The organism is Neptuniibacter sp. (genome assembly GCF_024231755.1).
Classification (GTDB): Bacteria; Pseudomonadota; Gammaproteobacteria; order Pseudomonadales; family Balneatricaceae; genus Neptuniibacter.
Genome location: NZ_JAAEQH010000199.1, coordinates 1 through 47,672, shown reverse-complemented (window position 1 = coordinate 47,672; position 47,672 = coordinate 1). Strand labels below are relative to the sequence as shown.

At 44.0% G+C, this 47,672-nt stretch carries 41 protein-coding genes and 2 other RNA genes; 19 read left to right on the top strand and 24 right to left on the bottom strand.

The genetic code is table 11. The features are described from left to right. Positions 1-10: 10 nt before the first annotated feature. Both GY843_RS10475 and GY843_RS10470 read right to left on the bottom strand, forming a co-directional pair. Positions 11-439, bottom strand: a complete 429-nt coding sequence (locus GY843_RS10475; RefSeq protein ID WP_297309291.1) for a GTP-binding protein — start codon at positions 437-439, stop codon at positions 11-13. Between the two features lie 237 nt (positions 440-676). Further along, positions 677-1,606 carry a LysR family transcriptional regulator gene (locus GY843_RS10470; RefSeq protein WP_297309289.1) on the bottom strand — a complete coding sequence of 310 codons (930 nt, stop codon included), beginning with the start codon at positions 1,604-1,606 and terminating at the stop codon, positions 677-679. Positions 1,607-1,700: 94 nt separating this feature from the next. Here GY843_RS10470 and GY843_RS10465 point away from each other — a divergent pair, with 94 nt between their 5' ends. Beyond that, a complete protein-coding gene (locus GY843_RS10465; RefSeq protein WP_297309287.1) occupies positions 1,701-2,201 on the top strand; it encodes a lactoylglutathione lyase family protein in 501 nt (166 codons plus the stop codon). A gap of 22 nt (positions 2,202-2,223) precedes the next feature. Here GY843_RS10465 and GY843_RS10460 read toward each other — a convergent pair whose 3' ends face one another. After that, the gene (locus GY843_RS10460; protein WP_297309285.1) at positions 2,224-3,000 is read right to left on the bottom strand and encodes an ABC transporter substrate-binding protein; all 777 of its coding nucleotides are present in this window, start codon (positions 2,998-3,000) and stop codon (positions 2,224-2,226) included. Positions 3,001-3,177: 177 nt separating this feature from the next. Here GY843_RS10460 and GY843_RS10455 point away from each other — a divergent pair, with 177 nt between their 5' ends. Beyond that, a complete protein-coding gene (locus GY843_RS10455; RefSeq protein WP_297309283.1) occupies positions 3,178-3,900 on the top strand; it encodes an ABC transporter permease in 723 nt (240 codons plus the stop codon). Between the two features lie 31 nt (positions 3,901-3,931). After that, entirely contained in the window at positions 3,932-4,591 is a 660-nt protein-coding gene (locus GY843_RS10450; RefSeq protein ID WP_297309281.1) for a glutathione S-transferase, read from the top strand. 5 nt (positions 4,592-4,596) lie between these two features. Here the strand turns inward: GY843_RS10450 and GY843_RS10445 are convergent, their stop codons facing one another. Further along, entirely contained in the window at positions 4,597-6,168 is a 1,572-nt protein-coding gene (locus GY843_RS10445; protein WP_297309280.1) for a hypothetical protein, read from the bottom strand. 215 nt (positions 6,169-6,383) lie between these two features. Between GY843_RS10445 and GY843_RS10440 the strand changes: the two genes are divergently transcribed. Continuing rightward, entirely contained in the window at positions 6,384-7,154 is a 771-nt protein-coding gene (locus GY843_RS10440) for a DUF4197 domain-containing protein (RefSeq protein ID WP_297309278.1), read from the top strand. Positions 7,155-7,235: 81 nt separating this feature from the next. Here the strand turns inward: GY843_RS10440 and GY843_RS10435 are convergent, their stop codons facing one another. Then, entirely contained in the window at positions 7,236-7,499 is a 264-nt protein-coding gene (locus GY843_RS10435; protein ID WP_297309276.1) for a DUF3622 domain-containing protein, read from the bottom strand. Between the two features lie 226 nt (positions 7,500-7,725). Here GY843_RS10435 and GY843_RS10430 point away from each other — a divergent pair, with 226 nt between their 5' ends. From GY843_RS10430 to GY843_RS10420, 3 genes are all read left to right on the top strand, one after another. After that, positions 7,726-9,708 (top strand): methyl-accepting chemotaxis protein, encoded by a 1,983-nt coding sequence (locus GY843_RS10430; protein ID WP_297309274.1) that lies wholly within the window; start codon positions 7,726-7,728, stop codon positions 9,706-9,708. A 403-nt stretch (positions 9,709-10,111) separates the two neighbouring features. Then, positions 10,112-10,531, top strand: coding sequence for a DUF2185 domain-containing protein (locus GY843_RS10425; RefSeq protein WP_297309272.1), 420 nt, complete (start codon positions 10,112-10,114; stop codon positions 10,529-10,531). Positions 10,532-10,708: 177 nt separating this feature from the next. Next, positions 10,709-11,128 carry an Hsp20 family protein gene (locus tag GY843_RS10420; protein ID WP_297309270.1) on the top strand — a complete coding sequence of 140 codons (420 nt, stop codon included), beginning with the start codon at positions 10,709-10,711 and terminating at the stop codon, positions 11,126-11,128. Between the two features lie 60 nt (positions 11,129-11,188). Here the strand turns inward: GY843_RS10420 and GY843_RS10415 are convergent, their stop codons facing one another. The 5 genes from GY843_RS10415 to GY843_RS10395 form a co-directional block, all read right to left on the bottom strand. After that, complete coding sequence (locus tag GY843_RS10415) at positions 11,189-12,973, bottom strand: diguanylate cyclase (RefSeq protein ID WP_297309268.1); 1,785 nt, start codon at positions 12,971-12,973, stop codon at positions 11,189-11,191. 69 nt (positions 12,974-13,042) lie between these two features. Then, positions 13,043-13,333 carry a HigA family addiction module antitoxin gene (locus GY843_RS10410; protein ID WP_297309266.1) on the bottom strand — a complete coding sequence of 97 codons (291 nt, stop codon included), beginning with the start codon at positions 13,331-13,333 and terminating at the stop codon, positions 13,043-13,045. An 88-nt stretch (positions 13,334-13,421) separates the two neighbouring features. Further along, positions 13,422-14,165, bottom strand: coding sequence for a Ni/Fe-hydrogenase, b-type cytochrome subunit (gene cybH / locus GY843_RS10405; RefSeq protein WP_297309264.1), 744 nt, complete (start codon positions 14,163-14,165; stop codon positions 13,422-13,424). A gap of 42 nt (positions 14,166-14,207) precedes the next feature. Beyond that, positions 14,208-16,016, bottom strand: coding sequence for a nickel-dependent hydrogenase large subunit (locus GY843_RS10400; RefSeq protein ID WP_297309262.1), 1,809 nt, complete (start codon positions 16,014-16,016; stop codon positions 14,208-14,210). Then, positions 16,016-17,092 carry a hydrogenase small subunit gene (locus tag GY843_RS10395; protein WP_297309260.1) on the bottom strand — a complete coding sequence of 359 codons (1,077 nt, stop codon included), beginning with the start codon at positions 17,090-17,092 and terminating at the stop codon, positions 16,016-16,018. Before GY843_RS10395 ends, GY843_RS10400 begins: the two co-directional genes overlap by 1 nt. A gap of 381 nt (positions 17,093-17,473) precedes the next feature. Between GY843_RS10395 and GY843_RS10390 the strand changes: the two genes are divergently transcribed. Further along, a complete protein-coding gene (locus tag GY843_RS10390; RefSeq protein ID WP_297309258.1) occupies positions 17,474-17,887 on the top strand; it encodes a hemerythrin family protein in 414 nt (137 codons plus the stop codon). 267 nt (positions 17,888-18,154) lie between these two features. Continuing rightward, positions 18,155-19,225 (top strand): histidinol-phosphate transaminase, encoded by a 1,071-nt coding sequence (gene hisC / locus GY843_RS10385; protein WP_297309257.1) that lies wholly within the window; start codon positions 18,155-18,157, stop codon positions 19,223-19,225. 28 nt (positions 19,226-19,253) lie between these two features. Here hisC and GY843_RS10380 read toward each other — a convergent pair whose 3' ends face one another. Next, positions 19,254-20,048 carry a helix-turn-helix transcriptional regulator gene (locus tag GY843_RS10380; RefSeq protein ID WP_297309255.1) on the bottom strand — a complete coding sequence of 265 codons (795 nt, stop codon included), beginning with the start codon at positions 20,046-20,048 and terminating at the stop codon, positions 19,254-19,256. Between the two features lie 101 nt (positions 20,049-20,149). Between GY843_RS10380 and GY843_RS10375 the strand changes: the two genes are divergently transcribed. The 5 genes from GY843_RS10375 (at position 20,150) to GY843_RS10355 (ending at position 25,418) form a co-directional block, all read left to right on the top strand. Continuing rightward, on the top strand, positions 20,150-21,535 hold the full coding sequence (locus GY843_RS10375; protein ID WP_297309253.1) for an SLC13 family permease: 1,386 nt from the start codon (positions 20,150-20,152) through the stop codon (positions 21,533-21,535). A gap of 509 nt (positions 21,536-22,044) precedes the next feature. Beyond that, the gene (locus GY843_RS10370) at positions 22,045-22,851 is read left to right on the top strand and encodes a flagellin (protein ID WP_297309251.1); all 807 of its coding nucleotides are present in this window, start codon (positions 22,045-22,047) and stop codon (positions 22,849-22,851) included. Positions 22,852-22,886: 35 nt separating this feature from the next. Beyond that, a complete protein-coding gene (locus tag GY843_RS10365) occupies positions 22,887-23,507 on the top strand; it encodes a LysE family translocator (RefSeq protein WP_297309249.1) in 621 nt (206 codons plus the stop codon). A gap of 244 nt (positions 23,508-23,751) precedes the next feature. Continuing rightward, complete coding sequence (locus tag GY843_RS10360; RefSeq protein WP_297309247.1) at positions 23,752-24,507, top strand: phytanoyl-CoA dioxygenase family protein; 756 nt, start codon at positions 23,752-23,754, stop codon at positions 24,505-24,507. 152 nt (positions 24,508-24,659) lie between these two features. Next, complete coding sequence (locus tag GY843_RS10355; protein ID WP_297309245.1) at positions 24,660-25,418, top strand: sulfotransferase; 759 nt, start codon at positions 24,660-24,662, stop codon at positions 25,416-25,418. A 268-nt stretch (positions 25,419-25,686) separates the two neighbouring features. Here GY843_RS10355 and ffs (GY843_RS10350) read toward each other — a convergent pair. Then, positions 25,687-25,783: signal recognition particle sRNA small type (gene ffs / locus GY843_RS10350), an RNA gene on the bottom strand. Positions 25,784-26,441: 658 nt separating this feature from the next. Between ffs (GY843_RS10350) and GY843_RS10345 the strand changes: the two genes are divergently transcribed. After that, positions 26,442-31,577, top strand: a complete 5,136-nt coding sequence (locus tag GY843_RS10345; protein ID WP_297309243.1) for a DUF4214 domain-containing protein — start codon at positions 26,442-26,444, stop codon at positions 31,575-31,577. A gap of 218 nt (positions 31,578-31,795) precedes the next feature. Here GY843_RS10345 and GY843_RS10340 read toward each other — a convergent pair whose 3' ends face one another. The 5 genes from GY843_RS10340 to GY843_RS10320 form a co-directional block, all read right to left on the bottom strand. Continuing rightward, positions 31,796-32,440, bottom strand: coding sequence for a recombinase family protein (locus GY843_RS10340; RefSeq protein WP_297309241.1), 645 nt, complete (start codon positions 32,438-32,440; stop codon positions 31,796-31,798). A 988-nt stretch (positions 32,441-33,428) separates the two neighbouring features. Beyond that, positions 33,429-35,069 (bottom strand): DEAD/DEAH box helicase family protein, encoded by a 1,641-nt coding sequence (locus GY843_RS10335; RefSeq protein WP_297309238.1) that lies wholly within the window; start codon positions 35,067-35,069, stop codon positions 33,429-33,431. A gap of 829 nt (positions 35,070-35,898) precedes the next feature. Further along, complete coding sequence (locus GY843_RS10330; protein WP_297309236.1) at positions 35,899-37,203, bottom strand: site-specific integrase; 1,305 nt, start codon at positions 37,201-37,203, stop codon at positions 35,899-35,901. An 81-nt stretch (positions 37,204-37,284) separates the two neighbouring features. Continuing rightward, positions 37,285-37,381, bottom strand: an RNA gene (ffs, locus tag GY843_RS10325) — signal recognition particle sRNA small type. 109 nt (positions 37,382-37,490) lie between these two features. Then, positions 37,491-38,726, bottom strand: a complete 1,236-nt coding sequence (locus GY843_RS10320) for a DUF3422 domain-containing protein (RefSeq protein ID WP_297309234.1) — start codon at positions 38,724-38,726, stop codon at positions 37,491-37,493. A gap of 185 nt (positions 38,727-38,911) precedes the next feature. On the opposite strand from GY843_RS10320, the gene GY843_RS10315 reads away from it, so the two are divergent. Then, positions 38,912-40,135 (top strand): EAL and HDOD domain-containing protein, encoded by a 1,224-nt coding sequence (locus GY843_RS10315; protein ID WP_297309232.1) that lies wholly within the window; start codon positions 38,912-38,914, stop codon positions 40,133-40,135. Between the two features lie 32 nt (positions 40,136-40,167). Here the strand turns inward: GY843_RS10315 and GY843_RS10310 are convergent, their stop codons facing one another. Continuing rightward, positions 40,168-41,082, bottom strand: a complete 915-nt coding sequence (locus tag GY843_RS10310) for a LysR family transcriptional regulator (protein WP_297309230.1) — start codon at positions 41,080-41,082, stop codon at positions 40,168-40,170. Between the two features lie 151 nt (positions 41,083-41,233). Between GY843_RS10310 and GY843_RS10305 the strand changes: the two genes are divergently transcribed. Beyond that, entirely contained in the window at positions 41,234-41,797 is a 564-nt protein-coding gene (locus tag GY843_RS10305) for a cytochrome b (RefSeq protein ID WP_297309228.1), read from the top strand. 2 nt (positions 41,798-41,799) lie between these two features. Beyond that, positions 41,800-42,387 (top strand): YceI family protein, encoded by a 588-nt coding sequence (locus GY843_RS10300; protein WP_297309226.1) that lies wholly within the window; start codon positions 41,800-41,802, stop codon positions 42,385-42,387. A gap of 79 nt (positions 42,388-42,466) precedes the next feature. Here GY843_RS10300 and GY843_RS10295 read toward each other — a convergent pair whose 3' ends face one another. Then, positions 42,467-43,900 carry an aspartate kinase gene (locus GY843_RS10295; RefSeq protein ID WP_297309224.1) on the bottom strand — a complete coding sequence of 478 codons (1,434 nt, stop codon included), beginning with the start codon at positions 43,898-43,900 and terminating at the stop codon, positions 42,467-42,469. Positions 43,901-44,030: 130 nt separating this feature from the next. Beyond that, a complete protein-coding gene (locus GY843_RS10290) occupies positions 44,031-44,384 on the bottom strand; it encodes a VOC family protein (RefSeq protein ID WP_297309222.1) in 354 nt (117 codons plus the stop codon). A 112-nt stretch (positions 44,385-44,496) separates the two neighbouring features. Between GY843_RS10290 and GY843_RS10285 the strand changes: the two genes are divergently transcribed. Further along, a complete protein-coding gene (locus tag GY843_RS10285) occupies positions 44,497-45,249 on the top strand; it encodes a hypothetical protein (RefSeq protein WP_297309220.1) in 753 nt (250 codons plus the stop codon). A gap of 2 nt (positions 45,250-45,251) precedes the next feature. Here GY843_RS10285 and GY843_RS10280 read toward each other — a convergent pair whose 3' ends face one another. From GY843_RS10280 to amrB, 4 genes are all read right to left on the bottom strand, one after another. Next, positions 45,252-45,776 carry an O-acetyl-ADP-ribose deacetylase gene (locus GY843_RS10280; protein ID WP_297309218.1) on the bottom strand — a complete coding sequence of 175 codons (525 nt, stop codon included), beginning with the start codon at positions 45,774-45,776 and terminating at the stop codon, positions 45,252-45,254. 9 nt (positions 45,777-45,785) lie between these two features. After that, positions 45,786-46,109 carry a cupin domain-containing protein gene (locus GY843_RS10275; RefSeq protein WP_297309216.1) on the bottom strand — a complete coding sequence of 108 codons (324 nt, stop codon included), beginning with the start codon at positions 46,107-46,109 and terminating at the stop codon, positions 45,786-45,788. A gap of 163 nt (positions 46,110-46,272) precedes the next feature. Continuing rightward, the gene (amrA, locus tag GY843_RS10270) at positions 46,273-46,818 is read right to left on the bottom strand and encodes an AmmeMemoRadiSam system protein A (RefSeq protein ID WP_297309214.1); all 546 of its coding nucleotides are present in this window, start codon (positions 46,816-46,818) and stop codon (positions 46,273-46,275) included. Continuing rightward, positions 46,805-47,584 carry an AmmeMemoRadiSam system protein B gene (gene amrB / locus GY843_RS10265; protein ID WP_297309212.1) on the bottom strand — a complete coding sequence of 260 codons (780 nt, stop codon included), beginning with the start codon at positions 47,582-47,584 and terminating at the stop codon, positions 46,805-46,807. Before amrB ends, amrA begins: the two co-directional genes overlap by 14 nt. Positions 47,585-47,672 lie beyond the last annotated feature (88 nt).

The window sequence follows — 47,672 nt, the reverse complement described above, 5'->3', positions numbered from 1 at the left end:
GACACCCGCTTCATGCTGCTTGATGGCTTTGATGATTTGCTCTTCCGTGTAACGTTTCTTCATGTCGAGATCCCCATTTAGATCGTAGATTATCTGGAAATCTCATCGTCGTCATGGTGTTAAATTCGGGGGAAAGGTCATCTGCTACACCCGTAGTTTCGATGAGTAGATGGTCTATGCTGTGTTTCTTTTGTAATAGATTGACTAACGATTTGATCAGATCTTCTTTAATTTCGCAGCAGATACAACCATTTGTCATTTCGACAATGTCATCATCTTTACTTGCAATTAGCTCTTGATCGATATTGATACTGCCAAATTCATTCTCAACAATCGCAAACTTTATCCCTTCGTTATTGGATAACACGTGGTTTAAAAAAGTCGTTTTTCCTGAGCCAAGAAAACCTGAAATAATCGTAACTGGAATTTTGTTATTCATATCTTTCCTAAAGACAAAGAACTTTGCTGTCAAAGTCATCTAACAAGCTAACACGACTTATCAAAACCGACAAAAAAGCGTCTAAAAATAGGCTCCCAGTGGGCAGGCCTTTGCTATTGCCATCATATTAAGATGAGCATATTTGCCTTGCGTTTTATATGGCTTTCCAAATTTTTGGACAGTCTACTAATAGCAACAACGTTTTCAAGCCAACATTTATCCATTTTTCTGAAGAATTTAGGATCTATAACCCGTTTCGCCCGTTTCGCCCGTTTCGCCCGTTTCGCCCGTTTCGCCATCAAAGTGCTGTTGTAAAATATCTCTGAGCAATTCATATCGCTTAGGAAGTGGACGATATTTTTTCTGCACTCGATATACTGGCTCTTTTACGACTTCAGCTAAGTCTGCAATTTCGATGGCTTCGTAATAGACAGATCCCACAATCGAGGATTCTGGTAGTACAGTAAACCCCATGCCTTCAGCTACCGGCAGTAATATTTGGCTTAACTGGTTGATGTAACCCGACTGTTTTATCTCCCCCATCCCTCTAAATTTATTGGCAAAATTACTCTCCAATACCTGCACAGCGTAATGGTTGCCATCTGGGTGATTGATAAAACCTAACTCCATTAATCCGTTCCAATCAGCATTACACCCTTTAGGTATAACAAGGCACAATTGATCGTGCCCAAGGAGATTCTGTTCTAATTCAACATCATTGATCAGTTGGGTAACCAAGCCCAGATCGACTCTGTTGTCTTTTATTTGCTTAATAATTTCATGATTGGGAGCTGCTTCCATACTGACGCATAGATCTGGATAGCGCTTCTGCAGTTTAAGTAGATCAGGGTAAAGCTTTGTTACCATCGAACCCGAACAGGCCATTTTGATTTGACCCTTTTCCGCTTGAACGTCAGTTAATCTATCTAAAAGAGCGGACTCTTCCTGAAACTGTTTTTGTGCGAACTTATATAGCTGTTCACCCGCTTCAGTCAGCTCGAACTTTTTACCAAAGCGACTGATAATCTGGCAGTTCAGATGAGTCTCAAGCTTCTTAATATGCTGGCTAACCCCTGGTTGGGTCATATGTAATAACTCAGCCGTTTTCGTGAAGTGTTGCGTATCGACAAGGGTAATAAAGGTTCGGAGATGCTGCGGATTAATCATAACAATAAATTATTATTTTGATTTCAAATGATAATTTTTAATAAGCATAGCCTCTTTATAAACTGCTTCCAATAAATCTTGTTGGAGCATAACGATGAATCAACCTTACCCACGTACTTTCTCTCATATTGGTATCTCTGTACCTGACCTTGAAGCCGCAGTGAAATTCTATACAGAGGTCCTGGGTTGGTATCTGATTATGGAACCGACCGAGATAACTGAAGATGACTCTGCTATAGGCGAGATGTGTACCGACGTGTTCGGCCCTAATTGGGGCTCTTTTAAAATCGCACATCTATCAACAGGCGATCGAATTGGTATAGAGCTGTTCCAGTTCAAAAATCAGGAGAATCCTGAAAACAACTTTGAATACTGGAAAACAGGCATCTTCCACTTCTGCGTTCAGGACCCAGATGTCGAAGGTCTTGCAGAAAAGATCGTTGCTGCCGGTGGTAAAAAGCGTATGGCTAAACCACGCTATTACTACCCAGGTGAAAAGCCTTACCGCATGATTTACATGGAAGATCCGTTTGGCAATATTCTAGAGATCTACAGTCACAGTTACGAACTGCATTATGCAGCGGGGGCTTATTAAAGCTCTGGTAGAAGCTTTAGTCTTAGGGAGCTAGCGGCTTAAGCTCGGGGAGCTCCAAAATACCATGACGTTTATATAACGCCTTTGCGGGGGAACTATTGATAACTTCCCCTGCGACTTTACTTAGGCTATTTGCTAGCTCCTGACTACCGAAAGCGTTATGGGAAATAACAATATGCACATCGGTGTGTTGATAGGAATACGGTAAAACTGAGAATTGATCCACATTGAGCGATTTAGCATCCACGATAACCGCCATTCCGTTGCGGTATTCAGCTAGCACTATATCCACTCTGCCTTTTGCCAACATTTTGAACATGTTCTCGAAAGAGTTTACGACCGAGAGTTTGGGGTGCTTCTGAATGAACTCATCTTTCTGATATCCAGAACCATCCAAAATGCCTAATGCGTAGTTGTTTAGATCAACTAGCTTTTCTACTTGTGGGGTAAAATCTCTTCGATGGAAAACTACAGTTTGCTCTATTAGAAGCGGCGGCTCTATATAGTGCATCCTCGACTTACGTTCTTCTGTTTTGAACATGCAAAGCGAGCCATCTAACTCACCTGTATCGACACCCTGTACTACCCTCTTCCAAGGCATGATCACTACATCAAGGCGCTGATTAGAAGCTGAGATGATAAGTTCACTTAACTCTGCTAAGAAACCCTTACCTGGAAGTTTTTCAGATATATAGGGGGGCCATTGAACACAACCTAATCTTAATGTTCGCTCAAGGGATTCGGCTTGGACAAAGACCGTAAACATCAATCCCAAAACTAATATAAGAGATTTACGCATAACTTATGGCCACCTATTCAATCTAGTGTCATTTCATTGGAAACGACGAAAGAGCTTCTTTAAAGATATCAGAGGACATTAAATCGGCCAGTTCGCAGCACGTTCAACTCCTGCACGAGGGATTAGATCTCTGCTATGCTTCGCCCTAACTAAGCTCTACGTTTTCAAGGATCTATCGTGACAATAATCAGCTGGTTTGACCTGCTTTGGTGCCTGATTCCTATTGTGCTGGTGTGTGGTATCTATATCTCCTGGCAGGGGAAACCCAGTGAAATACTCATAGCCTCTGCACGTATGGGTGTTCAGTTGATCGCAGTGGGTTATGTGCTTGTCAGCATATTTGAGAATCCAAATCCCTGGATTAGCTTACTGATTGTTTCACTTATGATGGTTGTGGCCGCATGGATCGCTATCCGACCGGTCAAGGAGCACTCAGGGATTCTATTACCAGCGATTATCGCGTTAGGTAGTTCTGTTGCTCTGCACCTGTTTATATCCATTATTTTTGTTTTGAACGCGGAAAGCTGGTTTCAGCCACAACTGCTTATTCCATTGGCGGGGATGTATTTTGCGAATACGATGAATGCAATCAGCCTTTCTGCAGAACGCTATCATGCAGAACTAAAGAACCTTAAATCCCCTGAAGAGGCGCGCTTAACTGCATTCCATGCGGCGATGATTCCACAGGTAAACAGTCTGTTGGCAGTAGGTTTAGTCGCACTACCGGGAATGATGACCGGTCAGATCCTGTCAGGCGTTTCTCCACTGGTCGCAGTGCGATATCAAATTATGATTATGACAATGGTATTGGGCACATCCGGTATGGGTGCGGCAATTATGCTATGGCTGGTATCCAGAGCTAAGAAATCTGAAAAAATAACGGATAATAGTACTCCGTAAACATCGTAAATCTGATCGTACACTATTTTAAATGACTCAAGAGCTACCTGTTTTATATTCATTCCGACGCTGCCCTTATGCCATGAGAGCACGATTGGCTATCACTGTGAGTACCACGCAAGTGGAGCTAAGAGAGGTGGTTCTAAAAAACAAACCTGAAGAGATGCTGGTCGCTTCACCGAAGGGAACCGTACCTGTTCTTGTACTTCCCGATGGAAAAGTGATCGATGAAAGTCTGGATATTATGCGTTGGGCACTAGGCAACAGTGACCCGGATAATCTACTCCGTAACGCTAGTCCTGAAAAACAGTTAACAATAGCGGAGCTGATTGAGGAAAATGATCATATATTTAAGCAGCACCTGGACCGCTATAAATACTTTGATCGTTTCCCGGAGCTGCCTCAGAGTTATTACCGGGAACAGGCAGAAGTAACACTACTGAAACTGGAACAACAGCTACAACAACATAACTATCTGGTCGGTTCAGAATGTAGTCTGGCAGATCTCGCAATATTCCCGTTTATCCGTCAATTCGCTCATGTTGATAAGCAGTGGTTTGATACTGCTCCCTATCCCGCTCTGCAAAAGTGGTTAGGATATTTTTTAGAGTCCAAGTTATTTAACTCGATTATGAAAAAGTACCCACAGTGGAATAATGGAGATCAACCTCTGCTGTTTCCTGAGCAGTAATAAAACTAAGTTTTTTGCATATCACGCTGTGTCTGATCGCGTAACATCTCAATCAGCGATCTGAGATGATCATATTGATCCTGTTCTTCAGTAACTTGAGCGACTGTTTTTTCCCGCAAACGCTGTAACGTGTCGATGTAGTGTTCATTGAGGATGAAATAAGATTTTTCAGCTTCAGTCTCACCTTCTGCCGAACTTAACGTACGAGTGGTTTCACTTTCTACTGTCAGACTGTTTTCCAGTTCATGCCGAACACGGATAGCATTAAACTCTATGGCAGCTAAGTCACTTTCCCAAATCGGTAGCATCTCTATACGATTGATGTTTGGGTTTTCTACTTCTTCAGCAGCTAACTGTTCAGCTTTATCATTGGCCTGTCCAACAATGGAGTTAACTTCATCTCGGGAATGCACCGCTATATCCAGTTCCTGAATACTTGCTACCATACCCTCTTCAGTCAGGAACACCCCACTTCGTTTAACCTGCCCGAGCAGATTATTCTCACTGTCAGTCAGATCAAAATTGGTAGAGGTTGAACCCAAATAGATAGCACCCACACCTGCATCTTTGAGACTGATCAGTTGATCATTACCCTGATCATCCCGAGTCCAGACTTTTAATTTGTTAAAGATCTCATCATTTTCATCGATCCACAGATTGCCGTCACCATCATATTTTGCGAGATGACTAAAACCGTTTTGCCCTTGCGTGCCAAACAACTCTGAGCCATCGTTTATCACGCCATCTTCGTTCATATCTAAAGCCAGAAAACCACTGCCCTGGGTAACAAATGAGATCTCTTCTTCCTGCCCGTCAGCATTCAAATCAAAACTAAAGCTACTGCTGGTAAGACCTGCTGCCCCACCATTAAAGTTAATCACCAAAGGGTCAATCAAGGTTCGGCTGGTTTTCTCAAGTTGTAAGTTTTCCTCCAAAGAGAATTCACGCTCCATCTCTAGTTCAAGCATGAAGGTGATCTCCTTACCATCCTCAGTGGTCACGACTCCCTGTGAGGCAAAACGCATCTGTTCATTTTCTTCGTAAAGGCGTTGTTCTTGAATCTCAACACGTGCTTCCTGAACATCGCGCATCAGATCCATTTCAACCGATATCTGATCTATCTGAATCTGTAATTGATCCTGTAGTTCAACGCGATCAGCTCTCTCAAGCCCCTCTACATCCTGTAAGTTGATCTGTTCAATTTCCTGATAAGCCTGTGACTCCAGAGAAACGACAGGAAGAGGAATATTGATCGTCTGAAACTGACCTAAAGGCTGAACTCGCGTTATCTCAAGCTCATGCTGAATAGCAGTCTCGACCAGAGAGCCTATATTCTGTGATTGTTTGAAAAGGATCTCTTCTTCGGCTGATTTAATCCGAGAAGTCGCAGAAACCTCCACTTGCTGTTGATGGCGAAGGTTTGCTTCGTACTGTAGCTCAGTTGAACTACCTAATTCTAATTCCGAATCTTGAACAGAAGCCGTCTGCTGAGACTCAATTCTCTGTTGTTGAATTTGTTCATTCACCAGTTTTTCGTGCTGACTATTAAACAAAATCTGCGCATTATTGATTTTCATAAGGCCTCCGTTCCTGATGGGTCTATTCACCCTTATCGAAGGGTAGTTTTGTTACCTGCAGATAAACTGTATCGGCTCGTCAGCCCAACTATTTAAAATAAAAGTAACCGGTACAGCAGGTACAGATCTCCCCTGTCCCGAAAAAATAATATTCAGGATCAGTTCAAAGTTCTCTGTTATGCTTCAAGTAATTGCGACACAGGGAATTAAGTACAATGAAAAAATCATATCTGATTGCATCAATTCTGGCCGCTTCTATCACCTCAGTTACTGCTTATGCAGGATGGGCTGATAAGTTGAAAGAAGCGGTTAAAGACGAAGAGGTTCAGAAACAGGTACTGGATGCGGTTGGTTCGAGCGGTTCCACTTCAGGTAAAATCGCTAACCTTGATACTGAAACACTGATTAATGGTTTGAAAGAAGCCCTGGAAGTAGGAAGCAAGCGAGCGATTGAAGGGATAAGCCAACCAGGTGGCTATCTGAACAACAAAGATATCCGTATCCCTCTGCCAAAAAGTATCGATAAAGTAGCCTCACTACTGCGCAAATATGGTCTGAGTAGCCAGGTAGATCAGTTTGAAGAAAGTATGAACCGTGCTGCCGAAAACGCGGCTCCTCAGGCGACTGATCTTATTGTTAATGCAGTAAAAGAGATGAGCTTTGAAGACGCCAAGAAGATCTACCAGGGTCCTGAAGATGCAGCGACACAGTACTTCAAAGAGAAAACCAGCGATAAGTTACGCGAACTGTTTCAACCAAGTGTGAAGGAATCTCTGGGTCAGGTAGGCGCTACACGCTACTACGGTGAACTGGCAAGCGAAGCGAAGGATATTCCTTTTGTTGGTGACAAAGTAAACGTCGATCTGGACAGCTACGTAACTGAAGAAGCCCTAAACGGTCTGTTTACGATGATCGCAGCAGAAGAGAAACAGATTCGAGAAAATCCAGCCGCGCGTACAACTGAACTGTTGAAGAAGGTTTTTTAAATAAGAAACTTATTTGATAAATAAAAACAAAAAAGCCGGACACTATATCAATAACGTCCGGCTTTTTAATATGTCCAGAAATCAGAATCCGCTATCACCGCTCACATCGTCAGACTCAGCTCGTAGTTCACGCTTTTCTGCTTTACGCTTGTTGCGTTCTACCTGCTGATCCAGAAACTGCTGTAGTTCCTGTTCCGCCCAAGACTGAGCATCGGCTTCGGTTTTAAAGTCATCCTGACGTTTTGAGATTACGGTTTTCCTGTTACTAACCTGACGAACGATCTCTGCTGACCAGCTACCATCATTCTCAGCAACCTGATAACTGTATTTTTTACCTTTGGACATGATTGTTCCCGAAGAGTGATTAAATGTCTTACCTATATAGAGCGCGGCATTCTACCGACTTCAGCGCATATGGGAAGCATACTCATAGATTAATATTTAATCACTAATTTGACGGAACGGATATTTACTTAACATGTTAAATGATATTTAATACCAAAGTATCAATACCATGGGATTATTCCCTGAAAAATATAAAAATAAAACAACGGTTAGGTGCAAGTATCCAATGAGCATTTCAATAGGTGCCCGCGTCGGCATCGGATTCATCACGATGGTTATCCTCCTTATCACCTGCGGTGCTGCAGGTATCATGGGAGTCAATAAAGTCTCTGAATCCCTGTTATTTGTAACTGGTGATGCCAGAAAAACAGCGGATGGTGGGGTTCAAGTTGTAATCAACATTCAAAAGGAACTTCTACTAACAGAACGTATCCTTAAGAACGAAGTATCCGTCTCTGACTCGCGTAAGCAGATGTCAGAATACCGAAAAGCGTCTAAGGCACAGTTAAAGGCGATCAAAGAAAGTAATCTGATCGGTGAAAAGCTGCTGAAGAAGGTAGATAGCTCTATCAGAAGATTCCGTGGTGCTCGTCTCTCTATTCTTTCCAGTCACGAAGATCTGCAAGGTCAGAAAGATAACCTGAAACGTTATACCCAAGAGCTGATCGAAAACATTAATAAAAGCCAGACAGGTATCCAAGACCTTATCTTTGACAGCCTTGAAGATGATCGATATATCGCTCAGATGGAAGGGATTGAAAACCAACTCGATCAAATTAAGTCTCACGTCATCCTGACCAACTTTTCCATGCAGGATCTGTTCACTACCAGCGAGTTAAACACTCTCCTTAGCCAAGTCAAAGATGACCGGGATAATCTGGCCGGTGCCGTAGAAAGAGCCAGACAAGTGATGTCTCATCCCGATCTGGAAAAACTGTTCTCAGGAATAGGTGTTGGTTACGCACGCCTTGATCAGCAGATGAGTCAATTGATCGTGGATTACATGACCTTCCGCGATGACAGAGAATCCCTAAACAACATTGTCGCTCGTTTGATGACAAACCTAACCGAAATGGAACAACAAAGTGGGGCCCAGGTTGAAAGTGAAGTGGCAACTGTTGATGAACTGGTCACAACCTCCTCAACACTGATTCTTGTCACTGCAGCCGCAGGTGTTGTCGTAGCGCTGATTGCCTTAGGGGTTATTATCTTTACTGTGGTCTACCCCATCCGTAATGTCGCACAGAGCCTACAACAGATCGGTCAGGGTGAAGGTGATCTGAACGTTGCCCTGAAGGAATCCGGAGCTTCTGAGCTGGTAACTCTAGCTCAGGGTTTTAATGGTTTTGTAGAAAAGATTCGCAACACGGTTACAGGGGTGACTGACTCTATCTCAGATCTAAGTAATGCATCTGAACGTCTTCGCTCTGTGAGTAATAGTGCTGCTCACGCAATTGAACAACAGTCCGTTGAAACTGAAAGGGCCGCTGCCGCAGTCAGCGAGATGAGTTCGTCTGCAAACAATGTGGCCCACCATGCCAAAGAAGCGGCCAACGCTGCGTCTTCAGCAGATACTTCTGCTGCCAAAGGGAATCAGGAAGTTACCCGAACAATCGAAACCATCAACCGCCAAATGAGTGAACTGGATGTTGCATCAAATGTTGTAGAGCAGTTGGCTAACGACAGCGACAGCATCGGCAGTGTTTTGAATGTCATTAACGATATCGCTGAACAGACCAACCTGCTGGCACTTAATGCAGCCATTGAAGCTGCCCGTGCTGGTGATGCAGGACGTGGGTTTGCGGTTGTGGCAGATGAGGTTCGCCAGTTAGCCAGCCGTACCCAGACAGCCACTACAGAGATTAAGGACGTAGTTTCCAAACTGCATGATGCTGCAGGCAAAGCTGTAACCGCGATGCAAAACAGTCATACCGCCGCTCAACAAAGTGCAAAACAGGCTGAGCAATCCGGTCAATCCCTGATCGAAATTACCAATGAGTCCAATACTATCAGCGAGATGAACCTACAGATCGCTAGCGCAGCAGAACAACAGGCACTAGTAGCAGAAACCATTAATCAGAACGTGATCGCTATCTCAGATCAGGCCAAGGATACTCAAACAGCCTCCTACGAGATCCAGAATGCGACTATGCAACTGACTACACTGGCAGAACGACTCCAGTTACTTGTTTCCGATTTTAAACACTGATCCATACTTCAAGCGGCTGGCTTAACTAAGGAACCTACGAATAAGTCCCTGCGGTTTCTGCAAGAGCCCTCCGTGTGCAAATTCTAGGCGCAATCTGCCGCTAATGGCCGTAGTCCTTAGCAAAGATTGCAACAACGAAGTTGCGTGCGGAAGGCCTTGCCCTACGGGGCTTTCAGTTTGATGCGTACTCTGCGTTTTCGCTTTTTGTAAGGTCCAGACATTACTGCAAAGCGCAGCCTTGATTACACATCAAACTGAAAGCCAGAAGTTAGCAAGGACTTTTTCGTAGGTTCCGTAAGCCTGCCGCTGCTCTTTCTCTTATAGCATCCATTTGCCTTATAGCCTGTAACCTTCACTCGATATAAAATAGGCACTTCTTTTTTATTGCTAGTTAAGAATCCGTATGAAATCCGTCGACGTCGATACACCCAAAACAAAAGATGATGAAACTAACCAAACCAAGAACGGTTTCCTGGCTCTGGTTTCTAAGCTGTGTTTTGACGATAAGCTTCCGATCCGCTTTATGTACAAAACCGTACCAGAGCATTTGAATGACACTGGCTGGCGTATGTTCACCGGTTATGAAACGGAAGAGTACCTGGAAGATGAACTATCCAATCTGGTACCTGTTCCGGTAGAAAAGATGTGCCGTCTGGATGAGTCTCTGACTGATCTGGTTACATACAATGCTGGTACAGTATGGGAACGCGCACCAGGCAGTGAAGGCTGGGAACGTGTGCATGACTACCGTATCCCAACCAATAGTGTTGATGTAGATATCACCAACAACGTTGACCGCTTCAACGTAGAGCACGACGCATAATTTTTTGCGCGGGTATTGAAAACTCATCAAGCAGACTTATATATCTAGTTAACCGGTGCTCAAGAGAGGCTGGTTAAGTGCTGAGATCGCGGAAGATCGCTGCACATTGAGACCCAACAGGCTCGCTCAAAAGAGGAGCCGAACATTTAGATATATTGCTTGATGAGGATATACACCATGCGTGAATTTGATCTTTCCCCACTATACCGTTCTGCTATTGGCTTCGACCGTCTGGCTAACATGCTGGATAACGCAAACCGAAACGACAACCAACCGTCCTTCCCTCCCTATAACATCGAACTTCTGGGAGAGAACGAATACCGAATTACTATGGCCGTAGCAGGCTTTGAAAATGATGAACTGAATATCCAGAGTGAGAATGGTTCACTACTGGTAACTGGTCAGAAGAAAGAACAGCCACAGGAACGCCATTATCTGTATCAAGGTATCGCAGCGCGTAACTTCGAACGTCGCTTTCAGCTGGCTGATCATGTGAAGGTAGTAAAAGCTAATATGGAAAACGGTCTGTTACATATCGACCTGGTCCGTGAAATTCCTGAAGCGATGAAACCTCGCCAAATCCAGATAGAGCACTAATGCTTTGCATCTATAGATAAGGAGGCCCAGGCCTCCTTTTTTATTTCCAGCCTATGAGCTTCAGTTTGTAATCTGTTCTTTTATTGATTTATCTTTTGCAGCTTTTAGAGGTACAGACTGGTAGCAGACCCGATTACGACCACTCTCTTTTGCCTTATAAAGGTAGTGATCTGCTTCATTCAAAAGGTTATTAAAATTGCGTATCTTGTCTGACAATTCTGCTATGCCAATACTCACTGTGTACTGGGTACTGTATTTAGGTCCACTTACTTCCTGATGAGCAATAATATTGACTAACCGCTCAGCTAAAACTACCGCCTCATAGTGATCAGTTTCAGGTAGAAGTAGAACAAACTCCTCCCCTCCCCAACGCGCTACGATATCTCCGTGGCGTAGTTCCCTAAGAAGAAGGTTAGAAAGGTTCTTCAGCACCAGATCACCATGGTTATGTCCCAGGCTATCATTGATTTTTTTGAAGTGATCAATGTCCATCACCATCAAACATAAGTTCCGCTGATTGCGACAGGCATTACTAAAAATAGGCTCCATCACTTTGTCGAAACCACGTCGGTTGTAAAGACCTGTCAGTTGATCCCGGTCAGCCAGCCTTTCCGCCCTAGTTTTTTCCTCCTGATTAAGACGGAACTGATACGCCAAAGCCAGGGCAAATAAGACCGCCTCCAACAACATGCCATATTCAACAGCATGAAACCCCATGGGGCTGTAACCCACAGCTCCAGAAACAGTGAGCGCCGAAATCACTGCACTGATAGTGGCAAAAACAGCAGCACATAGAAAATAGCGGGCTTCTTTGGCACCGTTAAAACAAGCAACAGCGCCAGCAGTTATCATCAAGAGAGCAAATGGAACAATTCCGATAAAAACGGTGTACAACATCCACAAATGTAAGCCTGTCGAAGTAAAAACAACAGTTAAGCCAGAAACCACAACACCATAGCCAATCAAGACTTTGTGTATTCCGGGTAATTTATTACGCGACTCAAGAAATAGCACAGCGAAGAGCAATCCTGATATGACATACAAGGACATCAGGACAGGTATAATTTTATTTTGCAGTACAGGGGAATTTGGCCAGAACCAACGATAACCATGCCCTGTATATGCAATGTTCAGAAGAATGAACATAGCCAGATAAAGGGAATAAAAAAGATAACGCCGGCTCTTCAGGCTAAAGGACAGCATTGCATTGTAAATCATCAAGGCAATGAGAAAACCATAGATGGTTCCGTAGATATAACCCGACTCATACTTCCGCTGTTCATAATCCCTCTGCGAATAGAGATAGATCGGCAACGCTAAGGGATCGATACTTTCGACACGAATAAGTATTGTGCTTTTGCCCTGGGGGAAAGAATGTTTAAAAGTGAAAAAACGATTTTCCAGTTCCCGTTCATGGTAAGGGTAATGATCTCCAGCTTTACCCTGTTTCAACAACTCTCGATCATGAAGAAAATAAACTTCAAGTTTATCCAACCAGGTAGTTTCAATCTGAAGGTACCGTACCTGAGCCTCACTGGCATTAGCTACTTCGAAGCTCAGCCATACAGGGTCAGAGCCCAGACCAAAATTAAGAAATAAGCTCTCTGCTTTCATCCCTCTATTTGAAATTTCGATAAGGGCTTCCTGATAAGAAAGAGGGGTATCCGTTTTCTCTTTTATATAGTTAATTTTAGTCCCACCAATCATGATAGAACCATCTTCAAACTCTTGATTAGCGTAGGACAAAGATGAGGCAAGAAAGAGCATCAGCAAACAGCTGAACTGAAAGGTTCTTCCTTTAATGTGGAGAAGGTCAGTCAGCCTAGAACCGAAATGCTCTGACACAGATTTCCTTTCCTGATTATTTACTATTGAAAGTAATAATAGCACTTACTCAATAACTTCAAAGGGCACTTACTGCCGGCTTGCTTCGTAGAGCTCCCATAACTGCTGTTTTTCCAACCAGAACATGGGGGTGGTTTCAAAGAATTCAGCCAGCAGCAACGCCGTATCGGCACTGATTGCCCGCTGCCCATTTACAATTTCATTGATACGACGGCGAGATATCCCAAGCTGTCTGGCTAACTGGGATTGAGATATGGAAAGAGGGTGCAGATAACACCTCTCAAGAAATGCACCTGGGTGCTCCGGTTTACGGCTGGCGTAGCGCCAACGTTGTGTATGAGGTTTGGTTTGTTCCTGCATATTCCCCTCACTTTCTCCTCATTAAGAAAAAGAGGGGTATCAGTTGATACCCCTAAACTAAAACACAACGAAGATAGCTTTCCTAAACTTAATCGGGACGATCATCCTTGAACATGCGCCAGCCACCGATCATAGTGGAAATAAGGCTTTGGCGGGACATGATGTCCTCACGTACAGCAACATAGATATGGATCATGATAAATGTAATCAAATACCACATGCCCAGATGATGCCAGGTATGTACATCCTGACTCTGCCCCATCAGAGGAATCACCCAGCCAAACATCTCATCTGCCCAGCTACCTTGCCCTAAACCTTCACCGTACAAAGCAAAACCTGTCACTATCATAAACAGCATGCCTAATACGAAGAAAAAGAACATCGCCAACTGCCCCAGCGGATTATGTCCGATATATTTCCTTGGGGTTTTCTCCATAAACAGATACCAGCGAACCTCATGCCCGACTTCTTTCCACCATGAACCGGAAAACAGTTTAGGAAAAAACAATTCCCGCGCATGATGATTACCAACTAGCGCCCAATAAATACGTCCGACAAAAGCAATCGCAACTATGTAGCCCGCAGTAAAATGAGCAAATCGTATATAACCCATCAGGTAATTATCGATTGCCTCTCCCGGCTGTGTTGGCAAAGGCGAGCCAATAAAATAGCCCGTCAAACAAAGTGTGATGACTGAAAAAACTGTTACCCAGTGCCACAGACGAATAGGCGCCTCATAGACGTAAACCGCAGTCTGTTTTCGAGTCAACAACTCTTCTGATTCAGTTCCGCCTTCAGCTACGACGCCTCTATCTTGAACCGACTTAGTCATATATATAGCCTCCTGAGGATGGCGGCTTATAGCCGCCCTCTCTTAGCGAATTTTTACTTTTGTCAGTTCCTGACCATCTTCTGACATAACATGCGTTGAACATGCCAGACATGGATCGAAGCTGTGCAAAGTACGTAAAATTTCAACTGGCTCATCCGGTCGCTCCATCGGGGTATCCAGAAGAGAAGCCTCAAAAGCACCAATATTTCCCTGAGAATCACGTGGCGATCCATTCCAGGTTGTTGGCACAACCGCTTGGTAGTTATCAATTTTACCGTCTTTGATTTTAATCCAGTGACCCAAAGCACCTCGTGGTGCTTCATTGATACCCACACCCTTCGCCTCTTTAGGCCAAGTACTTGGATCCCACTTCTCAACATTTGCGGTCGAAGAATCACCGTTTTTAATGTTGTTAACCAGATTATTCCAATCATCCAACATAGTGTCGGCACACAATTCACACTCAAGTGCACGAGCCAAAGTACGACCCAGCGTAGATGGCAGGAATTGCTTCAGACCAAGATCCAAACCTGTTGCCTGATTAAATGTTGAAAGTGAGCGATCCACCTGGTCCTGTACATATTCCTTACCAGATACATAAGCGATGATGTAACGTGGCAGTGGACCCACCTCCATGGCATGACCACGCCAGCGAGGGGCTTTAATCCAACTGTATTTGGCGGCTTCATCAAGTTCTTTGATATTGGTCTTAGTACCTTTGGCATTAGGTCCAAGTTCAAATTTAGGATCTGTTTCTCCGTCCCATGGATGAAGACCTTTTTTACCGCCTTCGTAGCTGTACCATGAATGATCAACAAACTCCTGAATCTGTTCAGGATCACGCACATCAACAGGATGAACCTCATCCCAGTTACCATTAACAATGGCACCAGCAGGTAGCAAATCGGATGATTTATCGTAAGGAACTTGCGCATAAGTACCGTAAGAAAGAACGTTTTGTGCAGCCAAACCGCCACCGTACAACCAGTCTTTATAAATACTAGCGATAGCCAACACATCTGGAATGTAAACGTTCTTAGTAAACTCTTGAGCTTCGCGAATACGCTCCAGAACAAAGTTAAGGCTCGTCATGTTTACGGGTGCACCTGACGCCCCAGTACCATCCAAATTAATGGCACAAGAAACACCACCTACCATGAAGTTTGGATGCGGGTTCTTACCACCAAAGATGGTGTGAATCTTCACAATCTCTTTCTGGAAATCCAAAGCCTCCAGATAGTGGGAAACAGCCATTAGGTCCGCTTCTGGAGGTAGCTTATAGGCAGGGTTATCCCAATAACCATTGGCAAATAATCCCAGCTGCCCCGTTTCTACAAATTTCTTCAGGCGTGTCTGAACATCTTTAAAGTAGCCCGGACTTGATTTTGCGTGACGAGGTGAAACCATCTGCTGTAATTCAGATGTCGCCTTAGGGTCAGCCTTCAATGCATTAACCGGGTTAACCCAATCCAGCGCATGCAGGTGATAGAAGTGCACAATATGGTCATGTACCTGCAGGGTTTTATCCATCAAATGACGGATCAGATGGGCATTCAAAGGCACTTTGATATCCAGGGCATCTTCAACTGCGCGAACAGAGGTTAATGCATGAGTACCTGTACATACACCGCAGATACGCTCTACGAATGCCCAGGCATCACGAGGATCTCGATCTTTAAGAATAACTTCCAAGCCACGCCACATGGTTCCGGTGGATACGGCATTACGAATGATGTTGTTCTCATCCACATTCACTTCACAGCGCATGTGGCCTTCGATACGTGTTACAGGATCAACAACAATACGACGCCCGCTATTGTCCAGATTTTTACTATTTAACGGGTTATTCATTATTCCTGATCTCCTTTATGCTGCGCACGTTTAATTGCGCTTACAGCAGCATGCGCCGCAATCGCAGCACCAACACCACCAGCTACACCCATACCAATGTCATCGGCATTTTTCTCAATACCAAACTGCGGAATATTGCTAAGGCGATCATAGAAAGAACCTTTATCCCAGAACCCATCTTCAGAACAGCCGATACAACCATGACCAGCCTGAATTGGGAAAGACACACCTTCGTTCCAGCGAACGGTTGAGCACGCGTTATAAGTAGTTGGCCCCTTACAACCCACTTTGTATAAGCAGTAACCCTTACGAGCACCCTCATCATCCCACTCTTCGACAAACTGGCCTGCATCGAAGTGAGGGCGGCGGTAGCATTTATCGTGTATACGCTGGCTGTAGAACATCTTCGGGCGACCTTGGCGATCAAGTTCTGGCATACGTCCGAAAGTCAGCATATAAGTGATTACACCTGTCATTACTTCGGCAATAGGAGGACATCCCGGTACTTTGATAATGGGTTTATCAGTAATAACTTTGTGAATAGGTACAGCTTGAGTTGGATTTGGACGGGCCGCTTGCACACAACCCCAAGACGCACATGAGCCCCATGCGATAATCGCGGCAGCATCTTTTGCCGCATATTTAAGCTTTTCTACAAATGGCTTACCACCAGAGATACAGAACATTCCGTCTTCATTAAGTGGCGGATTACCCTCAACGGCCAGAATATATTTGCCTTTATATTTCTGCAGCGTTTCCTCGAGAATAGCCTCTGCTTGATGCCCTGCGGACGCCATCAATGTGTCGTCATAGTCCAAAGAGATCATCGACAGCACTACATCCTTAACCAAAGGGTGCGCTGAACGAATAAATGATTCAGAACAACAGGTACATTCCAAACCATGCAACCAAACAACAGGGGTACGTTCTTTGGTTTCCATTGCATGAGCAATTTTAGGAGCAAAGGTTGGACCTAAACCCAGAGCGGCTGCGGTAAGGCTACAATATTTGAGGAAGCTACGACGGGTTATACCCTGTCGTCGCATCACTTCGTAGAAGGTTTCAATTTGGGACATTTGTTTCTCCGCCAGTGTAAAGCACTGAAGCCACGCTATCCGTCCTCACCAGTCCAACGCATAACGTGATTTATCATTATTTTTAAGTCACCTTCTCTATCGCAATTTTCAGGCCAGAAAAATATATCCTTAAATTTCATGTAGTTAACAAATCAAACTTTCTAATACAGACAGCCCTCTTACCAGAGTTTCCGCGTAACCGGTAACTCAGTTAGCACAAACTAAAGTCGAATAAACTGCCTCAGAACTCCACCTGTGAGTTCGACGGTTTAACTACAGAATATTTGATGTATTGTTTATCTATCTTTATTGACGGGTATCAACTTACCTACTAGTGCGGTTTGCTAAAGTCGGTGGTTCTATAACCCGGAGAAACCCTAAATGACTCAGCTAAATCCGGCTGCTTTACCCAAAGTTGCTGTCGACTTCATGAACAATGATCATCACGAAGCCGTTGAACTGATTAATACGCTACTCGCGGATATCGAAGCTAAGGAAGCTGAGAAAGTTACTCAGGGACTACAAGAATTTCTGCAACACAACACAGCACACTTTGCCCGCGAAGAGGAACAGATGATCCGCATCAACTTCCCTCCCTATGGCTGCCATAAGGGAGAGCATGAAAGAGTTCTGGCTGAGCTTGAGGCTGAAATTCAGCACTGGCAGGAAGAACAGGACTTTAGCCACCTACACCACTATCTGTCCGAAACGGTAGTGAATTGGCTTGTGAACCATGTAAATACGATGGATTCTGTGACCGCAATGTTTATACAGCGCTTTGATGGTGCGAGTTAAACCTTAATAACCTTTTCCCCTCGAAAGGCGCTCTGAGATTCTTCACCTTGTCACTCAGAGCTGCCTTTCTACCTCCCCTGACTAAACCCAAAAGATCACTGATCACCTCAACTGGCCATCTTAATCTAATAACTACCACAGCAAGATAACGGTATAATTCATTAGCTTTATTCATTACTGATTGTTCTGATTCTCTGGAATCAGGATTTCTGCTATTCTTGCCGCCGATTGTAAGACCGTTATCAAACAGAAAAACCGGATAACTAAATGAGCAAATATTGGAGCGACGCTATCCAGCGTCTGACACCTTATGTACCGGGTGAACAGCCAAAAGAAAGTGGCATCACCAAACTCAACACAAATGAAAACCCTTACCCTCCTTCTCCTCTGGCAAGTGAGGTAATAAATGGTTTTGATACTGCACGTCTACGTTTATATTCCGACCCGGACTGCACGCAGCTAAAGGACGCACTAGCTGAACATTTTGCTGTTGAGCGTAAAAACGTTTTTGTTGGTAACGGTTCTGACGAGGTACTTGCTCATACCTTCGCGGCTTTTTTCCAGCAGGACAAACCTCTGCTGCTACCGGAGTTCACCTACAGCTTCTATCCGGTGTATTGCAACCTGTTTGATATAGAGTTCAATCTAATCCCTCTACGGGATGAGTTTGTCCTCAATCTTGAGGATTACAGTGAAGAAAACGGCGGTATTATCTTTGCAAATCCTAACGCCCCCACCAGCCGTGCTGTTGAATTAGGTGAGATCGAAGCTCTCCTACAAAGAAATACTGAATCCGTCGTGGTTGTCGATGAAGCTTACGTTGATTTCGGAGCATCATCTGCGGTTGAGCTGACCAAGAAATATGACAATGTGCTGGTCATCCAGACCTTATCTAAATCCCGCTCGCTGGCTGGCATGCGTGTTGGTTTTGCCATAGGTCATGAAGATCTGATCGCTGGTTTGGAACGAGTTAAAAACAGCTTTAACTCCTATCCATTGGATATGCTGGCGATCGAGTCATCAGTCGCAGCGATAAAAGATGTAGCCTACTTTGAAGAGACAACTCAGAAGATTATTGAAACCCGCGAGTGGACTGCTGAACGATTGGCTGAGTTTGGTTTCATTAGCCTTCCTTCAAAAGCTAATTTCCTCTTCACCAGCCACCGTTTTGTTGAAGCAGCAGAACTGATGGGATACCTGCGTACGAATAAGATTCTGGTTCGCTACTTCAGTAAACCAGGCATCGATAACTATCTGCGTATTACCATTGGCACTCAGGAAGAGATGGAGCTGCTGATTACTACTCTGGAAAAACACCCGGATCTTTTCAAACTCTAGTTTATAGGGACAGTTGAAGCTGTCCTTTTTACTTAAAATACTGCCCCGGAGTTTTCCCCAGCGCCTTTCTAAACATTGATACAAACGCACTGGGGCTCCGGTAGCCAAGTTCAAGCGCCACATCCAATACCGAATCACCTTTCGCCAGACGATCTACCGCTTCCTGCAGTAATAACTGTTTTTTCCACTGCTGAAAGCTCATCCCTGTCTCTTTACTAAATAAACGGCTGATCGTTCTTTCACTGGCACCTACCTGTGTTGACCAATATGCCAGCCCCTGTTCCGCATTAGGAGCATCCATCATCGCCTGCATCACCCGTTGTAATCGCCTGTCATTGGCTCCAGGTAAGTGAAGGAGCGAAGGTTTCAGCGCTTGTAATTCATCCAGAATAACCGCACAGATTCGACTGGCAGGAGTGCCTTCCTCATAGTTGATACCAAAATCAGCCACACGCTGTATTAATTCCCGCAGTAGAGGGGATACCTCAACTACGCTGCACTCCTTCGGCAATGAGTTAAGTCTGCTGGGATCAATAAACAGATGTCTGATTTCGGCAGTAACCTGCGCATTTACCGCATGCTTCATCTCCCCCGGAATCCATACTGCCTGGTTGGGAGGAACCACCCAGCTGCCATGAGGGGTAAATATTTTGAGAATCCCCTCGGATGCATAGGCCAACTGCCCTCGTGGATGAGCATGAGCACTGAGCTCAAGCCCTGCCCACATACGATCCTGCAATCCTATAACGGGGTGCAAAGGATCAAGTAACTGACCTAAGGTTGAACGCTCACGAGTGTTCTGCAAAGTTAATTCAGATTTCAAAACCAGGCCTATTCTCGATACTTATTGTCTTATTATCGACTTAATTACAATTCGATTATTGACACAATAAAGCTCTATTACAAATTCAGCTGAGAATTCTTATGCCGATCAAACTAAATCAATCACAGCTTATCGCTGTTATTCTACTGCCCTGTTTGCTCCTGGCATTGTTGCTCAGCCCTATTAGCTCAGCTCTAGATAGCAACCAGCTTTTATCTGCCTGCCTGATTGTTAGTGCAATTATTCTCTTTGCAACCAGCGCTATACCTGAACATCTCACCGCTCTGATTTTTATGGTTTCAGCCATGCTACTGGCAGTTGCCCCCGCTGAAGTTGTCTTTTCAGGTTTTACCTCAACAGCATGTTGGTTGATTTTTGCGGGTCTGATTATTGGCATCGCAATCAACGAAACGGGCTTAGCCACACGGATAGCGTCGGGCTTCTCGCAACACCTGGATAGCAGTTATCTCAAACTAATCAGTGGTATCGTCATTATGGCAACCCTGCTCGGTTTTCTAATGCCATCTTCAATGGGGCGTGCCGTACTTTTTATACCCATCGCAATGGCAGTCGCTGAACGCTGTGGTTTCCGTAGTGGAAGTAATGGTCAGATAGGAGTTGCTTTGGCGGCTGCGTTTGGCTGCCATGTACCCACTTTTTCTGTGTTACCCGCTAACGTACCAAACATGGTGATGATAGGGGCTGCGGAAACTATTCATGACTGGACTCCGATGTATGCCGAATACCTGTTTCTGCATTTCCCTATACTGGGTCTGATCAAAGGCGCACTGATCATTGCTTTAATTATCTGGCTCTATCCGGACTCTCCTGTCAGACAAACAGTTTCTATAGATAACAAAAGAATGTCCTCTGACGAGCGAAAACTGACCGTATTAATCCTTATTACTCTGGGATTCTGGCTCACGGACTCCATTCATCACATTTCGGCTGCTTGGATAGGCTTAGCTGCTGCCTGTTTTCTACTGCTACCAGGTATAGGCCTGGTCAGTCAGAAGAGTTTTAACAGCAAATTTAATATTGCCTCTCTGATTTTTGTGGTGGGTATTCTTGGACTTGGCACCCTGATCAACCACAGTGGCATCGGCGCAATGATAGGAGACCAACTAAATAACTGGTTACCCCTCTCTCCAGAGAATAGTCTGCTTAGTTTCATCTCCCTTTCGTTGACAGCCTTCTTTACCGGTACCGCAGCAACACTACCTGGAGTCCCCGCTATACTTACCCCCTTTGCCGAGCAATTGAGTGAGAAAAGTGGGTTTACCCTACAAGCCGTCCTGATGACACAGGTTCTGGGTTTCTCAACGATTCTATTTCCCTATCAGTCGGCACCCCTTATGGTCGGTATGCAGATAGCCAAAGTTCCTCTGAAACATGCAATGAAACTGTGTTTTGTACTGACCCCAATTACCATTCTCCTATTGTTCCCATTGGATTTTCTATGGTGGAAATTATTGGGTTGGATCTAAGGAACCTGCGAACAAGTCCTGAACGACTCAGGCTGACAGAGCGGTTAAAGATCAAGGCAACGATTACAGACATACTGGTTGTACGTCGAAAATCGTTAACACCGAGATTGAATCGCTCTGCCAGCCCCCAGGGTGGGCACTAAAACGACTTCCTGCTTTGTCAGGCAGTTTGGAAAGGACCAGTCATTACACTGCACTGCCTTTCGCACATTAAGTCATTTTATTGCCCACTGAGAAAGTCCGGGACTTATTCACGGGTTCCCTCAACAGTAGTCATACAAAAATAGGACTAAGGCAGGGTATAAGCTTTAATATTAACTGCCTAAGATGTATCAGGTTGCGGGTCTGCTTCTTACCAGCAACTCCTACGAGTGCCAGTTGGCACTCTTCCGTATATTCCAATGCAAGATTTGGTGGCGCATCTAATGCGCCCTTTTTTTGGCTGAATATTAATCAACCACATCTCTTTTCTATCCGCTATAATTAAAAGGTTATGAGAGGAGTATCCTATGGCTATTAATCTGACAGGTTTAGCTTCGAGCAATTTCTCGGCTTTCAATCAGATTCAAAACCGAATTGATGAAAGTGGAAAACAGCTGATTTCCGGCGAGCGAATTAATGACGCCTCAGTTGACCCTGCAGGTCTACAGGTTCTGATCGATTTACAAGGACAGATTCTCGGCAATAACACCGCTGTACGTAACAGCCTGGATGGCATATCAGCTATTCAGATCGCCGAAGGTGGTATTAGTCAGGTTAACGACTCTCTACAACAGATCCGTGAACTATCCATTCAGGCCCAGAACGGGACATTAAATGATAATGACCGGGCCTCCTTACAAAAACAGGCCGATTCACTGCTTGAAGGTATCCAAGATACCCTTGGGCAGGCTACATTTAACGGCCAGTCCCTACTAGGGGAAGATGGTCAACTCCGATTACAGACCGGCCCCGGCTCTGAAGACTCACAAGATGTAGGCACCTTCAATGTGGAGTCTGAACTGGATGATCTGGGACTATTCTCGCTGGATATCACCTCAGCAGGAGCATTAGATATTCTGGATCAGTCTCAGGATTTTCTATCGAACGTATCCAGTGAATTCGGTGCTGCACAGAACCGCTTGGACAGCACGATCAACCGACTTAACGAATCTAGTTTAAATCAAGCAGCCTCTGCATCCCGTATCGGCGATACCGATTATGCCAAAGCTATTTCGGAACGAACCAACGCGCAGATACAGCAGGAAGTTGGCATCGCAATTCAGGCACAAGCAAACGCCAGTAGAGGTTTGGTTTTAAACCTACTTGGCAGTTAAAATCGACATCTCAAATTTGTTGAGACAGAAGCCATATGACACTTGAAAGTGCTATATCGTGTTTTATTGCCATTTTTATTTTTGGTATAACGCCAGGCCCCGGCGTGTTTGCAATTCTTGCCCGAGCACTGGTAAACGGTGCCGGTAGTTGTTTTATGCTGGCTCTGGGAATGACCATCAGCGATATCTTCTACTTGATTGCAGCCTGTTTTGGTTTAGCCGTGATTGCTGCCAGTTGGGGCGACCTGTTCACCGTTATTCGAATCGTAGGGGCGATATACCTAGTCTATCTGGGCTGGAAGATGTGGAATGCCCCCTTAGAGCTGGAACAGGAAAACCGAAACAAAGACAGTAAACGCCAGATGGCTGCGGGATTTCTACAGGGTTTTCTAATCTCAGCCTCAAACCCTAAAGTAATTCTTTTCTATATAGCGTTTCTGCCCACATTTATGGATCTGACCGTTCTCAGCACTGCTGATATTGCCCTGGCATCCGTCTTAACGTTGATCGGACTGATGCTGGGTTTAATGATGATCGCTATGTTTGCCAGCCGGGCACGGGAATTTCTGCAATCCGAACTTGCGGTGAAACGATTAAACCGGAGTGCGGGTTCGATTATGGCGGGGGCTGGGGCTTATCTGCTATCTCGCAATTAGGCGCCCTACGGCAATGTAGGGTCTTTTCCTCAGCTGCCAGATTATAAAATACCAATTCTTTTAGGGTATTTCCCAAGCCGCACTTTAAAGTGCTTTCAACTTTTCAGCCATTAAGTAAAATCACTTCAGCAATACCAGTGTTAGGTATCCTAACTGTGTCTTTGGCTACGGCTGAGCACAGGAATTAACAGCACTTTATTTGTAGTAATACTCTCTGTTCACAAAATAATAAGGTCATATTTGTATGAATGTTGGCACCCCTAAACAGCTTTTTGAGGCTAACGGATTTATCGGTCCAGAAACCTTATTTGATCAATCTACCATGACTAATATCGCTGAACAGATCTCAGAGTTTATCTCCCAGAATAAACTTTCACAGGACTGGTATTCTGCAGTCAAACCCCAAAATATCGATGAACAGCCAGTTGAGACCATATACGATGCTCACTGGAGCGTAGAAGAGATTAAAAAGCTCTGCACAAATAATGACTTGATAGCAAAACTGTCTGAATTAATGTCAACTGAGTTAGTAATCTGGCGGACCACTTTTTGGATAAAGGAACCCGGGGCCCGCCGTGTGGAGTGGCACCAAGATACTTATAAAGAGGAACAGTTAGGCTCCTTTCCCAATATCAATGCCTGGATAGCTTTAGATGAAGCGCCCGAAAACAACTGCTTATGGTTTGCAGACAGCACCCATCGAGAAATTATCGACCTGGACCAGTTTAAACAGCCAAACTATGTTGAGCAGCTTATGTCAGGTACAAAGCTCCCATTCCCACCTGTAGATCCTGAAACAACTATCTCAAAGATGCCATTACAGCCTGGTCAGTGTGTGATTTTTGATGGCCGAACTTTACACGGTTCCCCTCCTAATCTAAGTGACAAACGAAGGGCAGGACTGGTTATCAGATTTATCCCCAAGGATTATGTATTACAAGGATATAACGGGAAGCTGATGGATAGCCAAGGTAATGAGGTTAAAAACAAAGCCGTTTAGCCCTCTCTTATATAGGGCTCTAGACATGCAATAATCATGGTATTGTAAAAGTCGACAATTTAGCATTGCGTGGCATACCGCGTTTTAAACGAACGGGGTACATGAATCATAATTTTACTTACTGAGTTGGATATTTTTCCTGAAGAAATGATATGAATGAAACTCCCAAAGGGAAGCAGGCTTATGAAGCGCTTCTTAAACGTAATTATCTACTCGCTCAGCCCCATAAAAGTTTCAACAAACTATTTGGTATTGGCGCCAACAAAACAGGTAGTACAAGCCTCAAATTAGTATTTAGCATTCTGGGGCTTCGTGCAGCCAATCAGAATTCGGGGGAGTTGACTACTCAACAACTAGCCAAAGGTAATTTTGCACCTTTGATTAAATATGTTGAGCAGTATGATGCTTTCCAGGATACGCCATTTGCAGCTAAATCATACTATGCTCAGCTTGATGCTCTCTTCCCAAATAGTAAGTTCATCTTGACTATACGTGAGCCAGAGGCATGGTTTGATTCTTTTTTAAGGCACAACCTAAAGCAGTTAGATCTAGATGCCGATAAAACAACAATTACAGCTGAGGACCTGGTCGGCAAAGACTACCTATATCATGGTTTCAGACAACTCAAGTTTGAATCAGATTGGTTACTTTCTGTTGATCAGAATTACACTGTAGAGAAATGCTGGGATCTTTCTTTCGATAAAAATCATTTTATCGATCTATACCTTCAAAGAAATAAAGAGATTGTTCGGCATTTTTCTGAGAGGCCTGACGATCTGTTAGTTATAGATATCACGAAAGAACCAACCACAGAAAAAATCGTTAATTTCCTTAACCTTCCTGAGGCATTGATTACCGATATGCCACATTTGAATCAGAACCTTGTTTTCCCGCAAAAGGATTCGGCATAAGTCATAGGTCATAAGTCATAAGTCATAAGAAATGTAAGACTTCAAATCAGAGGGGTTCTTACATTTCTTTTTAGGGAACGCTTAATCTCTGTTTCCGACCAGCGGCCTGATAGCCACAGATGCAACTAATCTGAATTATCAAACTACATGACGAGGTTTAAATAGGTACAAGGGATTTCTAGAAACAGGTTTTACCTGGAGTTAGTGCACTGATGGGCGAAACGCAAAAAGGTTTATAAAAAGAAGCAGTTAAGAAATTTGGAGATGACCCCACCAGCCACATTCCGGCACATGAATCCACCGCTGTGGCTGCTCCCTTCCGGGCCTGACCAGGTTCACGGTTTATCATTGCGGAAGGACCAGCGGGGGCACCATTACGCGGCTTTCAGGCAAATTCGAGTTTGCTGTCGCACATTATTAATTTACCTGCATGAAAACATAAAGCTGATTAACTACACAAGCCAATGTGCCTCACTTTGTGCCTCACCTAGGATGCTATGAAGTAGGTACATTCTTTCCAGGCCAAGGATATTTTCCTGTTATAGATGGTATTGATTCCGGACTTGAGTAGAGGTATGGAATATCTCCCTGAATGCACCTGTAGCAGTTTCTAAGGACCATTCTCCACAATCAAGCACAACTTGCCTCATATCTATTTTTGATGGTTTAAAGTCTTGCGCTACCTCTGAGGGCCTTGGTGTTAGTCAAAGAAATATCTGTAGCAGGAGCTGATCTCCCTAACACCAAGAGTGATCACAGGAGATGCTTGCAGTACTTCTCCAAAATATCGTGAGATGGTGGTAGCCGTTTGGATAGAAAAAATTATCTGAACTAGATCAAGTTGTAGTTAGACTAGGTTGATTGATTGCTACTTGAATATTTAGAATGGCCTAATATTCTTCAAATGCTCCGCGCACCAATGGTTGCAATGAAGGGATTCTCAAGCATATAAGTATCAAGGCAGATACGATCCATTCCCCCGGTTTTAGTCCGCCTCTATACTTTGAAAAAGGCGAACCAGAAATGTCTTATCTTGACACTACAAGTAATTACTTCGCGGATGAAGAATCACGAGGTTTTGATAGCTTATCAAGAAACAGTTTGAATAAGGTAAGTGAGGGTTGGATTTCTGCTGGTACCATCGAAAATTCACTAGACCATGACTACTATGAGTTATCAGTTACAGCAGGTTATAAATACACCGTCACATTAACATCTGATTCTAGTTGGTATGGCTGGAATTCTTATAACAACAGCTCCTATTTAGAATTTGACATAGAAAACTCATACGGAGCTGTGCAACTCAGTTCTTCATCAACATCGTTATACGATGATGCTGTAACCTTTACGGCTAATACCAGTGGAACTTACTACTTAGATGTCCATGGATTAACATTCTCAGCTGCGGATTACGCAATTACATACACTTCAGAATATGTTGGAACCGGAAATAGCTCTGCTGTGTTTTCAAATCCGACATACGTAGGTGACTTACAAGAAGATAGTACGGTAGTTGTCGATCTAAACATTAGTGATGCTGATGGAATTAACTCAAGCTCAATTTTAACACATTGGTGGGTACAAGACTCTGAAGGTAATACTTCCTATTTAGATTACTCAACTAATGCCTCTCTCTCACTAACCCAAGCCGAAGTTGGAAAAACACTACTTTACTCCGTAAGTTTTACCGACGATGCGGGTAATTTTGAATCTAGCAATCAGTACATTATCGGTGATGTAACAAATATTAATGATTCCCCTGATGGGTCTTTATTAATCGTTGGTGAATTTGTTGAAGGGCAGACTTTATCAGTATCTAACACCATATCTGATGAAGATGGCCTAGGTGAAATCAGCTATCAATGGCAGGCAGATGGCGTTGATATCGATGGATCTACCACTAATGAACTATTACTGACTCAAGATTTGGTAGGTTCTACGATTACTGTTACCGCTAGTTATACTGACGGATACGGTACTGTTGAATCTCAGAGTTCTTTACCAACTGCAGCTGTAACGAACAGTAATGATGACCCAACTGGTTCTGTAGCTATTGTTGGTACTGCACAAGAAGATCTGACACTTATAGCTTTCAATACACTGGCTGATGAAGATGGCCTTGGTGACATCAGTTATCAATGGCAAGCGAATGGGGTTGATATAGATGGTGCTACAGGCGATGAGATAGTCTTAACTCAAGATCATGTTGGTTCAGCTATTAATGTGGTTGCATCCTATATTGATGGCCAAGGTACAGCAGAATCTTCGGCTTCTTCTCCTACGGCTGTAGTTGCAAATGCTAACGATGACCCAACCGGTTCAGTCATTATTTCAGGCATTCATATCGAAGGAGAAACTCTAACTGCATCTAATACCCTTGCAGATGAAGACGGTTTAGGAGTTATTAATTACCAGTGGTTAGCTGATGGAGTATACATTGATGGTGCTTCTGGAAGTGAGCTTTTACTTTCGCAGAATCTCGTAGGTTCCGTGATATCTGTTTTTGCTAGTTATACTGATGATTTTGGAACTGAAGAGGTCGTTGTATCAGATTCTACAGAAGAGATTGAAGCAAAACCTCCAGAAGCAACCTTTTCACTCGTTGAAAGTGACTCAGATACATTAAATGTCATTATTTCTAACGCCGGTTTGGAGTTGGGAAGTAACTCAATTTTCATTCGGTTTACATTCGATGCATCTGATGTTTCATACTCAGATTTCTCAATGCTAGGAGGTGGCGCTTCTTCTTTGAGCATAAGTTCTACTCAAACTGGGTCATTAGGTAGCGTAACTATCTCAGGTTCTATAAGCCCATCAGTAATTGCAGAAGATCAACTTCAAGTTACCTTTGCTGCTAACTCAAAAACCGGTTTAGTAAATATTGATTTTGATAGTTTTGTGATAGGTGGAAAAACTCATCAAATTGATACATTTGAAGATACCTACTTCTTTAACTCCTTACCCACAGGAACTTTAAGGATTGTAGGCCCTGCTTCAGAAGGCGAGACCTTGGTTGTTCTTGGTACGATAGACGATGCAGATGGGGTAGGTAATGTAAATTATCAGTGGCAAGCGGATGGAGTGGATATCGCTGGTGCTACAGGTGCTGTATTGGTACTAAATCATGATCATGTTGGTTCTTCAATCACGGTTGTAGCATCTTACACTGATGGTCAAGGTACAGCAGAGTCGATTACTTCTTCCCCGACAGATATTATTACTACTACTGCTTCAGGTACTGTGATTGATGGATACGTCTCTGGCGCTTCTATTTACATCGATGCTAACGATAACGGTATTGCAGACCCTGAAGAATATACTGGTGTAGATACAGATGATAGCGGTAACTTTGAGTTAGAAACCACTCTGCAAGGCTCCATCATCGCTGTAGGCGGTACTAACGTAGATACAGGATTGCCGAATGATCTAGTCCTAACCGCTCCTGTGGGTTCTTCTGTAGTCACTCCTATTACAACGTTGATCGACTCGTTTGCATCTTCAGAAGGTGTCTCTATTACTGAAGCTGAAGCTCAGATTCAAACGGCTTTGGCCATTCAGAGTGATGTTGATCTTACGCAGTATGATCCATTTTCTGAAGATACCGGCACTTCGCTGGAAGTCCATTCTAAAGCGGTTCAAATAGCTACCTTGGGGGTTTTGGCAGAAAATGCAGGAGGTAAATTTGATGAGGTTATTTCTGCTTTAACACATTCTGCTGCCAGTGGCTCCACACTTGCTCTATCAGATTATAACTATTTGGGCGACACCTTGATTGGTGTACTAGGTAAAGCAGAACTGAACCAAGCAGAAGAAACCAACTCTGCTCTTGCCAATGCTAATGAGCTAACCGATATCTCTGAAGTCCAGAAGTACCTTGCTAACACCCCGCCGGAAGGAAGTCTCATGATCTCTGGCATCGTGGAGGCAGGAACTCAGTTAAGTATTGAAAATACGTTAACGGATATCAATGGATTAGGTGAAATGTCTTATCAATGGTTAACAGATGGCGAAGTAGTTTTAGGGGCTACTGAGGTCACTTTTACGCCAAACGTTGATCAAGCTAAACAAAAGATTAGTGTTGAAGTTCGTTATATTGATGGTACAGGGACATTAGAAATAGCCACTTCTGATTATGTTACTGCCCCTATATCTGACCTAATTTCCAATGAGTCTTATGAAACAATCATTCAGGGAGCTTATGTTGCATTCTATGGAAGGCCTGCCGATCCGGGGGGGCTCTCAGCATGGGCTGAGTTTTTATCAAATAATGGTGGCGACCTTTCGGCTATCATTCAAGCCTTTGGTAACTCTGCAGAGTACAGTGAGCGTTATGGACACCTCTCTAACCGTGAATTGGTAAACGAGATCTACCTTCAGTGTTTCAATCGACCTGCAGAACAAGCTGGTTTGGATGCTTGGAGTGACTACTTAGACAGAGGATTGATTTCTGTTCAAAACTTCGCACTAGAGGTTTTGATGGGGGCGCGTAATAAAGATGCTGTTTCAATACTACAGAAGATTAACTTTTCAGATTTATTTACAGAGCGAGTTGCATCTGGAGAGCTTGAATATGCTGGATCAAGCCAAGCTGAAGCGGCTAAAAAGGTTCTTTTCGAAGTAGGCTCTGAAACTAAAGCAACGTCCTTCGATCAGTTATCGGTCAAGTACGAAGCACAGGTAACTTCACCACCAACTTCATTTATGCTTTCTGATTTAGATGGAATAAACGGTACCGTATTTCGTGGTATCGATTTTAGTGATTATTCTGGATCATCAGTTAACTCTGCGGGCGATGTTAACGGAGACGGTTATGATGATGTCTTGATTGGTACACATGGAACAAACGAAGTATATGTGGTTTTTGGAAAAGAAAATCAATGGGTCGAATCAATAGAATTATCCGACCTTAACGGGACTAATGGATTCATTCTGAGAGGTGTGAACGGAGGTTCTAATGGACAAAATTCTGTCAGTGCTGGTGATATAAATGGTGATGGTTTTGATGATCTATTGTTAGGTGCGAGTAATGCGCACTCCGATGGCGATACAGATGGTGAAGCTTATGTTGTGTTTGGTAAAGGTTCGGATTGGGAAGGGAATCTTGATGTTTCTGAATTAGATGGGTCGAACGGATTTACTCTCTTTGGTAGTGAGAATAGTGAAAATTTTGGGGGCTCTGTTGATACAGCTGGTGACATAAACGGTGATGGATTCGATGATATTGTAATTGGTGGTAACAGTAATTATTTAAGAGGTGCCACAGGTGGGGAAGCGTTTGTTGTCTTCGGAAAGTCTTTTGGCTGGGATGTTAGTCTTGACCTCTCTGAACTAAACGGGACTGATGGCTTTGTATTGAACGGAATGAATCTTAGTTATGGTATAGGAGGGGCAGTAAGCTCTGTTGGTGATGTTAATGGAGATGGCTTCGATGACGTTTTGTTAGGTGCTCCATATGCGGACCCTAACGGTGAAAGCTCAGGTGCCTCTTACCTGATTTTTGGCAAAGAATCAGGGTGGGATAGTTCTGTGGAGCTATCCAATTTAGATGGCACTGATGGTTTAGTTTTTAATGGCAATCATCTTGATTTGGCAGGTATATCTATTGGTCCTGCAGGCGACATTAATGGTGACGGTTATGATGATTTCTTGATTGGTGCAATTGGTGCATCACCAAATGGAAACGAATCCGCAGGAGCAACCTATGTGATTTTCGGTAAAGAATCAGGGTGGGATAGTTCTGTGGAGCTATCCAATTTAGATGGTACTGATGGTTTTGTACTAAACGGTATTAATTATCGGGATCACTCAGGATCATCAGTTAGTTCTGCGGGAGACATCAATAGTGATGGGTTTGACGATATCTTAATTGGCGCTCCATCTGCGGATTCGAATGGTGGCTCTGCTGGTGATACCTACGTCGTGTTTGGTAAAGGTTCGGATTGGGACGGGAGTCTTGACCTCTCTGAATTAGATGGATGGGATGGCTTTAAGTTCATTGGTGCAACAGATTGGGATCTTTCGGGTACTTCGGTAAGCTTAGCAGGAGATACTAATGGGGATGGTATCCATGATATTCTGATTGGTGCTCCTTGGACTTCAACAAATGAGGGTTTATCGGGGGAGACCTATTTGGTGTTTGGTGGGTTTTGGTTGCTATAGCTAAATAACTCACTCTATATGATCAATATCAGCTAGGTATTCAATTGAATCCACGGAGTTGGATACCTAGTACCACAACTCGACTGTAGTTTTGTGCTCAGCCACTGATATAAAACAAGTAATACATACCTTTAATAATAGGTTTTATGAATAAAAATATCTCAGTATGGCCCTCAACTCTATAGGAAGTAGTGTTTGCACCGGCAGTAGCAGCGTAGTTAACGTGACCCCTGAGCTAAAGCTTCTGCATCTTTCATCTGTTTACTCACCTTGGCTACCAATCCACGAGAACAGCCCACAGTTTCCATGATTTCTTTATACGGAGTCTTAATTGCTAGTAGTTTTGCTATTCTTTCCTGTTTCTTTGTGTCATCTCTTCTCCCACGGTACTTACCTGCATCACGAGCCTTTGCTATCCCTTGAGCCTGCCTACGTCTTCTATCTAGATAATCCTTCCTAGCTACAGCAGCGAGTATATCAAGCATCATATTGTTAACTGCTTTCATGATAGAAGCAGTAGTGGGGTCAGAATAATCTTTCTCGAACACTGTATGACTCGTTGGAAGGTCAAGTGAAACAATTAGTAGCTCCTTCTCTTTAATCCGTTGTTTCAGTGTTTCCCAGTCTGAATTGGACAGTCTACAGATTCTATCAACTTGCTCCGCTAACAGAATGTCATTCGGATGAGCTTCCTCAATCAGTCTCATCAACTCTGGCCTATCTAAAGAAGCACCAGACTCATTCTCATAATAGTAGGACGCTATCTTATGTCCCTTAGAAGATGCGAACTCATCTAACTGTTGCTTAGCACGGGTAGCATCTTGTTCTTCTGTAGAAGCTCTCAGATATGCCCTGATAAACATGATCGATCCCTCTGGGTCTATTAACAATAGTCTATATATTAAAGTCCATTATATATGGTCTATCAATTTTTAAGTCAGCATAACATGGTTAACTTGATCAGTCTAATATATGTGTACCCAAAATAGACCCTTCTGGTGAAGGAAGATGCCTCTGTCAGAGAACACTACTAACAGTGGTGGGGATGGTTCTGAATGCGGTATGACACAGGTAAGAACATCTATTTCCTGAGCCGCATTGAGGAGAGCAAGATAATAGTTATTGTTTTTTACACTAATAACTCGTTTGCTTAGTCTTCTTATGTCAGATGTTCTGTAAGCAGGATCAGTCTGAAGTGCTACTGTCATAAGTGGAGCCTTAAAGACTTCTCACATCCAGTATTCCTTCAGGGCATGTGAACAAACACAACATACTAAAATCATAATCCCAGTGGGGATATCAGACATGGATAACACTATGTAACTATTGTTGACTGTCAGTCATGGTTATCTGATGTCTGCAACTATTAAGCTGATATCTATCTGGAGATACCCTTTCATAGGGATAGCCTTACAGATCCACTTACATCAGATGCCCTTGTGAGAAAGGTGTAGAAGATGGTAAATAAATACACCACACTAATCCTGTATCTTTTGTAAGAATGGCAATACAGATCAAGCAATTCAGAAGCTACCAATATGAAACGCTTAAGCGGACATCAATTCTGGTAACTTTTCAGAATACTCACAATGGGATTGGTTTTTAACATGTATGTATTTGTAAAACCTTCCCCCCTGAGAGAAGATCTGATTAGTTAGTTCCATATTGGTCAATCTAAATATGGTCGCTGTAATCAGATACTCAAAAGGAGAGTGTTATTTCTGGTATTTATTATTGTTAACTTTCTCTCTGGGAATTTTACCCTTATATAGTCTTATTAAGGGTTTTGTTCCCCCTAGTCCTCCATTGGTATCAGAGGGAGCCGAAGCTCCCGATCTGTGAAGTTATCCTTTAGGGTGTTCCCTGCGAGGATGCCTTACTGGGACTGCTCAGTTGTGAACCATTGGTAAGACTTCCTGCCTGAGGAGCATTTAAAGATCTCACCCAAGTTTTGTAAGCTTTTACATCATGTTTGTTATTGATGTCAGGACCTCTCCCAAACTTGTTCCTAAAGTCAGGTAGAAACACTGTATAGAATGCCTTTCTAGCTGCCCCAGTTAAGTTGTACGTTTTAGGGAAACCAGCTGGTCTACCTCCTTTGTTAGGAGCAGGCATAGGCAAGGCATAGCTAGTATCTACATTACAACCCTGTAACCAGCCATTAGCCATGTAATTACAAGCTCGCATATCAGGCACCACGATATGTACATCTTTACTGCTGTTGTGGTCCCTGATGTTCGATCTGGTTACGAACTGGAATACAGCTTCGCAGTAATATGACGTTGTATGGGCCTTCACCAGATGATCTTTCTGGAGGCCAAGATCATTTTCCAGCTCATTCAGTAACCACCTATCGTAAGGTTGAGGGTTGAAACTGAACAATGCAGCGAAGTAGGTTTCCGTCATGTACTTGTTCAAGCCGTGTGGCTCATACTGAATGAACTCATTTGGTATACCTAGCCCATTGAGTTTATGACCAAAGGACTGATTCCTACCTTTGTTCTGCGTGTAGCAGGCGTACTGTTGGCTCTTATCTCTATAGATCTGGGCAGAAATCTCCATCAGCTCATCGTTAATGGTCCACGTGTTGCTTCTGTTCTGAGAGCCAATGTAGGAGGTATCCAGCAGAGAGCGACTCACATCAACGTTAAGTAACAGAGGGTAAATCGTCACCCGTCTTGGATTGTTGTAACTACTCCGATGAGGAGCTATCACTGACGTACAGAAAGTCGCCCCATAGTAATGTTCTAATAACTCATACGGGAGAGTTCCCTTAAAGTTGGCACCTAGAATATGAATCTGGTTAAAGCTTCCCATCTGCTTATTGAAGTCCATCAGATCGAGGAAGGAGTAGTAATAATCATTACCTACCTGTTTCATGTGCACTTCACTACTATTCAGCGCTGCTTGCAGCAAATCTATCGCAGATTGGCTGTATAAGTTGGTAGCACCTGTGGCAACAATAGCCTCTACCTGAGCCTTCTGAGAGATATCAAGTTTATACCATGGTGCTTTTGATCCGGGGATTAACCACTGAGAGATAGAGCCGTGATTAGCAGCAATCACCTTGACGGAACCTGCAATATAGAGTTTAGGTAACTCATCGATGATGCAGCTGTATCCTGTAAAGGCTTTAGGATTATTGAAGCTCAACAGGTTGCTGTGAGTAATAATGATAATGCTTGTTTGGCGTTGGAGTGCCATTGACAAGGTCATAGCTACATTCGTGCTGTTGTTGCTATGAATTACGACGATGTCGTTGGATGGAGCTGTCTGACGGCGCTTTAGATCTTCATCTGTCAGGCCATATTTTGCTTTGACACAGTCCTTGTAGATCTGATCGCATAGAGCGATAGAAGGTGCCGCAATAATAAATCGTTGGCCTTTCTCAATCTGACCAAGTACGTGGTTAATCGCAGCCGTAGTTTTCCCCATACCTGCTGCAGCTGAGCAAGTGTTGATAGTCAATGTATTTTGTAAATTCTGACTCATATTTTAAGTCTCCTATTTTAATAATTTTTCCCTTATGGGCTGAATTTTCTTGATATGTATTCATATCCGTTCACCTTTGATAGTTTCTTTTCGTAGTTTCAGTTTTCATGATCCCATTCGCTGAGATCTCGATTTATCTTGCCGTTTATTGTTCGTCTTCACCTCCTGTCTGTTTCAAAGCCCCATACAACGAAAAACGCCAGTAGGATTACCTGCTGACGCTTCAAACTTGCATACGAATCCACAGGGTGGACCTCCAGTTGTGGGAGTGACAGCTGAGCTGTATACAAGTTTTCGTGTTATAGGCTTTTCCTAGTTTAAGTGAGCAGGTCTTGCTGGGACCCTGCTCTGGTAATTCTGTTTACTACAGGCAAAATAAAAGAGGCTAATGCCTCTCTCAATTCAATGTATAAGTTTGCCCACACGTGGTTACCGGGCAGTGGTTTTCTGAATTGAGATTTATGCCATATTTACTTCCGCAATTGATTTAGTGGGGCGATTACATCACATAACTATTGATATTGTCAAATGGTTGTTGTAGGAAATCATGAAATAGACCACCATTACCACATAATTGTACATTAATTAACCAGTTGTTTAAGTCTTGTTTCAGGAAGAGAAGATTCTGTCTATTTAGGTAGAAATATGATGCTAGAGGCCATATTCCGGGGCGTTTTAGTCTATTTCGCAGATTATTTGGTAGTGGATGGGGGAATCTGATTGTAGAAAAATAATTGGTGATGGCAGAGCAAGTTGTTAGACATAACTTCCTCCCCTTGCTCAACCATGAAGCCGATACCCTGAGAGTTCAGACATCTTTGTAGCTAATCTAGACCCTGAAGTCCAATAACTCGACAACAGGTAAAATCTTCTCAGGAGAGTACTCTTTCCCGTACCTACTATAAGTAATTCCACCAGCCTTATGCCCCAACAATCCAGCGATTAGCCCCTCAGTTACTCCAAGCTGTTTTAGATGATCCGCGACTGTATGCCGAAAACTATGGAAATCCTTCTTCTCTCCGCTGTTGTTAAAACCAGCCTTAGCCCTGACATTAGCAAACCAACGTGACGGAGCGTGTGTGTAGCGATGCTGTTTATGGAAACGTAATTCTGAGAACAGACGTACTCGACCTAAGGTACGCTGAGATTGAACAAATTCAAGGAAACCCAATTCTTTCAGCCTTGGATGTAGCGGTATCAAACGTTCGGACGTTTGGTTCTTCAGACGTTGGTCAGGATGTTCAGCTTGGATGTGCAAACAATCAATACCATCAATATTAATCACCTCATCCAGATACAACTGACATAACTCATTCAGCCGAGCACCAGTGAACAAACCAAGTAATGGAAGCCATTTACGGTAAGGTTTGGTGTCCTGATATGGCTCAAACCTTAAACACTGAAACAGATGCGTTAGATCATTTTCAGAAAAACGACTACGGAATTCACTAGCCTTAACACGTTGTTTTACCTTCAGCCCTTCTGCAGGATTCCGACTACAATACCCCTCCCTAATTGCATAAGTGAAGATCGTAGTAAGGTTCTTAACATAGTTGTTAAAGGTAGTTGTACTGATTGTCTCAGTAGCTTCACTAATTACCTTATCAAGAGGCTGCTCAGGCATTTGCCCAATTCGTGGAGGAAGTTGCAATGCGATTGTCTTGAACTTACGAGCATCCTCACGAGTAATCTGATCGATAGGTTTATCGCCAACTACACGAATGAATAGGTTCGCAACCGCCTTTTTACCATTAACCGTACCTATCCCTACTCCCTCCCTACGTTGCTCATGCAGATACTCGTTAAGAACGACTGATAACTTCGGCCCTATTTTAGGGGATACTGGAGACTTTGTAGGAGCTTCAGGAGCACTACGAACTAGCTTGGGTTTCTTCCACGTCAGTTCAGACAGGTCTGCACATTTACCTTCTCTAACCAAATCGAAGATTGAACATACTTGCTCAAGAACCACTGAACATCTCTGGACTGCTTCTCTCCGACATTTGGTCTTCAGTGAACGTCTGATTTGAGATTGGGAGAACGAAGGGGTCAGCTCAATGGGTATACGAATACGGAAATAGAATACACCGTGTCGGGACTGTTCAAGATACGCAGAGGATCGGGAATAAACCATGTGTCTCACTTTGTGCCGCACTTGGCGCCAGCAGAGCAAGAATTAGGAGAAAACCGTTATAAAACAAGGCATTGGAGATGACCCCACCAGCCACATTCCGGCACATGAATCCACCGCTGTGGCTGCTCCCTTCCGGGCCTGACCAGGTTCACGGTTTATCATTGCGGAAGGACCAGCGGGGGCACCATTACGCGGCTTGATAAGCCTAGCCTCAAACGGTCGCTCAAGGCAGGCGCGAAGTATACCAGTGCTGTAACAAGATGCAAATGCATTCTTGTAACTGTCTGTTATTCCTCACCATAATGTTTAAGTAATCGTCTTACATACCACCATAATGCACCGGCAATAAGCGGTACCGACATACTTATCCACATAAGAATCTGATCCTGAAGTGCATCAACCTGAACCGTATTTCGGATAGAGCGCTCTAACAGATCAAAGGCGTAATAAGTCACCACAATAATCGTGAAGCTTTCTAGCTTAGCTTGTAGACGAAGCTGACGGCGGGAGCGATCATTCAACCCCTCCAGCAACAGCTGGTTCTGCTCTTCTATAGATAACTCGACCTGTGAGCGTAACAACTCACTGGTACGGGTGATCCGCCGGGAAAGCCTTTCTATACGCTCATTTGCTGAGAGGCAGGTCTTTCTCGCTGGATCGAGCCTACGCTCTACAAACTGTTCAACTGTCTGCAGACCTTCAATTCGGTCTTCACGCAGCTCCTCTATCCGTCTATCGAGAACAGCAAAGTAAGCTTCTGTAGCTGAGAAACGGTTTGCAGTTTCAGCTGATAGCTCCTCAACACGAGCGGCGAGTTCCATCAGTTCCTGAAGTAACTCAGGAGCATCATTACTGTTAGCAATACGGTGTGTAACCGCAGCCAGCTGCTGATCCATCTCTGTTACTTGCGGCATCGCTTGCTGGGCTACAGGTAATGCCAATAGAGCGGTATGCCGGTAGGTTTCTATCTCACACAAACGCTGCAGTAGACGCCCTGCCTGGAAAGATTTCAGCGAACAGTTCTGTACCCGCATCCGGACAAAGCCATCTTCACCAGATGGATAAAAATCGGTCCATAACCGTGCTGCCTTACCCATCACCATAGAACCGGATACCTGTCGGGTACCGAAGTATTGTTTCAGATCAGGTTCACCCTGTTCCTCAGTGCCAAATAGAATCTCAACACCAGAGAGTAGCGAGCCCGGTAATTGCTTCCAAAGCGGCTGCAGTTTCTCTACTGACATAGTCCCAAACTGATATAGCGTGAGAGTATAAAATTCGTTATGTGGCTCATAGCGCAACGCCATATCATCGTTAGAGCTATAGAAGAAACTAGTTAGTTGTTCCGGGAGGGGAATCTCATTATCAACGAGAATACCGCTTAGTATCTGCTCCAACTCTATCTGTTCTTCAGCAGTACAAGTCGCTGCTATGTGTATAAGTCCAAGATCAGGGTATAAACGCTGAAAAGGCCGGGCATGAACTTCCTGTGAGATCAGGGTTCTTAGAGCATGATTTTGCATGGAGCTATCTCAGACAAAAAGAAAACACTATACCAAAGTCTAACAATCTAATCCCGTTGAAATAAACTCAGAGTTTTATGGAATAAACACTTGTTTGATTCTGAACAGTGTTCCAAAATTGTAACACTACTAATCGTAATCGATTCTTAGGTCACTCATACATCTGCTGTTTTATGGGAAAAAACATGGAAGATAACCTCAATCCTCTTGGGCTGGCCCGGCAACCAATTTTTGATCGTGACCTCAATGTGGTTGCCTATGAACTTCTCTACCACTCTGAAAATGGAGAGAGTATTGCTAAATTCCTCAAGGGGGATCAGGAAGCCTGTAACGCGCTTATCAACAATTTCACCAGCATCTATGATTGCGGAGCACTAAAGTCCTTGCCTGCATTTTTAAATGTATCAGAAATGTTCGTACGCAGTGGCAGCCTGCCTAATCTGAGCCGCCACAATCTGGTGATTGATATACGCCAGCAAGAACTCTCCTCCGAACTGATAAAGAACATAACGAAATACGTTGATGCAGGTTACCGGCTGGTATTAGATGACTTCACCTATGATCCAAATTGCGATGAGTTATTAACCTTGGCGAATATGGCCCGGGTCAATATCCAGAAACATTCGGATGAAGAAATTGAGCAACACCTCAAAACGGTTAGCCGCTTTAAAGTAACTTGTCTTGCCGAGAATGTAGAAACTAAGGAAGAGTACGAAAAATACCGGAAAATGGGCTTCAGGCTTTTCCAAGGACCTTTCCTTTCCCGCCCAACGCTGGTCGAAGGCAAAAAACTCAGCTCTAACCAGAGTATTGTAATCCATCTACTGGCTGCTCTTCAGGACAAAGAGGTTACGCCTATTGTTCTGGCGGATATTACCTCGCGAGATCCGCAACTCACCTTTAAACTCCTGCGTATTGTCAATTCAGCGAAATATAACCTGCCGAATAAGATAGAAAGTCTGACCCAGGCGATCGTTGCGTTGGGGATGAATGAAATTAACAAATGGGCCACGCTGCTAGCACTAGCAAGCAATGATGAAAGCCCTTCGGAGTTAATACGTCAGATTCTGCTCACAGCCCGCATGTGTGAATTTGTTGCCTATCGGACAGAGGAAGTTGATTCTGAACTCGCCTTTATCTGTGGTGTGCTCTCCATGTTGGATGCCCTACTGGAGATTGATCAGGAAACGTTGCTTGACCAACTTAGCGTCTCTGAAGTGATCACATCAGCAATAACCCGCTATGAGGGGAAAGCAGGTAAGTTACTCCACGCAGTTACCCTTTATATGGTTGGTCAAAGCAGTTTCGAACTACCGATAGAAGTGCAAGAGGTCTACTCAAGCTCATACTACGAAGCCTTACGCTGGAGTAACGAGGCGATGCAGATGATGGAAGGCTCCCACCTCTGATTGCGCTCAATAGTGCTTAGTAAACAAGAGGCTCAGGAAAAGAGCTCCGCTAACTCTGCTCTGATCCAGCTGCACATTGGATCATGATGATAACGAGCATGCCAGTAAACGTAAAAGACGATTTCTGGTAGCTCAAACTCTTTGGGTAATGGTCGTATCACCAGACTACTGTTCTTGGACAGATGTTCTGCCATCATCTCCGGCGCAGTAAAGATCAGATCAGAGTCTTGGCAAAATTCCACCACAGACATAAAGCTGGCCAGACGCAGCATAACCTTACGCTTATAGCCCATCGGCTTAAGAACATCGTCCATTTTCCCCGGCCCTTTGCCGGTAATCGAAACCAAGCCATGAGAGGCATCCACATACTGCTCCAACGAGATTTTCCCCTTCGCTAATGGATTGTTCTCATCCATAAGGCAAACATCACGAGTCCGAGCCACCTCAATTCTACGATACTGGTCTTGCACTACCTCCGGCACTAAACCAGTAAGGGAGAAATGCACTTCCCCCTGCTCTAACAACGCAAAATGATCAGAAACCTGCGGTACGATCTCCACTTTCAAATTTGGAGCTTTCTTTCTCAGAAGCTGGACCACCTTTGGAATCAGCAACGTCAATTCCAGATCCAGTCCGGTAAATTTAACCGTACCTTCAGCATGCAGAGGATCAAAACGCTCCGGCTGCATAATCTCCTGCACCTCATGTAAAACCCGCATGAGTTGAGGCTTAATTTCCACTGCTCTGGCACTCAGGTCATAGCCACTTCCCGTCCTAACCAACAATGGATCATCCATGGTTTGCCTAAGCCGCTGTAATGCACGACTGACTGCGGGCTGACTCATCCCCAAACGAACCGATGCCTTTGAAACATGGCATTCCTCAAGCAACGCCTGGAGCACAACTAATAGGTTGAGATCTATCGATCTTAAATTCACTTCAAGCATAGCAGGGATAATTTTTATGCATTAGACGCATCAATAATCAACCATTAGAGTAGGTTGTACAAGGGTTGAAACAGAAAACGTAAAAAAACGTAAAAGATACTGAAGCCCAAATTTGGATATGTTCTATTGTGAATCTATCAGGGCTAACTACATGACTATGCATAAAAAATTATTAAACGATAAACAGGACTACGGCTGGCTACCAATCATCATGCACTGGCTGATTGCTCTCGCAGTACTAGGCCTCTACCCGCTTGGCCTCTATATCGATTCGCTCAGCTATTACGATCCTGAATACCGTACAGTGCCTGCGTGGCATAAAAGTATTGGCTTGCTGGTTATGGCAGTATTTATTGCTCGCATAGCCTGGCGTCTGATTAACAAGCCACCTATGGCTTTACCACAGCCTAAATTACATGAGATCGCAGCCAAAGTTGCCCATGCAGGCTTATACCTGCTACTGCTGATCACACTGATCTCTGGCTATCTAATCTCAACTGCAGATGGCAGCCCAATTGAACTATTCAGCTGGTTTAGCGTTCCTGCTCTGCCTTATGCCATAGAAAACCAAGAAGACATTGCTGGTGAGATTCATTTTATTGTAGCTACGCTACTGATCTCTCTGGCAGCACTACACGCAGGTGCCGCGCTGAAGCACCACTTTATTGATAAAGATATCACCCTGAAACGCATGCTTGCGATACAAGAGGATTAAGAATGAAAGCAAAATTTATTAAAGGACTGGCACTGGCTACAGCAGTAACCGCTTCCATGACTGCAGCGCCAATCCATGCAGCTGATTATGTTATCGATACAAAAGGTGCACATGCATTTATCCAGTTCCGCATCAGTCACCTGGGTACCAGTTGGTTGCTAGGACGTTTCAATAAGTTCGCGGGTGAGTTCAGTTATGACGCGGCTAAACCAGAAGCTTCCAGCGTTAATGTAGAAGTAGATGTGACTTCACTAGACTCCAACCACGCAGAGCGCGATAAGCACCTACGTGACAATGACTTCCTTAATGTAGCCAAGCATCCAACCGCAAGTTTTAAAAGCACCCAGTTCGTTCCGAATGAAAACGGCGGCGGTGTTATGAAAGGAATGCTGACCTTATATGGTTCTACGAAAGAGATCGCTATTGATGTGGAAAAAGTAGGTGAAGGTAAAGACCCTTGGGGTGGCTACCGCGCAGGATTCTCCGGCACAGTTGAACTGCAACCTAAAGAATTTGGTATGAACTACCAGTTAGGCCCTGCTGCTGAAACCGTTTATATGGATCTGCATATCGAAGGTATTCGTAAGTAACAGCTCCAGATATACATAATAAAACGGCCCGCATAATGCGGGCCGTTTTATTATGGCTTATAGATTGTGCAGCCCAGGCTTAAGCAGCTGAATCAATATCCTGATTACCGTTTTCAATCAGAGCTGCATGCAGAGCAATAATCGCTTTTTCATAATCATCATCAGAGACAACACACTGCATCTCAACCTGACGAATAGACTGGTGCAACGCCATCACATTGATATCAGCATCAGCCAGTGCGCCAACGGCACGTGCCAGAATGCCTTTAACTTTCATGTGTGAGCCGATTGCAGAGACAATTGCCAGGTTATGCAGCTGGATCTGGCCTTCTGGGTACATATCTTCCATTAGGCGAGCAGCGCGGTTAACCATCTTGCGTGAACCACCCACGTAATAGGTGATACTGTTCGCATCCGCGTCTTTGTTGATAACGTACAACTTCAGCTGCGCTAGAAGTTTTGATATCTCGATATCGTATTCCGCATCACCCAGCATCTCCTGATCAAAGATCTCAATACCGAATACATCTTTACGGCCGGCAATAATCTCAACACGTGGGGCATCGCTGTGATAATCCTGGCTGATGATGGTGCCTTCATGCTCTGGCTCAAATGCGTTCTTAACACGCAGTTTTACACCATTACGGCGCAGGCCTTTTGCAGCTTTAGGGTGAATCGCTTCCATACCCAGGTTAGACAGCTGATCCGCTACGTCATAGTTGGTCGCACCAATCGTAACAACGTTATCAGTACCCACCAGCATTGGGTCAGCAGAACTCAGGTGATATTCCTTATGGATGATCGCTTCTTCAGCCTGCGTGACTGTCGCAATCATACTGAAGGTCATCTCACTGTAGCCACGGTCAAAACTCTTCATCAGACCTTCTTCACAGTGAGTGTAGCCAGTAGCGATAACCATCTCTTTATCGATCTGAACATCGGCAAACTGCTGTTTAATCATCTCCTCAAACGGAAGAGGCTGATCCATATGCCAACCGGTCAGGTCTGCGAAACGCGCATTGATACCCGCTTTACGCAAAGCCAGTACTGAGTTGTATGCACTGTGTGCTTCACCGATAGAAGCCAGCATCTCACGAACCTTCATCAGGTGCTCTTCCAACTGGAAGTGGCCGTAAGTACAAAGGTGGTGCAAGCTCTTCATGCAATCGCGTACATCATTAAGACGCTCAATAACAAAATTATCAGCGGCATTACGCTCAAACTCAGCGTCGCCAAATAACTCTGCATTGATCTCTTCCATGCGCGCCTGAACTTTGTTCAGCTCTTCAACCCAAGCCTCTTCAGTTTCAGCGTTGGCGAAACGTGCATAAACACCAGGCTCACCTGTTTTCTTATGTTCAAGAAGATAGTTGGTAATACCACCGTAAGCAGATACCACGAAAATTCGGTTATACAGTTCTTCAGGGGTGGTGCGTTTGCCCACCAAAATTGTATCCATCAACTCTTCAAAGCGGCTCATGGAAGTGCCGCCGATCTTCTCAACTGTATGCATCTTCTTTCCGAATCTAACTGGTTACGCCCCGAATCTTCTCGAAGCAAAAAATTGGGGGCAAATTTTACACTAACGTGATGAATTTGTGACCATTTATAGAACAGAAAAAGAATATAAACCCGTGTTTTTGTTACTTATCCGACCAAACAGCTAACTCATTACCGTTGGGATCAAGAAACTGAAAACGTCTTCCTCCAGGAAATGAGAAAATTTCCACGCTTATTTTGGCTCCAGCCGTCTCAACTTTGGCTTGCATATCCTCCAGATCAGCAGCATACAGCACTACAAGAGCACTGCCATTTTCGGTACGACTTTTTAGATCAGATTTAAAAAAGCCACCCATCAGCCCTGACTCAGAGAAGGCAGTATATTCTGGTCCATAGTCGGTAAATTCCCAGGAAAATGCATCGTTATAAAATTGCTTAACCTGCTCCAGATCTGAAGCTGGAAACTCTACATAATTGATATGCCCCGATTCACCCATCGCTCTTCTCCAATTCAGCTGTAATAAAAATTTAACCTTTTCAAGCAAACCTATCTAAAACCAAAAGCTATGCTTTGTATATACATTTAATTCACCGGATCAGAGAGAACCGATGCAATTAAAGATACTCATTAGCATACTTTGTTTACTATATACCGCTGCACTTAAAGCTGCTGAACTAGAAGTTGGCAAAGTCTGCCCTGTGACTTACCAAACAGAATCAATTGGGATTTTGGTATTTTCCAAGGAGTGGTATCACAGCAGTCGAAGCAATGCCCGTTACATCCCAGGGGATAACGCAACCGGTATTGGGCTGGAGATCCATCTGATTAACAACGTGACGGGTCATCTAACCGGTCAGAATATCGCGCAGTGTGACCGCTATCGTCTTTTACAAGTTAGAAAAACCAATAGCCGGCTTCTGCCTGGAGAAAAGCCGGTTCAGATTGATGTACCCGATGAATTTCTAGACCCCTTCTATGATAATGCTCCGCTCGAACACGGTTATGGTGTACACCCTACCCCTCGTGATGACCAAGACAAACCCTGGAGTGGTCAACCGAAACGCGCTTCTACCGTAGCTATTTATGACACACCCTATGTCTCAGATTCTTATGGTGTAGAGGGTAAAGATATTGAGGTAAAGTTTGAAACTTGCGTAGTTTGTGAACGTGATAGAAGCTACGACAATATACTTTCCTGCGGCAGTTGGGGTTATAAACGGGAATATATGGGAGGTATGACCGGTTGGGCTGAACCTGAATTCAACGGAGTACAATGCCATGCGAAACCCAGCGAGACACTTAAAGAAACGGTGAACCTCTCCAACCGAATCGAATACAGTTACTGGATTAATTGGCGATAAATCTAACCAGCCAACTCTTCTATAGCACTGGAATAAAGGTTCGCCATCTCATCACTAAAAGCGCAAAAAATTACTCGCTTTATTCCCGGATGCGTCTCGAGTTTCTGCGCAACAACTTTTAATGCAATAGTTATAGCCTCACCAGCCGGATAACCATATACACCACAACTGATAGCGGGAAAAGCGATACTGCTGATTGAGTGTGTCACAGCCAACTGAATACAAGACTCATAACATTGCGTCAGCTTCTGTGCTTCACCCTCATCACCGCCATACCAAATTGGCCCTACGGTGTGAATAATCCAAGGGGCTTTAAGTCGATAACCTCGGGTTATCTTGGCTCCACCTGTTTCACAACCATTCAGAGTTTTGCATTCCTGTAGTAATTCAGGCCCTGCAGCACGGTGAATAGCACCATCTACTCCGCCACCGCCGAGCAAACTGTTATTAGCAGCATTAACGATAGCATCAACATCCAACTGGGTAATATCACCCTGAAAAACCTCGATTTTCTGTTTTACAGACATCGTTTCGCCTTAATTGTTTTGATTGATATGAACAGCTAGCCAAATAGTTGGTTGAGTATTATCGGTCCACTCAACCCGGTGTTTTTTATGTGCTGGAAGGAAGAGAGAATCTCCGGGGTTAAGGTGAATAACCTCGGAGTCTCCATCAAGAAGTAAACCCGCCGTACCTGAGATAACCAGAACCCATTCATCCCAATCCTGATCGTACCAATCCCCTTCAGGGGTAGCCTGACCATGGGAAATAATCCGTTCTATGGTTACCCCATCTCTGGAGAGCAGCTGGTCGAACTTTTCAGCATCTGATCCCGAGCCTGACAGATCATATAGGTTCATTTTGCTACTACCCCTGCCACTTTGATGTTACACATTAACCATTGATCCTCTACTGAATCACCGGTGTAACACTCTGGCCTAAGGTTGTAATCGATACAACAGGTTTCCATGTTGTTTATAACAATTGCCTGTTAAAGCCCGATTACAATCGATAAAAAGTGAGTCACTTTATTTTTTCCACTTGATAGACCGAACATGTCATCGTATCTGACCAGTGCCCCGCGGGCATTCCTGCTTTCAAACGCAATTGATCTAGAAAGCTCTGAGGTTGTGATAGCTGCTCCCAGACAGAAGGTAAAAACGTTGCTCTACGCAAACCATCTTCGATAATTAAGCCATCAATCCCTGGCCGTAAAGTTGACAACAATTCCTGCTCGCTGGATACAGTCAAAGGCTGCACTTCAGTTAGCACAGATAACTCAATATCCAGCTGTTCAAACTCCTCTTCGGTCACTGGAGGGAAACGTGGGTCACTGAAAGCGGCTGCCTGAGCGTTGTGCCAGATATCATCTAATAGAGAACGAACCGGGTGTAAGCTACCAATACAGCCCCTCAACTGCCCCTGTTTTTTCAGGGTCACAAAACTTGCCCTTTCGTCTTCTAGCCAAGGCTCAGGCTGGGGCTTTCCTGCCTCCCATGGATGCAATGAGGAAAGAATTGCATTCCGGGACAGATCTAACAGCGTTGATCTCTGTTCACTGGTAAACACCGTAGGCTCCATATCCAACCACCCTCATTTTGTCTCCGGCCGTATCACCAGAGTTACATTGGTCAATCAACTCAATACGCTTCCCTTGCTCTTTTAACCAAAACAGAAGCCCGTTAAGCGCATTACACCCACAAGCCTCTTCCGGCTTAATATCAGTCGCCAGATTAATAATCCGCTGACTAGTATTCTGATCGAGCAGTTGAGCTTCAGTGTAGGAATGAAAATGACTCAGATCTGAACTAACCAGAATCAGAGTTTTTCCTCTTGAACAGACATAATCGATGAGAGCAGAAACCTTCTCAGGCCTTTCTCTGCCAACCACGACTGGAACCAACGGAATATGAGCCTTTATCTTCTGCAAAAAAGGGATCTGTACTTCCAGTGAGTGCTCTGTCAGGTGAGCAGTATCGTTAAAAGAAGCCAGACATTTTTCTACTAACTCATTGATTAACTTTGATAAAAGGGGGTAATCCCCAAGAGGAGTGGAAAATGCTTCAGATGTAGGTAAAGCCATTCCAGATAAAGGCATCTTGTGGCTTGGGCCAAGCAGGAGAATTTGCTCATAATCATCCGGCTGTACTTGAATATAAGCCCGAGCAGCTGTCGCTCCGGAGTAGATATAACCTGCATGTGGAACAACCAGTGCCTGTGGATGCAGGTCGGGTTCTGGCTCTAAGGCATCAAATAATTCATCAAGGTGTAACTGTAAGAGTGCTGGATTTCCAGGATAAAACATACCAGCAACAGCGGCTTCACGAATACTCATTATTCACCTCTTTAATCACTACTAAAATAATAGTACGTAGATAAATGAAGCGATAAAAAACAGACAATAAAAAGCCCGGAAAATCCGG

Excerpts from the sequence above, each read along its gene's own strand:
- GY843_RS10330 (WP_297309236.1), bottom strand. The coding sequence starts at position 37,203 with ATGGTTTATTCCCGATCCTCTGCGTATCTTGAACAGTCCCGACACGGT.
- GY843_RS10430 (WP_297309274.1), top strand. The coding sequence starts at position 7,726 with ATGAGCATTTCAATAGGTGCCCGCGTCGGCATCGGATTCATCACGATG.
- GY843_RS10370 (WP_297309251.1), top strand. The coding sequence starts at position 22,045 with ATGGCTATTAATCTGACAGGTTTAGCTTCGAGCAATTTCTCGGCTTTC.
- GY843_RS10295 (WP_297309224.1), bottom strand. The coding sequence starts at position 43,900 with ATGCATACAGTTGAGAAGATCGGCGGCACTTCCATGAGCCGCTTTGAA.
- GY843_RS10280 (WP_297309218.1), bottom strand. The coding sequence starts at position 45,776 with ATGTCTGTAAAACAGAAAATCGAGGTTTTTCAGGGTGATATTACCCAG.
- GY843_RS10320 (WP_297309234.1), bottom strand. The coding sequence starts at position 38,726 with ATGCAAAATCATGCTCTAAGAACCCTGATCTCACAGGAAGTTCATGCC.
- GY843_RS10285 (WP_297309220.1), top strand. The coding sequence starts at position 44,497 with ATGCAATTAAAGATACTCATTAGCATACTTTGTTTACTATATACCGCT.
- GY843_RS10305 (WP_297309228.1), top strand. The coding sequence starts at position 41,234 with ATGACTATGCATAAAAAATTATTAAACGATAAACAGGACTACGGCTGG.
- GY843_RS10410 (WP_297309266.1), bottom strand. The coding sequence starts at position 13,333 with ATGCAGGAACAAACCAAACCTCATACACAACGTTGGCGCTACGCCAGC.
- GY843_RS10400 (WP_297309262.1), bottom strand. The coding sequence starts at position 16,016 with ATGAATAACCCGTTAAATAGTAAAAATCTGGACAATAGCGGGCGTCGT.
- GY843_RS10395 (WP_297309260.1), bottom strand. The coding sequence starts at position 17,092 with ATGTCCCAAATTGAAACCTTCTACGAAGTGATGCGACGACAGGGTATA.
- GY843_RS10310 (WP_297309230.1), bottom strand. The coding sequence starts at position 41,082 with ATGCTTGAAGTGAATTTAAGATCGATAGATCTCAACCTATTAGTTGTG.
- GY843_RS10450 (WP_297309281.1), top strand. The coding sequence starts at position 3,932 with ATGACTCAAGAGCTACCTGTTTTATATTCATTCCGACGCTGCCCTTAT.
- GY843_RS10335 (WP_297309238.1), bottom strand. The coding sequence starts at position 35,069 with ATGAGTCAGAATTTACAAAATACATTGACTATCAACACTTGCTCAGCT.
- cybH (WP_297309264.1), bottom strand. The coding sequence starts at position 14,165 with ATGACTAAGTCGGTTCAAGATAGAGGCGTCGTAGCTGAAGGCGGAACT.
- GY843_RS10390 (WP_297309258.1), top strand. The coding sequence starts at position 17,474 with ATGACTCAGCTAAATCCGGCTGCTTTACCCAAAGTTGCTGTCGACTTC.
- GY843_RS10365 (WP_297309249.1), top strand. The coding sequence starts at position 22,887 with ATGACACTTGAAAGTGCTATATCGTGTTTTATTGCCATTTTTATTTTT.
- GY843_RS10440 (WP_297309278.1), top strand. The coding sequence starts at position 6,384 with ATGAAAAAATCATATCTGATTGCATCAATTCTGGCCGCTTCTATCACC.
- GY843_RS10275 (WP_297309216.1), bottom strand. The coding sequence starts at position 46,109 with ATGAACCTATATGATCTGTCAGGCTCGGGATCAGATGCTGAAAAGTTC.
- GY843_RS10300 (WP_297309226.1), top strand. The coding sequence starts at position 41,800 with ATGAAAGCAAAATTTATTAAAGGACTGGCACTGGCTACAGCAGTAACC.
- hisC (WP_297309257.1), top strand. The coding sequence starts at position 18,155 with ATGAGCAAATATTGGAGCGACGCTATCCAGCGTCTGACACCTTATGTA.
- GY843_RS10470 (WP_297309289.1), bottom strand. The coding sequence starts at position 1,606 with ATGATTAATCCGCAGCATCTCCGAACCTTTATTACCCTTGTCGATACG.
- amrB (WP_297309212.1), bottom strand. The coding sequence starts at position 47,584 with ATGAGTATTCGTGAAGCCGCTGTTGCTGGTATGTTTTATCCTGGAAAT.
- GY843_RS10375 (WP_297309253.1), top strand. The coding sequence starts at position 20,150 with ATGCCGATCAAACTAAATCAATCACAGCTTATCGCTGTTATTCTACTG.
- GY843_RS10475 (WP_297309291.1), bottom strand. The coding sequence starts at position 439 with ATGAATAACAAAATTCCAGTTACGATTATTTCAGGTTTTCTTGGCTCA.
- GY843_RS10460 (WP_297309285.1), bottom strand. The coding sequence starts at position 3,000 with ATGCGTAAATCTCTTATATTAGTTTTGGGATTGATGTTTACGGTCTTT.
- GY843_RS10445 (WP_297309280.1), bottom strand. The coding sequence starts at position 6,168 with ATGAAAATCAATAATGCGCAGATTTTGTTTAATAGTCAGCACGAAAAA.
- GY843_RS10360 (WP_297309247.1), top strand. The coding sequence starts at position 23,752 with ATGAATGTTGGCACCCCTAAACAGCTTTTTGAGGCTAACGGATTTATC.
- GY843_RS10340 (WP_297309241.1), bottom strand. The coding sequence starts at position 32,440 with ATGTTTATCAGGGCATATCTGAGAGCTTCTACAGAAGAACAAGATGCT.
- GY843_RS10355 (WP_297309245.1), top strand. The coding sequence starts at position 24,660 with ATGAATGAAACTCCCAAAGGGAAGCAGGCTTATGAAGCGCTTCTTAAA.
- GY843_RS10345 (WP_297309243.1), top strand. The coding sequence starts at position 26,442 with ATGTCTTATCTTGACACTACAAGTAATTACTTCGCGGATGAAGAATCA.
- GY843_RS10420 (WP_297309270.1), top strand. The coding sequence starts at position 10,709 with ATGCGTGAATTTGATCTTTCCCCACTATACCGTTCTGCTATTGGCTTC.
- GY843_RS10315 (WP_297309232.1), top strand. The coding sequence starts at position 38,912 with ATGGAAGATAACCTCAATCCTCTTGGGCTGGCCCGGCAACCAATTTTT.
- GY843_RS10425 (WP_297309272.1), top strand. The coding sequence starts at position 10,112 with ATGAAATCCGTCGACGTCGATACACCCAAAACAAAAGATGATGAAACT.
- GY843_RS10290 (WP_297309222.1), bottom strand. The coding sequence starts at position 44,384 with ATGGGTGAATCGGGGCATATCAATTATGTAGAGTTTCCAGCTTCAGAT.
- GY843_RS10435 (WP_297309276.1), bottom strand. The coding sequence starts at position 7,499 with ATGTCCAAAGGTAAAAAATACAGTTATCAGGTTGCTGAGAATGATGGT.
- GY843_RS10465 (WP_297309287.1), top strand. The coding sequence starts at position 1,701 with ATGAATCAACCTTACCCACGTACTTTCTCTCATATTGGTATCTCTGTA.